The organism is Stenotrophomonas sp. B1-1, assembly GCF_010894375.1.
Lineage (GTDB): Bacteria > Pseudomonadota > Gammaproteobacteria > Xanthomonadales > Xanthomonadaceae > Stenotrophomonas.
In genome coordinates this window covers 224717-282387 of record NZ_JAAIUZ010000001.1, presented here as the reverse complement: position 1 = coordinate 282387, position 57671 = coordinate 224717, and the positions used below count along the sequence as shown (strand labels likewise).

The 57671-nt window shown below is 68.9% G+C and carries 39 protein-coding genes; 6 read left to right on the top strand and 33 right to left on the bottom strand.

All coding sequences use genetic code 11. From position 1 onward, the window contains the following. Positions 1–30: 30 nt before the first annotated feature. From G4G00_RS01215 to G4G00_RS01205, 3 genes are all read left to right on the top strand, one after another. Positions 31–654 (top strand): outer membrane beta-barrel protein, encoded by a 624-nt coding sequence (locus tag G4G00_RS01215; protein ID WP_108752158.1) that lies wholly within the window; start codon positions 31–33, stop codon positions 652–654. 102 nt (positions 655–756) lie between these two features. Beyond that, positions 757–1638, top strand: a complete 882-nt coding sequence (locus G4G00_RS01210) for a hypothetical protein (protein ID WP_164270814.1) — start codon at positions 757–759, stop codon at positions 1636–1638. Between the two features lie 129 nt (positions 1639–1767). Then, entirely contained in the window at positions 1768–2352 is a 585-nt protein-coding gene (locus G4G00_RS01205; protein WP_159093941.1) for a hypothetical protein, read from the top strand. Positions 2353–2506: 154 nt separating this feature from the next. Here the strand turns inward: G4G00_RS01205 and ribD are convergent, their stop codons facing one another. From ribD to glyA, 6 genes are all read right to left on the bottom strand, one after another. Next, positions 2507–3592, bottom strand: a complete 1086-nt coding sequence (ribD, locus tag G4G00_RS01200) for a bifunctional diaminohydroxyphosphoribosylaminopyrimidine deaminase/5-amino-6-(5-phosphoribosylamino)uracil reductase RibD (RefSeq protein WP_164270812.1) — start codon at positions 3590–3592, stop codon at positions 2507–2509. A 113-nt stretch (positions 3593–3705) separates the two neighbouring features. Next, positions 3706–4227, bottom strand: coding sequence for a transcriptional regulator NrdR (nrdR, locus tag G4G00_RS01195; protein ID WP_108748499.1), 522 nt, complete (start codon positions 4225–4227; stop codon positions 3706–3708). A gap of 95 nt (positions 4228–4322) precedes the next feature. Beyond that, positions 4323–4757, bottom strand: a complete 435-nt coding sequence (locus tag G4G00_RS01190) for a hypothetical protein (RefSeq protein WP_159093940.1) — start codon at positions 4755–4757, stop codon at positions 4323–4325. A gap of 86 nt (positions 4758–4843) precedes the next feature. Then, positions 4844–5281, bottom strand: a complete 438-nt coding sequence (locus tag G4G00_RS01185; protein ID WP_108752154.1) for a hypothetical protein — start codon at positions 5279–5281, stop codon at positions 4844–4846. Beyond that, a complete protein-coding gene (locus G4G00_RS01180) occupies positions 5274–5741 on the bottom strand; it encodes a hypothetical protein (protein ID WP_108752153.1) in 468 nt (155 codons plus the stop codon). Before G4G00_RS01180 ends, G4G00_RS01185 begins: the two co-directional genes overlap by 8 nt. Positions 5742–5870: 129 nt before the next feature. Continuing rightward, positions 5871–7124, bottom strand: coding sequence for a serine hydroxymethyltransferase (gene glyA / locus G4G00_RS01175; RefSeq protein ID WP_108752152.1), 1254 nt, complete (start codon positions 7122–7124; stop codon positions 5871–5873). Positions 7125–7429: 305 nt separating this feature from the next. Between glyA and G4G00_RS01170 the strand changes: the two genes are divergently transcribed. After that, a complete protein-coding gene (locus tag G4G00_RS01170) occupies positions 7430–10615 on the top strand; it encodes an autotransporter domain-containing protein (RefSeq protein WP_164270810.1) in 3186 nt (1061 codons plus the stop codon). A gap of 150 nt (positions 10616–10765) precedes the next feature. Here the strand turns inward: G4G00_RS01170 and G4G00_RS01165 are convergent, their stop codons facing one another. Continuing rightward, positions 10766–11245, bottom strand: coding sequence for an RcnB family protein (locus G4G00_RS01165; RefSeq protein WP_164270808.1), 480 nt, complete (start codon positions 11243–11245; stop codon positions 10766–10768). A gap of 254 nt (positions 11246–11499) precedes the next feature. Here G4G00_RS01165 and ettA point away from each other — a divergent pair, with 254 nt between their 5' ends. Both ettA and G4G00_RS01155 read left to right on the top strand, forming a co-directional pair. Continuing rightward, positions 11500–13164 carry an energy-dependent translational throttle protein EttA gene (gene ettA / locus G4G00_RS01160; RefSeq protein ID WP_108748493.1) on the top strand — a complete coding sequence of 555 codons (1665 nt, stop codon included), beginning with the start codon at positions 11500–11502 and terminating at the stop codon, positions 13162–13164. An 88-nt stretch (positions 13165–13252) separates the two neighbouring features. After that, on the top strand, positions 13253–14569 hold the full coding sequence (locus tag G4G00_RS01155) for an NCS2 family permease (protein ID WP_164270806.1): 1317 nt from the start codon (positions 13253–13255) through the stop codon (positions 14567–14569). A 34-nt stretch (positions 14570–14603) separates the two neighbouring features. On the opposite strand, the gene bcsZ is transcribed toward G4G00_RS01155, so the two are convergent. From bcsZ to purL, 26 genes are all read right to left on the bottom strand, one after another. Beyond that, positions 14604–15737: a cellulose synthase complex periplasmic endoglucanase BcsZ gene (gene bcsZ / locus G4G00_RS01150; protein WP_108752147.1), complete on the bottom strand. Its 1134-nt coding sequence runs from the start codon at positions 15735–15737 to the stop codon at positions 14604–14606. Continuing rightward, positions 15721–19302: a cellulose synthase complex outer membrane protein BcsC gene (bcsC, locus tag G4G00_RS01145; protein WP_164270804.1), complete on the bottom strand. Its 3582-nt coding sequence runs from the start codon at positions 19300–19302 to the stop codon at positions 15721–15723. Before bcsC ends, bcsZ begins: the two co-directional genes overlap by 17 nt. After that, positions 19302–21677, bottom strand: a complete 2376-nt coding sequence (gene bcsB / locus G4G00_RS01140; RefSeq protein ID WP_164270802.1) for a cellulose biosynthesis cyclic di-GMP-binding regulatory protein BcsB — start codon at positions 21675–21677, stop codon at positions 19302–19304. Before bcsB ends, bcsC begins: the two co-directional genes overlap by 1 nt. After that, positions 21674–24298 carry a UDP-forming cellulose synthase catalytic subunit gene (bcsA, locus tag G4G00_RS01135; protein WP_108752144.1) on the bottom strand — a complete coding sequence of 875 codons (2625 nt, stop codon included), beginning with the start codon at positions 24296–24298 and terminating at the stop codon, positions 21674–21676. The genes bcsB and bcsA overlap by 4 nt, the downstream gene beginning before the upstream one ends. Beyond that, positions 24298–25056, bottom strand: coding sequence for a cellulose biosynthesis protein BcsQ (gene bcsQ / locus G4G00_RS01130; RefSeq protein ID WP_164270800.1), 759 nt, complete (start codon positions 25054–25056; stop codon positions 24298–24300). Before bcsQ ends, bcsA begins: the two co-directional genes overlap by 1 nt. Further along, positions 25053–25229 (bottom strand): cellulose biosynthesis protein BcsR, encoded by a 177-nt coding sequence (bcsR, locus tag G4G00_RS01125; RefSeq protein ID WP_108748486.1) that lies wholly within the window; start codon positions 25227–25229, stop codon positions 25053–25055. Before bcsR ends, bcsQ begins: the two co-directional genes overlap by 4 nt. After that, on the bottom strand, positions 25229–26857 hold the full coding sequence (gene bcsG / locus G4G00_RS01120) for a cellulose biosynthesis protein BcsG (protein WP_108752141.1): 1629 nt from the start codon (positions 26855–26857) through the stop codon (positions 25229–25231). Before bcsG ends, bcsR begins: the two co-directional genes overlap by 1 nt. Further along, positions 26854–27033, bottom strand: coding sequence for a cellulose biosynthesis protein BcsF (gene bcsF, locus G4G00_RS01115; protein WP_108748484.1), 180 nt, complete (start codon positions 27031–27033; stop codon positions 26854–26856). Before bcsF ends, bcsG begins: the two co-directional genes overlap by 4 nt. After that, complete coding sequence (locus G4G00_RS01110; protein ID WP_108752140.1) at positions 27030–28562, bottom strand: BcsE family c-di-GMP-binding protein; 1533 nt, start codon at positions 28560–28562, stop codon at positions 27030–27032. Before G4G00_RS01110 ends, bcsF begins: the two co-directional genes overlap by 4 nt. A gap of 201 nt (positions 28563–28763) precedes the next feature. Further along, the gene (gene pncB / locus G4G00_RS01105) at positions 28764–29951 is read right to left on the bottom strand and encodes a nicotinate phosphoribosyltransferase (RefSeq protein WP_108748482.1); all 1188 of its coding nucleotides are present in this window, start codon (positions 29949–29951) and stop codon (positions 28764–28766) included. A gap of 72 nt (positions 29952–30023) precedes the next feature. Further along, the gene (locus G4G00_RS01100) at positions 30024–30863 is read right to left on the bottom strand and encodes a glycosyltransferase family 2 protein (protein ID WP_108752139.1); all 840 of its coding nucleotides are present in this window, start codon (positions 30861–30863) and stop codon (positions 30024–30026) included. Further along, on the bottom strand, positions 30860–31714 hold the full coding sequence (locus G4G00_RS01095; protein WP_108752138.1) for a glycosyltransferase: 855 nt from the start codon (positions 31712–31714) through the stop codon (positions 30860–30862). The genes G4G00_RS01100 and G4G00_RS01095 overlap by 4 nt, the downstream gene beginning before the upstream one ends. A 638-nt stretch (positions 31715–32352) precedes the next feature. Beyond that, positions 32353–34563, bottom strand: coding sequence for a type II secretion system secretin GspD (gene gspD / locus G4G00_RS01090; protein WP_164270798.1), 2211 nt, complete (start codon positions 34561–34563; stop codon positions 32353–32355). Between the two features lie 9 nt (positions 34564–34572). Then, entirely contained in the window at positions 34573–35364 is a 792-nt protein-coding gene (locus tag G4G00_RS01085) for a general secretion pathway protein GspN (protein ID WP_164270796.1), read from the bottom strand. Next, positions 35361–36077 carry a type II secretion system protein GspM gene (gene gspM, locus G4G00_RS01080; protein ID WP_164270836.1) on the bottom strand — a complete coding sequence of 239 codons (717 nt, stop codon included), beginning with the start codon at positions 36075–36077 and terminating at the stop codon, positions 35361–35363. The genes G4G00_RS01085 and gspM overlap by 4 nt, the downstream gene beginning before the upstream one ends. Continuing rightward, the gene (locus G4G00_RS01075) at positions 36058–37218 is read right to left on the bottom strand and encodes a PilN domain-containing protein (protein WP_164270794.1); all 1161 of its coding nucleotides are present in this window, start codon (positions 37216–37218) and stop codon (positions 36058–36060) included. Before G4G00_RS01075 ends, gspM begins: the two co-directional genes overlap by 20 nt. Beyond that, positions 37215–38078: a general secretion pathway protein GspK gene (locus tag G4G00_RS01070; RefSeq protein WP_164270792.1), complete on the bottom strand. Its 864-nt coding sequence runs from the start codon at positions 38076–38078 to the stop codon at positions 37215–37217. The genes G4G00_RS01075 and G4G00_RS01070 overlap by 4 nt, the downstream gene beginning before the upstream one ends. Continuing rightward, a complete protein-coding gene (locus G4G00_RS01065) occupies positions 38075–38710 on the bottom strand; it encodes a type II secretion system protein J (protein ID WP_108752133.1) in 636 nt (211 codons plus the stop codon). Before G4G00_RS01065 ends, G4G00_RS01070 begins: the two co-directional genes overlap by 4 nt. Further along, on the bottom strand, positions 38707–39126 hold the full coding sequence (locus G4G00_RS01060) for a prepilin-type N-terminal cleavage/methylation domain-containing protein (RefSeq protein WP_108748474.1): 420 nt from the start codon (positions 39124–39126) through the stop codon (positions 38707–38709). The genes G4G00_RS01065 and G4G00_RS01060 overlap by 4 nt, the downstream gene beginning before the upstream one ends. Beyond that, positions 39123–39617, bottom strand: coding sequence for a GspH/FimT family pseudopilin (locus G4G00_RS01055; RefSeq protein ID WP_108752132.1), 495 nt, complete (start codon positions 39615–39617; stop codon positions 39123–39125). Before G4G00_RS01055 ends, G4G00_RS01060 begins: the two co-directional genes overlap by 4 nt. Before the next feature lie 6 nt (positions 39618–39623). Then, a complete protein-coding gene (gene gspG / locus G4G00_RS01050; RefSeq protein WP_108748472.1) occupies positions 39624–40067 on the bottom strand; it encodes a type II secretion system major pseudopilin GspG in 444 nt (147 codons plus the stop codon). A 49-nt stretch (positions 40068–40116) separates the two neighbouring features. Then, the gene (locus G4G00_RS01045) at positions 40117–41337 is read right to left on the bottom strand and encodes a type II secretion system F family protein (RefSeq protein WP_164270790.1); all 1221 of its coding nucleotides are present in this window, start codon (positions 41335–41337) and stop codon (positions 40117–40119) included. A 24-nt stretch (positions 41338–41361) separates the two neighbouring features. Continuing rightward, complete coding sequence (gene gspE / locus G4G00_RS01040; RefSeq protein ID WP_108752131.1) at positions 41362–43083, bottom strand: type II secretion system ATPase GspE; 1722 nt, start codon at positions 43081–43083, stop codon at positions 41362–41364. 150 nt (positions 43084–43233) lie between these two features. Then, positions 43234–45096 carry a S8 family peptidase gene (locus G4G00_RS01035; protein ID WP_164270834.1) on the bottom strand — a complete coding sequence of 621 codons (1863 nt, stop codon included), beginning with the start codon at positions 45094–45096 and terminating at the stop codon, positions 43234–43236. Between the two features lie 187 nt (positions 45097–45283). Next, positions 45284–52777: an ESPR-type extended signal peptide-containing protein gene (locus tag G4G00_RS01030; protein ID WP_164270788.1), complete on the bottom strand. Its 7494-nt coding sequence runs from the start codon at positions 52775–52777 to the stop codon at positions 45284–45286. A gap of 438 nt (positions 52778–53215) precedes the next feature. After that, positions 53216–57100 (bottom strand): phosphoribosylformylglycinamidine synthase, encoded by a 3885-nt coding sequence (purL, locus tag G4G00_RS01025; RefSeq protein ID WP_108754722.1) that lies wholly within the window; start codon positions 57098–57100, stop codon positions 53216–53218. Positions 57101–57671 lie beyond the last annotated feature (571 nt).

Sequence of the window (57671 nt, the reverse complement as noted above, 5' to 3'; positions counted from 1 at the left end):
CAATGGACTGAAATTCTTACAGGAACTTCCATGCGCAAGATTCTGATCGTGGCCGCCCTGCTGGCCGTTGCCCCGCTGTCGGCCCAGGCCGAAGCCCTGAGCTACACCTACGTTGAAGGTGGCTGGACCCAGTTCAAGACCAGCGACGACGACCTGAACGATCCGAAGATCGACGGCGGCTACCTGCGCGGTTCGATCGCGCTGGCCGAGCAGGTGCACGTGTTCGGCGCCTGGAACTACGCCAGCAAGTCCTACGACTACACCTACGGCACCTTCAAGCTGGAACTGAACCAGCCCGAGCTGGGCATCGGCTACCACATGCCCTTCAGCGACCGCGTGGATTACACCGCCGACATCGCCTGGGTGCGCCAGCAGGCCGAGCTGACCGTGAAGGACGTGGACTTCGGCCGCCTGACCAGCAAGGACCACACCAACCTGGTGCGCGCCACCATGGGCCTGCGTGGCAAGCCGTCGCGCATGACCGAAGCCTGGATCAAGGCCGGTTACATGGACGGTGGCAATGAATTCGAAGGCACCTGGGTCGGCTCGGTCGGCGGCCAGATCAACTTCACCAAGACCTGGGGTCTGGTGGGCGAAGTGGCCGGTTACCGCGACGTCACCCAGTTCTCCGCCGGCGTGCGCGCCAGCTTCTGATTGCTCGATCCTCGTCGTGTAATCGAACGGGCCCCGCAAGGGGCCCGTTTTTTTTCATGCGGATGGGCTAGGCTTGCGCGCCTCTGGAACAGGAAATCCGTCATGAAGACCCCCCTTGGCACCCTGCTGGCCACCGCGCTGATCGGCACCCCGTTGCTGGCCGGCGCTGCCCCGGCCGCGCTGACCCCCGAACAGACCTTCGACCTGTACGCGCGCGCCCTGCTGGAAGATGACACGGCCGCCACCGCACGCTTGAACGAAGCACTGAAGCCGGCCTTCAACGGCGAAGACGCGCTGAGCCCGCCGGCCGGTGCGCTGGCCAAGGCGCTGGCCGAACCGTGGCAGGTGGTGCTGGCTGGCGCTGGCGCCAAGGCCGACCCGGCCGCCGCCGAGGCGATGTACGCCAAGGCCCTGCAGGGTTCGCAGTGCCGCGCCACCGGCAGCCAGGTGGAAGACAACGAATACGTGGATGACCAGAAGATCGCCACGGTGCAGTTCCGCTGCCAGGCGGTGGATCTGTCCGGCGTGCGCCCGCTGTTCGCCGAAAGCCTGGCCGAAGGCACCCCGGCCACGCGCATCCGCTTCACCCAGGCCTACACCCAGGCCCTGCAGAGCGGCCCGCGCCAACCGATCACCGGCAGCCTGAAGCTGTACACCGCCAAGGACGGCGCGTTCTGGTACAGCGCCAACTTCGACGATCTGATCGGCCCGGTGGTGGGCGCGCTGGCACCGTTCGACGAATGGATGCAGGACGCCGCCGCTGCCGATGCACCGAAGGTGACCGGCGTTCCGGGCTGCGACCTGCTGCTGCAGCAGCACCGCAGCTGCGTGGCGAAGATCGCCCCGGACCAGATCAGCGGCGTGGATGCCATGGCCGAGGAACTGAAGGCCAAGGCGCAGGTGCAGTCGGCCGAGGCAATGACGCAGGAATGCAAGGCACTGCGCCCGGTGGCCGAAATGATGTGGACCGACGAATGCGCGTGACGTGTCGGCGCTGAATCGATGGGGGCTGGCGGCCACACTACTGGCCCCCATTTTCGAATGGAACGAACACCTGCCCGACGATGCGGACTGATGCCGCGCCCGATCTTTTCCCGTCACGGAGTCTGCCCGTTGCCACGCCTGCCATTTGCCCTGTTGTTCATGGCTTTCTCTGCGTCCGCGCAGCCTGCGCTTCCCACGGCGGAACAGAGCTTTGACCTGTTCGCGCGCTTCATGCTGGAGGGCGATGCAGACGCCGCCGCGCAGGTCTCGCAGCTGACGGGCGCGCCGCTGCGCAATGAACGCTGGGAAGATGCAGTGGACCGGGTGGTGCTGGGCGATACGCCGGCTGACGATGCGCGCACCCGGCTGGGCCGCGAGCTGTCACGGCAGATCGCGCTGGCACTGCAGCAGACCCACTGCCGCAGCACGGGCAGCGAGCGCCGGGACAACGACGGCCTGCAGATCGCCATTGTTGATTACACCTGCCAGATGCCCGATCTGGCCGCGCAGGGCGATGCTGCGCCGGCCGGTGCAGATAGCGAGCACGATGCGCTGTCGGATGTGCGCGCGGCCATCACCCGCCTGCAGCACGCGCCCAGCCGCGCACAGACCCATCAGGTGATCCTGGCACGCAACAGCGACAGCGATCCCTGGATACCGCAGGATCTGCCCCCGCTGCACGTGTGGGTGGAGCGTCTGCTGCTGCCCGAATAATGACGGCCGCTGGCTGCAGCTGCTCGGGCGCTGTGTGTCGCTCACACAGGTACTGCAATCGACGGTGCCGATGGCGCTGCTGGAAGACGAGTAGATCCACGCCATGCGTGGATGGGCGCCCCAGCGCCGACCAAGGTCGGCGCCCACCGGAGTGTCACGCGCGCAGCAGCAACCGCAGGTCCTGGCCCACCTGGCGCTGATCGACCACGCGCAAGCGACGCTGCTGCTCCATCGCGTCGATGCCCAGGCCAGCAAGCAGCGGTCGACCGTTGTCACCCAGCAGCGTTGGCGCCTGGTACAGCAGCAGCTCATCCACCCAGCCGCCGCGCAGCAGCGCACCGGCCAGGGTGGCACCAGCTTCGGTATGCACTTCGTTGATGCCGCGCTCGGCCAGCAGCGCCAGCACGGCGCCCAGATCCAACCGCCCATCCACGCTGGGCACACTGGCGAACTCGGCATCGGCTGCATCCGGTGCGCTCAACGCCGCATCGTGCAGGTACAACGTTGGCGCCCCACCCTCGCGCACGCGGCTGCACTCCAGCGAGCGCAGGCGCGAATCCAGCACCACGCGCAGTGGCGGCAGCACCTCGGTGTCGGCCAGGCGCACGGTCAGCATCGGGTCGTCGGCCAGCACGGTGTCGGCACCGGTCAGGATGGCGCCCGCGCGTGCGCGCCAGTGCTGCACGTCTTCGCGTGCGGCCGCGCCAGTGATCCACTTCGATGTGCCATCGGCCATCGCGGTGCGGCCATCCAGGCTGGCGGCCAGCTTCACCCGCAGCCACGGGCGGTTGCGCTCCACCCGCGACAGGAAGCCCTTGTTCAATTCGCGCGCCTGCGCGGCCATCAAACCTTCGGCGACTTCAATGCCCGCCGCGCGCAGCAGGTCGAAGCCACCGCCATCGACCTGCGGAAACGGATCGCGCATGGCAGCGACCACGCGCGATACACCCGCTTCGATCAGCGCAAGCGCACACGGTGGCGTGCGGCCGTAGTGTGCGCAGGGTTCCAGGGTGACGTAGGCGGTAGCGCCACGCGCCTCGTCGCCCGCTTCGCGCAGCGCGAACACTTCGGCATGCGGGCCGCCGGCACGCTGGTGCCAGCCCTGCCCGACCACGCGCTCGCCGTGGGCGATGACGCAGCCGACCATCGGATTGGGGCGGGTAGTGTAAGCGGCACGCTCGGCCAGGCGCAGTGCGTTGGCCATGTGCAGGTGGTCGAGGGCGGAGAACGGAGTGGTCATGGCGCCATGGTAACGCCGTCGGTGTGGATGCACGCCATCGTGCCAACCAACGGTTGGCACCCACCAGTGGATGGGCGCCTCCGTGCCAACCAAGGTTGGCACCTACCGGGGCGTCAGCCTTTCTTTTTCTTGGTCAGGGCGATCACATCGCCCAGCAGCTGCAGCTGTTCGGTGCTGGACGGCAGGTCGCGTTCCAGCTTCTCGATCTCCTCGCGGAAATCGGCCACGTCTTCGAAGCTGCGGTAGACCGAAGCGAAGCGCACATAGCCAACATGGTCGAGCTTGCGCAGTTCGTTCATCACGAACTCGCCCACCTTGATCGAGGGCACTTCGCGCTCGCCACTGATGCGCAGCTGATGCACCACCGCGCGCACCGCCGCTTCGATCTTTTCTTCCGGCACCGCGCGCTTCTGCAGCGCGCGGTCGAAGCCGGCGCGTACCTTGCGCTGGTCGAATGCCTCGCGCGTGCCGTCGCTCTTGACGATGGCCGGCAGCTTCAGTTCGACGGTTTCCAGCGTGCTGAAACGTTCGTTGCAGGCCTCGCACTCACGCCGACGGCGGATCGTCGCGCCGTCTTCAGAGACGCGCGAATCGATGACGCGGGTATCGGCATGTTGGCAGAAGGGGCAATGCATGAAACGCCTGGCTCAGGGGGCAACCTAGATGCCACGGTCATGGCAGCGTCGCAAAGGTACCTGAGAAGGGCCCACGCAGCAAATTCCGTTTTACTTCACGGGCCCCCGCTGGCTTTCGACAGCCATCGGAGGTGACAGGCGAGGCTGATCCAGGGAGCCCCCCAACCGATTGCCAATATCAGCAGTATCGGATGCACTCCAAGACTTGAAACTGTTATCACCAACGCGGACACAGCCTGAGCAGCTGACACTAGAAAGAGCGTCCCCAGCACTGGCGCGGCGGGCTTCAATCCATCCGGTCCGCGCAGCTGCCACGTGTTTACGAGCTGGTAAACAGGTGGGATCGCCGTCACAGACAGCAGACCCCACAGCGCAAGCAATCCAAGAACTGCGCTGTTGTCACCGCCCTGCGCCCATACCCCCAGCAGCAGCAGCAGCGAACCCAACAATCCGGCCAACGCGCAGGGAATGGAAAAAAGAAGGCTGTGGAGAAACAGGTAGAGGCCGTGTCGGCGGCGCCAGGATTGCATCGGGGGCTCCTTTCAGTAGCTCGGAAGACCCTAGTCCTGACGCCTGCAGCACACCATGCAATTTCTTTGAAACGTCCAACCACCCGTCACACAGCGTCGGTCGCGCCCCAGCGCAACCACGCCAGATGCGCTGCCGGCACCAGCAGCGGCGGCCCGAGCAGCAGGTAGCCCAGCACCTGCCATGGGCTGCCGGTGGCCCAGGCAAACCCGATGTAGCCCACCACGCCCAGCGCCGCCAGCCCGCCCAGCGCCAGCCCGATCCACGGCAGCGCGTGGGTGTGCCGCAATGCCCGGCGGCCCTGCCGCAGGTAGCACACGCTCAGCCACAGCCAGCCGACAAGGCCCGCCAGGCCGGACGCCGACCACAGGAACAGCACGGTGCCCTCGTCGCCGCGCATGAAGGCGCTGCGGGTGAGGAAGGTATAGACCCCGAAGCCCGCCACCAGGCCGCCGGCCAGCAGCGCGGGCAGCCCGAGCAGCAGGCCATGCGCAATGTAGATGCGCCGATGCGTGCGCTCACGCATGGTCGCGGCCCTGCGCGGCGGACGATGCCGGGCCCAGCCAGCGCAGCCAGAACAGCACAGTCGCCGGCACCAGCAACGAGGGCCCGGCGAACAGGCTGTTCAATACGGTCAGGCCCAGTTCGGAGAAATAGGTCAGTGCCAGCACCAGCATCGGCAGCGTGGCCAGCATGCCCAGGGCCAGTTGCCACCACCAGCCCGACCAGGCCGCGCGCAGGCCGGCGAAGCCCCCGCGCAGCCAGAATGTACTGAGCATCACCCAGGCCAGCAGGCCCGACAGCCCGGCCAGCCCCCACAGCAGCAGGCCGCTGCCGAAGCGCAGGCTGTCTGCGTCCACACGGATGAAGGCGAACACGCCCATCATGGCGGCGATGAAGGCGCCGACCGCGCCCAGCAGCAGGCTGGGCAGGCCGAACAGCACCGCCAGGGCGATGTAGATGTGTTTGAGACGGCGCTCGTCCATGCGCGGGGTTCCTGCTGGCGGGGTCAGAGCCCTTCCCATGCGGGAAGGGATCCGACCCCGGGGTCGGCTGGTGGGGTCAGAGCCCTTTCCTTCGGAAAGGGATCCGACCCCGGCCCTTCCCTGCGGCAATCAGCCGTAGACCGGGTACTTGCGGCACTGCGCGCTGACGGCGTCGCGCACGCGGGCGATGACGGCTTCATCGGCCGGGGCGTCAAGCACGTCGGCAATCCAGTTGGCCAGGTCCACGCAGTCCTGTTCGACGTAACCACGGGTGGTGACCGCCGGGGTGCCCAGGCGCAGGCCCGAGGTCACGAACGGCGAACGCGGGTCGTTCGGCACCGAGTTCTTGTTGACGGTGATGTGGGCCTTGCCCAGCGCGGCTTCCGCGTCCTTGCCGGACACGTCCTTGCCGATCATGTCGACCAGCATCAGGTGGTTCTGGGTGCCGCCGGAGACGATCTTGTAGCCGCGCGCGATGAGCGTGCCGGCCATCGCCTGGGCGTTCTTCACCACCTGCTGCTGGTAGGCGGTGAAGCCCGGCTCCAGCGCTTCCTTGAAGGCCACGGCCTTGGCGGCGATGACGTGCATCAGCGGACCGCCCTGGATGCCCGGGAACACCACCGACTGCAGCTTCTTGACCAGGTCTTCGTCGGCGCCCTTGGCGACGATGATGCCGCCGCGCGGGCCGCGCAGGGTCTTGTGGGTGGTGGAGGTGACCACGTGCGCGTGTTCCAGCGGGCTCGGGTAGACGCCAGCGGCGACCAGGCCGGCCACGTGGGCCATGTCCACGAACAGGTACGCGCCGACCTTGTCAGCGATGGCGCGGAAGCGCGCCCAGTCGATCACCTGCGAATAGGCCGAGAAACCGGCTACGACCATCTTCGGCTTGTGCTCCAGGGCCAGGCGCTCGACTTCGTCGTAGTCGATCAGGCCCTGGTCGTTCACGCCGTACTGCACGGCATTGAACAGCTTGCCCGAGGCATTGACCTTGGCACCGTGGGTCAGGTGGCCGCCGTGGGCCAGGCTCATGCCCAGGATGGTGTCACCCGGCTGCAGCAGGGCGAAGTACACGGCCTGGTTGGCCTGCGAACCGCTGTGCGGCTGCACGTTGGCGTAGTCTGCGCCGAACAGCTGCTTCAGGCGGTCGATCGCCAGCTGCTCGGCGATATCCACGTATTCGCAGCCACCGTAGTAGCGCTTGCCCGGGTAGCCTTCGGCGTACTTGTTGGTCAGCTGGCTGCCCTGGGCTTCCATCACCGCCGGGCTGGTGTAGTTCTCGCTGGCGATCAGCTCGACGTGGTCTTCCTGGCGCTGGGTTTCGGCGGCGATGGCCTTGGCCAGTTCGGGATCGTAGGTTTCGATGCGGACGTCACGCGGGAACATCGGTCACTCCAGGCAGTAGGGGGACAGCGGGCCCGTAATTGTAAGCGCGCCGGGGGGCGGCGGCGACCGCGGCCAACGGGGCTTGGCGCGGCGTACATGGCATGATGTGCTGGCCCTGCTGCGTGCCGGCAGCCCCGCAGGCGCCTCGCGCGGCCCGGCCACCCAATTCAAGGAAGCGTGACCGGCTTCCTTGCTATTTCATGTTTTTTCATTCATCAACCTAAAGCCTGCCGATCCGCGGCCGATACGCCCTGTCCAAACAGGGGAAATCACGCGTGATCCATTCGTACCAGGCTTCGCCGGCAATGACGCTGGCTGTTCGTCGCACCACTGCTTCCACCCGCCGCCGTGCGGCCTGCACCTCGCTGCTGGCGCTGGCCGTGGGTCTGGCCATGAGCGGCCAGGCCGCCGCGCAGGCCACGGTCATCACCGAGCGCGATCCCTCGGTACTGGACGGCACCTGGTTCGCGCCGGGCGGCTGGACCAACGGCACCCCGCAGCTGACCGTTGAAAACTACGCGTACATCGACAGCCCGACCCAAGTCGTGGTGGATGTGCCCAACGCCGTGTCCTGGCGCATCGACGTCGGCCACGCCGGCAGCGGCGAACTGCTGATCCGCAATGGCGGCATCCTCGAAAGCACCGCCATCTTCATCGCCGCCGAGGCCGGCTCGATCGGCCATGCAACGGTGACCGGTGTGGGATCGAAGTGGATCGGTAACAACAGCATCGGCGTCGGCCACCTCGGCAACGGCACGCTGGACGTGCTGGACGGGGGCGAAGTGGACAATGCGCAGGGCACGTGGGTGGCCTCGGAACTGGGCAGCACCGGCGTACTGACCGTGGCCGATGCCGGTTCGCGCTTCGCGACCGATCTGATCCACGTGGGCGCACAGGGCGCGGGCACAGTGAACGTACGCGCCGGCGGCAGCTTCGAGACCGGCGTGGCGCGCCTGGGCAGCTACGCCTCCGTGGCCCACGGCGAAGCACTGGTAACCGGCAGCGGTTCCAGCTGGTTGAACAACAGCGACCTGCTGATCGGCTTCACCGGCACCGGCCGCATGGTGGTTGAAGACGGCGCGACGCTGACCGTGCTGGGCAGCACCCAGCTGGCCCAGCAGCGCCACACCCCCGGCGTTTCCGATGCCGTGCTGGAACTGCGCGGCGCCGGCACGCACGCCAGCACCGGCTACATTGCCGTGGGCCAGAATGGCGTGGCCGAACTGAACGTGCTGGACGGCGCGCAGCTGACCGCCGGCGATGTGGGCGTGGGCGAAAACACGCTGGGCGACGGCACCTTCCGCCTGGCCGACGCAGGCAGTTCGGCCAGCATCGGCCGCCTGACCATTGGCAACTTCGGCACCGGCGCGGTGCAGGTGAGCGACGGTGCGGTACTGAACGTTGCCGGCGTGCTGGGCCTGGGCGGCGCCAGCGGCAGCAGCGGTTCGCTCACCGTTGGCCCGCAGGGCACGCTGAACCTTGCCGGCGGGCAGATCTATCGCGGCGGCGGCAGCGCCAGCGTGCTGATCGACGACGGCACCCTGCACTTCACCGACAAGGCTTTCACCAGCAACGTGGACATGCAGTTGAACGGCATTGCCACGCTGGATACCGACCAGGTCGATGCACTGTTCAGCGGCACCCTGACCGGTGCCGGTACGCTGCGCAAGATCGGCAGCGGCACGCTGACCAGCTACGCCGACAACCGCTACAACGGCGGCACCCTTGTGGAACAGGGCACGCTGGTGCTGGCCGGCAACGGCGCGATCCGCGGTTCGGTGGACGTGGCCTCGGGCGCGACGCTGAAGCTGCAGCGCAACGGCCATACCGTGTTCGCCAATGTGCTGTCCGGCGCCGGCGATGTGGTCAAGCTGGACGCGGGCCTGCTGACCCTGCTCGGCGACAGCAGTGGCTTTACCGGCACCACCCGCGTGCAGGCCGGTGCCATGGAAGTGCGCGGCAGCATCGGTGGCCTGGTCGACATGGCCGCCGGCACCGAACTGACCGGTACCGGTGAACTGGGCAACGTGATCATCCGCAGCAATGCCAGCCTGGCCCCGGGCGTGACCGGCGCCACCGGCAGCTACGACCTGCTGTCGATGACCGGCAACCTGCTGATGGAAAACGGCTCGCGCTACCTGGTGGATGTGGGCGCCGACGGCGGCAGTGACCGCGTGCTGGTCGGTGGCACGGCCACCCTGCAGGGCGGCAACACGCTGGCCCTGGCCAGCAATGGCGACTGGTCGCCGCGCACCCGCTACACGATCCTGAGCGCCGCACAGGGCGTGCAGGGCACGTTCTCGGGTGTCTCCACCACCCTGGCCTTCCTGAGCCCGACCCTGGACTACGACGCCAGCAACGTCTACCTGACCCTGGCCCGCAACGACATCGCGATGCCGGACATCGAACTGGCCTTCCCGGACGTTGTGGTGAACGACAACCAGAAGGCCGTGGCCGGCGCAGTGGAAGCGCTGGGCGATGGCAACGCGGTCTATGACGCGGTGGTGCGCCTGGACGTGGCCGATGTGGTGCCCGCGTTCGACAGCCTGTCCGGCGAGATCCATGCGGCCAGCCGCGGCGCCCTGCTGCAGAACCGCTTCCTGCACGATGGCATTGACCGCCATCTGGATGGTGCGGCGATGGCCGGGCAGATCGCCCCGGGCGTGCGCGCCTGGGTGGCCGGCAGCAGCAGCCAGCGGCGTACCGATGCCAGCGCGCAGAACGCCGGGCTGCGCAGTTCGCAGCACGGGCTGATGGCCGGCGCTGGCTGGATGTTCGGCGATGCACTGGAACTGGGCGTGGCCGCAGGCCAGCAGCAGCTGGTCAGCCGCCTGGCCCAGCGCGATGCACGCGCCGAGACCGACAGCACCGAGTACGGCGTTTACAGCCAGTACCGCTGGCAGGGCCTGAGCCTGCGTGCGGGCGTCAGCCGCGCCGACTACCGCACCGACAGCACCCGCACCGCGCAGGTGGGCAGCACGCTGTCCGAAGGCCTGGCCGCGCGCGAAGACGCCACCGGCACCACCGCCTTCCTGCGTGCTGGCTGGACCTTCGGTGGGCCGCGCCTGCAGCTGACCCCGGAACTGGAACTGGCACAGGTGCGGCTGCGCAGCGACGGCGCCCAGGAGCACGGCGGGCACAGTGCCCTGCAGCTGGATGGCCAAACCGCCCGCTACCGCACCGGCCTGGCCGCGCTGCGCGCGGACTGGGACATCAGTGGCGGCCAGCGTGACCGTGCGGCGCTGACCGCGCGCGTGGGCTGGCAGCTGGCCGGCGGTGATCGCCTGCCGCAGGCCACCGCGCGCTTCGTGGAAGGTACGCAGGACTTCGGCATTGCCGCCGCACCGCTGGCCCGCCGCAGTGCGCTGGCCCAGCTGGGCGTGGCGGTCAGCCCGACCGACAACAGCCGCCTGTCGCTGCAGATGCAGGGGCAGCGCGGTGATGGCCAGCGCGATGTCGGCGCACAGCTGGATCTGTCGGTGGCGTTCTAAGTGCTGAAAGGGGTCGGAGCCTTTTCCGCTGGAAAAGGGTCCGACCCCGGGGCTGTGGGGTCAGAGCCCTTCCTTGCGGAAGGGATCCGACCCCGGGCTGGTGGGGTCGGACTCCTTCCCGCAGGGAAGGGCTCCGACCCCGTTGCTGCATCAGCGGTTGTTGATGATGTAGTCGGCGATGATGCCGGTGGCCACGGCCACCAGCAGCATGTTGCCGCGGTCGTCGCGGATCCAGTGGTGGCCGTACGGCGGGCGACGCAGGTGGTAACGCGGGTAATCGTTCACCACGTAGATCGGACCACGGTAGTAATCGCGGTAGCGGTGCCCGCGCTGCCAACCGTAACCCGGGCCCGGGCCATAGCCGGGGCGGTAGACCACGCGCGGCGGCGGCGCCGGGTGGTAGTAGCGGCGGTCGTGGTCGCGATTCCAGTCGCGGCGGGCATCGCGGCGATCACGTTCGTAGTCGCGACGGGCCTCGCGCACGTCGTGGCGGTACTCGCGACGGTCGTCACGGCGGTCTTCGCGCCACTCGCGCCGGTCACGGTGGTCGTTGTCGGCAAACGCCGGGGCGACCGCGCCCAGGGCCAGAACAGAGGCCACGGCTCCGGCCATGATTCGGTTGATGCGCATGAGAAACCTCTGCTCGGTGGGTGGTGAGGCCAATCTTGCGCATTGCGTCTGAACGGATATTGGCTGGAAACGGTTCCGATTCGCAGGATGTGACGCAGTATTCAGCCAGCGGCCAGCCCCGGGGGCCAAGGGCGGCGCGGGGAACAGGCGGTTCCGGCTATAATTGGCGGTATTCCATTTCAGTCTGCGCCCGCTGTCGTCCGGGATCTTCCCGCTGACGGACGGGTGCAGGGCCGCGCCCTTACGGAGACCTCATGTCCTCGCAATACATCTACACCATGAACCGCGTGTCCAAGGTGGTCCCGCCCAAGCGGCAGATCATCAAGGACATCTCGCTGTCCTTCTTCCCGGGCGCGAAGATCGGCCTGCTGGGCCTGAACGGCGCCGGCAAGTCCACCGTGCTGAAGATCATGGCCGGCGTGGACACCGATTTCGAGGGCGAAGCCCGTCCGCAGCCGGGCATCAAGGTCGGCTACCTGGCGCAGGAACCGGAACTGGACCCGACCAAGACCGTGCGTGAAGCGGTGGAGGAAGGCGTGGGCGAAGTGCTGCAGGCCCAGGCCGCGCTGGAAGCGGTGTACGCCGCCTACGCCGAGGAAGGCGCCGACTTCGACGCATTGGCCAAGGAACAGGAGCGCCTGGAGGCGATCCTGGCCGCCGGCGACGCGCACACCCTGGAAAACCAGCTGGACGTGGCCGCCGATGCGCTGCGCCTGCCGCCGTGGGATGCCATCGTGGGCAAGCTGTCCGGTGGTGAAAAGCGCCGCGTGGCGCTGTGCCGCCTGCTGCTGCAGAAGCCGGACATGCTGCTGCTCGACGAACCGACCAACCACCTGGACGCCGAGTCGGTGGAATGGCTGGAACAGTTCCTGGCGCGCTACACCGGCACCGTGGTGGCCGTCACCCATGATCGCTACTTCCTGGACAACGCCGCCGAGTGGATCCTGGAACTGGACCGCGGCCGCGGCATTCCGTGGAAGGGCAACTACACCGACTGGCTGACCCAGAAGGATGAGCGCCTGAAGCAGGAAGACAACCAGGAAAAGGCTCGCCAGAAGGCGATCCAGAAGGAACTGGAGTGGTCGCGCCAGAACGCCAAGGGCGGCCGCACCAAGGGCAAGGCCCGTCTGGCCCGCCTGGAAGAGCTGCAGTCGGTCGATTACCAGAAGCGCAACGAGACCAATGAAATCTTCATCCCGCCGGGCGAGCGCCTGGGCAATGCGGTGATGGAGTTCAAGAACGTCTCCAAGAAGTTCGGCGACCGCCTGCTGTTCGACGACCTGAGCTTCCTGGTGCCGGCCGGCGCCATCGTCGGCATCATCGGCCCCAACGGTGCCGGTAAGTCGACCCTGTTCAAGATGATCACCGGCCAGGAAAAGCCGGATTCGGGCGAGATCGTGGTCGGCCCGACCGTGAAGCTGTCCTACGTGGACCAGAGCCGCGACGCACTGGAAGGCAACCACAACGTCTTCCAGGAAATCGCTGGCGGCCTGGACATCCTCAACATCAACGGCATCGAGATCCAGTCGCGCGCCTACATCGGCCGCTTCAACTTCAAGGGCCAGGATCAGCAGAAGATGGTCGGTTCGCTGTCCGGTGGTGAGCGTGGCCGCCTGCACATGGCCAAGACCCTGCTGCAGGGTGGCAACGTGCTGCTGCTCGACGAACCGTCCAACGACCTGGACATCGAAACCCTGCGTGCGCTGGAAGATGCGCTGCTGGAATTCCCGGGCAACACCTTCGTCATTTCGCATGACCGCTGGTTCCTGGATCGCATCGCCACGCACATCCTGGCGTTCGAAGGCGATTCGCACGTGGAGTTCTTCCAGGGCAACTACCGCGAGTACGAAGAAGACAAGCGCCGCCGCATGGGCGACGACGCCGCGCCCAAGCGCCTGCGCTTCAAGGCGCTGAAATAAGGCAACCGGAAAGGCCGCGCTCGCGCGGCCTTTCTCTTTCGGTAGGTCACCACCGCTGGTGGTGACGCCCACTGTTGTGAGTACCCCCATGTCCCTGTTCGAACGCCTGTTCCAGCTGCAGCAGCACGGCACTACCGTGCGCACCGAGCTGCTGGCCGGTGTCACCACCTTCCTGACGATGTCCTACATCGTCTTCGTCAACCCGGAAATCCTGGGAACCACGGGCATGGATGCCGGCGCGGTGTTCGTTGCCACCTGCCTGGCGGCGGCGCTGGGTTCGGCGGTGATGGCGCTTGCGGCCAACTTCCCGGTGGGCATGGCGCCGGGCATGGGCCTGAACGCGTTCTTTGCCTTCACCGTAGTCGGTGCCGCCGGCCTGCCGTGGCAGCAGGCGCTGGCAGCGGTGTTCATTTCCGGGCTGGTGTTCCTGGTGTTGTCACTTACGGGCGTGCGCGCCTGGCTGGTGGCCGGCATTCCGTCGTCGCTGCGCTCGGCCATCGTGGCCGGCATCGGTCTGTTCCTGGCGATCATCGCGCTGCAGAAGTCGGGCGTGATCATTGCCAACGAAGACACCCTGGTGGCGCTGGGCCCGCTGAACACCGCGCCGCCGCTGCTGGCCCTGGGCGGCTTCCTGTTGATTGCGATCCTGGAAGCACGCCGCGTGCGCGGTGCGATCCTGATCGGCATCCTGGCGGTGACCGCCGCAGCGTGGGCGCTGGGCGATGTGCAGTTCAAGGGCCTGGTGTCTTTGCCGCCCAGCCTGGCCCCCACCTTCCTGCAGCTGGACCTGCCCGGCCTGCTGCACCACGACGGCGGCGCGCCGATTGCGGTGCTGCTGCAGGTGGTGCTGGTGTTCGTGCTGGTGGAAGTGTTCGATGCCACCGGCACGCTGTACGGCGTGGTCGGGCGTGCGGGCCTGCTGAAGCTGCCGGGCGCGCCCAAGCGCTTCGGCCGCGCGTTGCTGGCCGACAGCACGGCCATCGTGGCGGGCTCGCTGCTGGGCACCAGCAGCACCACCGCCTTCGCCGAAAGCGCCTCGGGCGTGCAGGTGGGCGGCCGCACCGGCCTGACCGCGCTGGTGGTGTCGGCGCTGTTCCTGGCCGCGCTGCTGTTCTCGCCGCTGGCGGCGATGGTGCCCGGCTATGCCACTGCCCCTGCCCTGCTGTTCGTGGCCGGGCTGATGCTGCGCGAGCTGGTGGAAGTGGACTGGAGCGATCTGACCGAATCGGTGCCGGCGGCGTTGTGTGCGCTGGCCATGCCGTTCACCTACTCCATCGCCAATGGCCTGGCCTTTGGTTTCATTGCCTATGCCGCACTGAAGGCCGGCACCGGGCGCTGGCGCGAGGTACACCCGGCGGTGTGGCTGGTGGCGGTGCTGTTCGTGCTGCGCTACGCGCTGGAATGACCGTTGAATGGGGTCAGAGCCCGCGTTTCAACCTCTACCAACGCGGCTGCAGGCGGCCGTCGGCGGCGAAGCGCCAGCGGCCTTCCATCCAGCCGCGGCCGAACAGGGTAAGCATCTGCGCGTAGTAGGCCGGTTCGGCGCTGCGTTGCTGTTCCACCGTTGGCAGGCTGGCCAACAACGCCTGCGCCTGCTGCGTTTCGCCCTGCGCCTGCAGGTACGGCAGCAGCGCGGCACGGAACCCGTAGTTGCCTTCGCCCTGCCCTTGCCCGCTGCGGGTATCCACCTTTTCCCACATCGCGCCGCCGCTGCGCAGGCGTTCCAGCGGGCCAGACAAGGCCTGCAGCTGCGGCCGGAACAGCGGGTCGCGCGCTGCGGTCATGCCGGCCCAGACATAGCAGCGGATGGCATCGTAGCCGCCCACGGGGCCCCTCACCGGGTCCACCACGAACGCGCCCTTGCGCCAGGCCGCCCAGTCCGGCGCGAAGCCGTGCGGGCTGGTCTGCTGCAGCAGCGCCACCGTGTTGCGGGCCAACGCCTGCCACGGCCCCTGCTTGTCCACGGTGGCGAAGCGCCGCAGCAGTGGCAGCGGCAGATAGCTGGGATTGACCCGCGTGGCATCGTCTTCGATGAACCCCTGCGGGCCCGGCAGCAGCATCGGTCCCAGCCCGTCCAGTTCGACGATCTCGCGTGCACGCACCTGCGCCAGCATGCCGGTGGCGATCACCTGCAATGCCGGGCGCCGCCACAACCGCGCCCCTTCCAGCAGCGCGTAGGCCAGCCACAGATCGGAATCGGAGGCGGGGTTGTCGTCCAGCACGCGCCAGCCGCCCTTGCCATCGCGCCCCCACAGCCAGGCCGGCAGACGCGCGGCCATGTCACCGCCGGCCAGGTTGTCCTGGGTCCAGCCCAGCACCCGGTCGAACAAGGCCTGGTCATTGTCCACCAGGGCAAAGAACAGTGCATAGGACTGCCCTTCGGACGTGGTGCGCTGGTCGTCCTGGCTGCGGTCGATCATGCGCCCGTCGTGGCTCAGGCTGCTGGCCTGCAGCACCTGCCAGGCCGGCCAGCGAGGCGCGGTCTGTGCCTGCGCGCCCACGTGGGCCAGCAGCGGCAGGGTCGCGGCCACCTGCAGCAGGCGGCGGCGCTGCGGATCAGCGGAATTCGCCATAGGGCACCAGCGGGGACACCGGCAACGGCAGGTTGCCCTGCCACGGCTTCAGCGTATAGCGCAGATAGAGCTGGAAGGTATTCGGCGAAAAATCGCGGCTGCGCTGCAGCGTACCGGCCGCGCCCAGTACGAAGTGGTCGCCCAGGCGCCGTTCCACCGCCGCGTACAGGCGCGAGCCGGTACCGCTGCTGCGACCACTGCTGGTGTACAGGCCATCCGGGTCGAGCGTGAGCGGGCCGTACTGCGGCTCCAGCTGGGCGATCACCCGCTCGATCAGGGCCTGGTCGGGATAGCGGCTGATGGACGCGGTGCGCGCACTGGACACGCTGAAGGACGCATCCACGCGCAGCGACCAGTTGTCGCTGCGCCAGGCGAAGCTGGCGGGCAGGCTGAGCGAGGCATAGCGCTGCGGGCTGTAGTAACCGCCCTGCCCCAGCGAATAGCCGCCCAGGTCTTTCTGGTAACGCCAGTACATGGCCGTGGTGCCCACGTCCAGGCGCATGTCCGGCCGCTGGATCAGCTTGTGGTACCAGCCGGCCATTGCCCGCGCGCGGGTGTTGTCTTCCACGTTGCGACCGGTCAGGCGGTGCCAGCTCCAGTTCGACCAGACACCGTTGCGGCCACCTTCGTCGTAGCCCAGGCTGAAGGTCACGCCATTGGCGGTGACCCCGCCCCAGGCAATGCCACTGCGCGGATCGACCGCGCCGGCCTGGGACAGCAGTGAATTGGTCATCGGCCGGCGCGACACCGTGGCGCCCCAGCCCAGCCGGCCCAGGTCACCGTTCAAGGTGACCCCACCCAACCAGTTGCCCACCACGTAGTTGGACGGGGTGTGGCCCAGGTCGATGTTCCAGCGGTCGTCCAGCGTGCGCCAGCCCACGGCGAAACCGGCACCGGAATTGCGCCGCTGGTGCACGTAGCGGCTGCAGCCGGGCGCGCGCAGCGCCGTGCCATCGGCCTGCAGCAGATCCAGATCGCAGCTGCCGAAATCTTCGTCGAAGGTGCCATCGTCGCCGGTCTGGAACCGGCCCGCATCGAAGTGCACCTGCTCGATGCGCGCCCAGCCCAGGCCACCGGCAAACGGTGCATCCAGGTGGGCGATGCGGGTGTCACGCGAGAGCCGCGACAGGCCCGGCGTGCCGTCGCTGCGGCGGCCGGAATCCTGCATCACCGTCAGCGTCGGGTTCTGCTGCTGGTACAGCGTGTCCACGTCGCTGCGCAGGCTGCTGCGCAGCCAGTCATCGCCCTCGGTCTGGCGGCTGGCCAGGGTGAGCGCGCGGTTGTCGCGCGGCGTGGCCTGCGCCGGGGCCAGCAGGCCGTTGTCGGCCATCGCCTGGGCGTACATGTCCAGCGCCTGCTCGGGATCGTCGGCGCGCACCAGCCGCGCCGCATCGCGCCAGGACTGCGCATCGGCTTCGGTCTTGCGCGCCAGCAGCCCGCGCAGGATCTGCAGCGCGCGCGCATTTTCATGCAGGTCGGTCCAGATGCCGGCCAACTGCCGCTGCTGGCCCAGCGCATCGTCGGCCACCTGCGGCGGCGCGTCGTGCATCTGCTGGCGTGCCCGCGGCAGATCGCCCTGCGCGATCCACGCCTGCACCTGGCCCAGCTGGGCATCGACGTTGTCCGGTTGCGCGGCCAGCACCTGCTGGTAGTAATGCAGTGCCTGTGCCGAATCGCCGCGCAGGCGCGCCCATTCGGCCAGCAGCAGGTCGTTGTCGGCGCTGGATGGTTGCTGCTGCAGCAGTGCGATGGCTTCCGGCTCGCGGCCCTGCGCGCGCAGCTCCCACAGGTGTTCCACCAGTTGCTGCCGCTGCAGGCGCTGCGACAGCGCACGCATGTCATCGTCCCAGCGATCGCGCGGCACGCTGTCCAGCACCGCCAGCGCCTGCGGCAGGCGGTCGCTGCCGGACAGGTACAAGGCCTGCGCGTAGCGCGCTTCGCTGCTGTCATTGCGCGCGGCCATGTCGGCCACCACCGCATCGGCGTCGTCGTCGCGGCCGGCGCTGCGCAGTTCATTGCCCAGTGCAAAGGCCAGCCACGCATCGCCGGGCAGCTCCTGGCGCAACTGCTGGCCCAGGCTTATTGCAGTGGCGGCGTCGCCGGCGGCCAGCGCCTGTTCGCGGCGCTCGCGCAGCCGGCTGATCTGCAGTTGCCGCAGATCTTCGGCATACAGCTTCTGCTGTGCGGCCGGCAGCGAATGGATGAAGCTTTCCAGCCGCTGCGGATCGGTGCGCCCGTACAGCTGCACCAGCTTGCGGATCACATTGGCATCGCGCGGGGCGCGGCGCTGCGCGGCCAGCAGCAGGCGTTCGGCGCCGGCATCGTCGCCCCGGGCCACGGCCACGTCCACCAGCCCCAGCTGTGCATTGATCTCACCGGGTTGCTGGCGGCGCGCGCGCTCGTACAGCGCCTGCGCCTGGTCCACGTTGCCACTGGCCAGTGCCGCTTCGGCCTGGTCCAGCAGCAGCCAATAACGCGTACTGGCCAGCAGGTCGGTCCATTTGTCGGTGCTGTCACCGGCCGGCGTGGCCTGCACGGCACGCTGGAAATAGCTGATGGCCTGTTCGCGGCGCCCCTGCCGCATCAGTGCCATGCCCAGCCCGCCCAGGAAATCGGATTCGCGCGGATAGCCACGCAAGGCCTGCAGGAAGGCCCGCTCGGCCTCGGCATTGCGCTCACGATCCAGCAACTGCTGGCCGCGCAGGCCGGCACGCCAGGCCGGGTCGCTCACCCGCTTGTGCTGGTCGGCATAGCGCTCGCGCACCAGCGCGATGTCGTTGAAGTTCGGATTGCGGGTGATGAAGGCCTGCAGCCGGCGCACGTTGGCATCATCGGCCGGCTGGTCCTGCAGGAAGTCCCATTCGGCATCGGCGGCCAGCGTGCGCGCTTCGGGATTGCGCCCCATGCGCTCGAGCGCGGCCAGCGCTTCGGCATCGCGACCGGCGGCGAACAGCAGCTGCGACAACGTCTGCAGCAGCGCGGTATTGCCGGGATAGCTGCGGTCCAGCGCACTCAGCTCGCGGATCGCCAGCGCGCGGCCATCGGCCTGCGCGCCGCGCAGGCGCCAGTACTCCAGGCCCAGCTGCAGCCCGGGCGGATCGTCATTGAACAGGCGGCGATAGATCACCAGTGCTTCGTCGCTGCGGCCACCGGCGGCGAACAGGCGCGCCTGCTGCAGGTCCTGCTGCAGATCGCCACGGTAGGCCCGCCACAGGCGCTCGCCGGCGGCCAGTTCACGACTGCCCGCCCCCAGCTGGCGCAGGCGCTGCAGGGTGGCATCGGCGTCGGCCATCTTCTGCTGCGACAGCTGCACTTCCAGGATCGCCAACAGCGTGCTGCGGTCATCCGGGGCCAGCATGCGCAGCCGCGCCAATGCGTCTTCGATCAGGCCCTGGCGGCCGCTGGCTTCGCCGATGCGCACCTGTTCCAACAGCCATTGCCGCTGCTCGGCCACCGTGCCGCCCGGCGTGGCCGGCAACGCCTGCGCCTGGCACGGGCCGACGCCGGCCAGGCCCAGCAGGACCAGGCCGGAGGCGGCGACCAGCGGATGCCGCGCGCGTGCCATCAGTGGTCCGGGCCCAACCGCTTGGCAGCCACCCAGCGCAGCGTGCGCCACAGCAGGAAGGCCACCATCAGCACCACCACCGTGGCCAGCACCGCCAGCAACGCCGGGTGATCGGCCAGGTGGTACCAGAGCAGCAACCACCACGGCAGTGAGCCGACGTAGTAGTGCTCGCCCACAAACTGGCTGTGGATGCCCGAGGTGCGCAGGATCGCCACCGAACCGGCGATGGCCTGGCGCTTGCCGGTATCACTCAGGGCCTCGTCCAGCAGACCGTAGTCGGCCGCACCACTGGCAGCCAGCGAGACGATGCTGCGCTGTGCGTGGTGGGGCGACTGCAGGCCGACGATGGCGGCGAACGGTGCATCGGCGGTCACCGCCACTTCGGTCACCGCCGGATCGCCCTGGCGGCTGCCACGGCGGGCCTGTTCCATCGCCTGCTGCGGCGACGGCGACTGGCCGTTCAACAGGCGCGTGCGCTGGGCGTCGATCAGCAGCGAAAGCTGGTCGCTGCCGCGCAGTTCATCGGGCAGTGCGCCCAGCATCAACAGGTCGGCATCCAAGGTGCTGGCCTGCTTCCAATCGTTGGACAGGCGCAGCCCGTAGGCGGGGTAACCGGTCTGCACGCCCAGCCCGCCCACCAGGTTCAGCAGCAGGCTGGCCTGCGCTTCGCTGGTCTGCGCTGGCACCAGCACCACCGTTTCAGACAGATCGGCCATGCGGGTGAACGGGAAACCGCTGAGCGCGAACGCGGACAGGTCCGGCAGGCCCATGTAGTGGTGGAAGCCGGAGAAATCGATGGTCGAATCTTCTTCGATCGCCGCCTGCAGGTTCGGCGGCAGCACGGTCTGGCAATGGTCGCGCTGGGCACTTCCCATCACGCTGGCGAAGTTGAAATCGAAGCGCAGCTGGTTGCGGTCGCCCAGCTTCAGCGACGGAATCAGCAGGCGCCCCGCGTCGGCACCGGCGTCACCGGCCAGTACCGGCAGGCGGATTTCTTCCAGGCCCTGCTTGCCGTTGCGGCGCACCAGCGGGAAGCTGGAAATGAACTGGTCGTTGATGGCCACGCCCAACCGCGATTCGTCGCTGCCGAACGGCGGCGTGTAGCGGTAGCGCAGGTTCAGCGGAATGCCCTGGTTGCGCCAGATGAACAGATCCGGCGGCAGGTTGAGGTTGACCGTGATCGGCTGCGGGGCCACGCCGTTGGCATGCAGCTGCTGCGGGTAATCCAGCAGTTCACCCAGGCGCACGGCACGGTCGGTGCGCACCCAGTTGGGCGCGTCGTAGGGTTTGCGTGGGGCCAGCGGTTTGATCTGGTCGATCGCCACCCGCTTGCCGCGGAACAGCACGTTACCCGCGGCCATGGCCGCCACGGCCTTCTGCAGATCCTCGTCGTTGCGGCCCAGCACCAGCAGCAGCTTGCGCTGCGGGTCGTCCGGCAGCGCCATCAGTTCCACCACTGGGCCCTGCACCGGCGCGTGGTTGGCGATCACCGGCGGGAACTTGCCGTTCACCGCCAGCACCACGGCATGGCCCTTGTCCGGCAGCGCACCGAAGCTGACCGGGAAGCGCGCCTGCCGCCACCAGCCGGCCAGGCTGCCGAAGTACGACGCCATGATCGCGCCGGCACGCTGCTGCGCCAGGGTCGGCGCGGTGCCGTAGATCACCGGCAGTTCCAGCCGCGCGGTGTCGCGCGGATCGAAGAACGGCAGCGGGAAGTTGGCCAGATCGTCCTGCATGGCCAGCGGCTGGCCGCCCAGGCGCAGCGTGCTGTTGCTCGAAACGTTCACCCACAGCGAGCTGTGCGTGGGCTCTTCGCAGATGTCGGTGTAGTGGCCGACGAACTCCAGCCGCACCTGGTTGAAATCGGCGATCAGCCGCGCATCCAGCGGCAGCTTGGCCTGCACCGGGCGCCCCAGCTGGTCGTTGCTGATCGGCACCACGCCCATCATCGCGTCATTCAGGTACACGCGCAGGTGCGACAGCGTCGGCAGCAGCGACGGCGACGGGGTGAAGCTCAGGTCCAGCTCGGCTTCGCGTGCCAGGCGATCGCGGCGCACCTGGAATTCCAGTGTGGTGGTGTTGCGCACGCCCGACAGCAGCACATCCTGGCGGCGGCCCAGCTCGGCAAACGTGCTTTCGCGCTGCCACGGCCAGGCGCTGCCCGCCCAGGTTTCGGCCTGCGCCGGTTCCGGCCGCGGCGCGGGCACCACGGCGGCATTCACCGGCGTGGGCACGGCCACCTGCGCCGGTGCGGTGTCAGGCGTGGATCCGGTGGTCGCGGGCAGGCGGGCCGGCGCGGGGGCACTGTTGCCCGAAGCGACCGGCAGGGCCAGCAGCGGCAGCAGCAGCCAGCGCAGAGGAGAGGAAATGCTCATGGACGAAGCCCTGGGTCAGCGGCTGGGTCAGCCGGGTGGGAGGGAAGCGGACGTTGCGGAGCGAAGCTGGCCATCCAGCGCAGCAGGCGCCGGCTCCAGTGCACGGGCCGGTCGAGGTCGAACGGGGCGAAATCGCCCATCCGCCGGTAACCGCGCCAGCCCAGCACCAGTACGCTCCACAGGCTGCGCGGCAGGCTCTTGGGCTGGTAGCCGGCATGCCAGTCAAGCCAGGCATCGGCACGGGCGAAGGTGCATTGGGCGAACTCCACGCGCTGGCGTTCGCTGTCGAACTGCAGCAGCAGGCCCAGGCGGTGGCCCATGGTGCGCTGCACGCGTGCGGGGAAAGCAAACTCACGGCGGCCACGGCCCAGCAGCACGTGTACCCGCGCGCCTTCGGCCAGGCCGGGGTCGTTGCCCAGCTCCACGCCCACGCCGTCGTTGGAATAGTCCTGCAGCACGCCACGCAGGCGGCGCCCATCGGGCACCTGCAGGGCCATCGGCAGGTGCGTGGTGACGCGGTGCGTGCGCCGCACCTGCTGCACTTCGGCGGCCACCGCCAGCGCACCGCCGATGATCAGCAGGTTGTACAGCACCCACAGCGAACTGACGATCACCGTGCCGCGCTCATCGGCCGGGCCATGCATGAAGCGCCAGACCGCGAAGCACAGGCCGGCCACGTTCAGCAGCGCCAGCACCAGGTACGGCCGTGCCACGCGCCAGTCGAAGCGGTCGCCATCCTGGGTGCCGCCCTTGTCGGTCACGTTGAACTTGCCGCGGCCGGGGCTGAACAAGGCCACCGTGGTCGGCCGTGCGATGTACCAGGCCAGCACGGTCTCGTACACCTCGCCCCAGAACGGGCGGCGGTATTTGCCCTGGATACGCGCGTTGGTCAGGCTGGCATGGGCCATGTGCGGCACCACGAACAGCAGGATGGCCAGTGCCGGCGCATAGATGATGTAGACGTGCAGCAGCAGGAACGCCAGCGGCGCGGTCAGGAACACCAGGCGTGGAATGCCGGCCAGGAAGTGCAGCATGGCGTTGGCGTAGCAGAACCGCTGGAACAGGCTCAGGCCCTTGCCGATCAGCGGATTGTCGATGCGGAAGATCTGCACCATGCCGCGTGCCCAGCGGATGCGCTGGTTCACGTGCGCGCCCAGGCTGTCGGTGGCCAGGCCCGCCGCCTGCGGAATGCGCAGGTACGCCGAGTTCCAGCCATTGCGGTGCAGCCGCAGCGCGGTGTGCGCATCTTCGGTGACGGTTTCGGTGGCGAAGCCACCAATGGCATCGATCGCCTCGCGGCGGATGACGGCGCACGAGCCGCAGAAGAAGGCGGCGTTCCACAGGTCGTTGCCATCCTGCACCAGGCCGTAGAACAGCTCGCCTTCGTTGGGATCGCTGCGGAACACCTGCAGGTTGCGTTCGAACGGGTCGGCCGAGAAGAAATGGTGCGGGGTCTGCACCAGCGCCAGCTTCGGGTCACGGCCGAACCAGCCGCAGGTGACCTGCAGGAACGAACGCACCGGCAGGTGGTCGCAATCGAAGATGGCCACCAGCTCACCGTCGATCAGGGTCAGCGCATGGTTCAGGTTGCCGGCCTTGGCGTGGCGATTGTCGGTGCGGGTGATGTAGTTCACCCCGGTCTGTTCGGCGAACGCGCGGAATTCCTCGCGCTTGCCGTCGTCCAGGATATGGATGCGCAGCTTGTCGGCCGGCCAGTCCAGGCCCATCGCGGCGTAGACCGTATGCCGCACCAGCGACAGGTCTTCGTTGTAGGTGGGAATGAGCACGTCGACGGTGGGCCACTGCCGCACGTCGGCCGGCAGCGGCGCCGGGCGCCGGCGCAGCGGCCAGGCCACCTGCACGTAGCCCAGCATCAGCACCAGCCAGGAATAGGTTTCGGCGGCCAGCAGGATCAGGCCACAGACCAGGTCGAAGGTGCTGTTCCAGTTCAACGTGGCGGTGTAGCGCCACCACAGGTAACGGCAGGACACGGTGATCGACAGCACCACCAGAACCAGGGTGGCGTAGCGCCCCTGCATGCGCCGCACCAGCAGGGCGATGGCCCACAGCAGCAGCACGAACACGAACTGCGCCAGGTAGCTGAAGGGCTGGGTGACGCACAGCAGCGCCAGGCCCAGGGTGGCAACACCGATGGCCGCCGTCGCCCAGCGCCGCGCGCGCGGCGACAGGGCGCGCACGCGCTCGCCGGCCCAGGCCATGAACCGGCTGTTCCACACATCCTTGGGGGCATCGCGCATGGTGCGCAGGTAGCGCACGTGGCCGCGACCGGCCGCGCCGCGCAGTTCGGCGATGCGCTGCTGGCGTGCGCGCGCCAGCCGCTGCCGGCGCAGCGATCGGCGCGGCACCAGGCGCACCACCGACAGCCACAGCGCCTGCACCAGCAGCCGGATCGGGTCGCCCGGGCGCCAGCGGCGGTCGCCCTGCAGCTGCGGGAACGCGGCGCGCAGCCGCGGTGCCAGGCCCTGCCAGGCGGGTCCTTCCAGGCGCAGCAGCGCCCAGCCCAGGGCCTGCAGCAGCCACAGCACCGCGCGGGTCGGCCAGGCCGCATGCACGCGGTGGCGCAGCCGCCCCCAGTCCAGGTAATAGACCCGCTGGCTCATCATCGCCGGCCAGCCTCGGCTCGTTGCAGGCGCGCCGCTTCCGCCAGGCACCACAGGGCCAGCCCCTGCACATCGGCGGCGGCCAGCGAATCGGCTGCGTGCTGGCCCAGTGGCTGCTTGCTGGCCAGCGCCGCCGGCACCTGCGCATCCTCGTGCAGCGGCTGCGGCAGCAGGCCGGCGCCATGGCTGTGCAGCCACAGCTGCATCAGGTCGCGCTGCACCTGCACGGCCGGGTCGTAGCGGTTCACCAGCAGGCGCCGCTCATCCTCGCGCTGGCGGTGCAGCTGCACGTGGCTGGCCGGGTCCACGCAGGCCAGGCGCAGCGGCAGGCGGCACCCACCGTGGGTGTTGATGGCCGCCACATGCGCGGGCAGGCGCTGCGGCAGATCGAACAGCACGCAGTCGAACTGTGCCGACAACGTGGGCAGGCGCTCGGCCCAGGTCTGTGGCGCTGCCGCCAACGCGTCTTCCAGCTGCAGGGCTTCGCTGGCATCAACCTGGCCATAGGGCAGCACGGCCAGCCCGGGCGCACAGGCGAATGCGGCCGCGCGCCAGTCAGCACCGTCCAGCTGGGCGCGGGCCCAGCCGGCGCGCTCGCCGGCGGCCAGGCCCAGGTGCAGGCCCAGCATCTGGTCCGGGCTCATTTCCACCAGCAGCACACGCTGGCCCTGCGCATGCAGGGCCTGGCCCAATGCAGCCAGCACCGTGGTCACCCCGGTGCCGCCGCGCACGCCCTGCAGTGACAGGGTCAACGTCATGGCAGGCGCTCCAGCTCGGCCAGCAGCGGCCAGCGCGCCAGTGCCTGGGCGCGTTCGTTGTTCGCGGAAAAATCCACGTACCGCATGTCCGGCATCGCCAGGCTGCGGCGCAGCAGGTCGATGTCGTCCTCTTCCACCGACAGGGTGGCAGGCACCGCCAGGATGTCGGCCATCAGCGCTTGTCCTCCGGGTAGGGGCTCCAGGTCTGGCTGCCCTGCAGCTGCAGCCACGGCTTGCCGTCGTAATCGATGACCTTGGCGCCTTCGTTTTCCGAAACCGACGGGGTCTGCGGCAGGCCCTGCAGCAGGCTGTTCCAATCCCGATCAGCCGGCGGCGACTGCGCATTCAACGCGTACACGCGCGACACCAGTTCGGAAATGGCAAGGAAACTGCTGGGTTCGGGCACGTGGCGCGGACCACCGGCGGCCGGCGCGCCCATGCCGACCAGCTTCACCCCCACCGGCACATGGGTGATGGACGGGCTGGGAATCTCGCGCATGCCCGGAATCTGCATGCGGTCGCCATGCAGGGCTGCGCCGTGCTCGGGCACGACCACGATCATCGCGCGGCGCCCGCTCTTTTCCACCGCATCGACGAAACCTGCCATGTCGCCCAGCACCATGTTCGCGCGCGCCTTGTAATCGGCGGCGGCGGCACGGCCATCGGCGCCGACGATGCGGTTGCCGTCGTGCAGCGAGATGGTGTTGTAGAACAGGGCCACCTGCGGGCTGGATTCGGCCTGGCGCTGTTTCAGCCAGCCCATCAGCACATCGCCATCGCGGCGCAGCGGCGACTTGTCGAACGCCACCAGCGCACGCGGGAAGGCGCTGATATCCATCGGCTTGGCCTGCAGGCCACCGTAGCGCGACAGTTCACCGATGAAATCGTCGAAGTGGCCGTCGTGGTTCATCGCCAGTTCGCTCTGGAAACCCAGCCGCTGCAGGTTGGAGAACAACTGGCATTCGGCCGGCACCGGGTCGAACAGCGCGGTATGCGAGGTCTGGCCGCAGCTGGCGCGCAGCAGGCGGATCGCTGCCGGGCCGCTGTAGGCGGTGGCCGAATTGAAATCGTCGAACACCACGTCCATGTGGTCCAGCAGGTTGTTCTGGCGCAGGCCGACTTCATCCAGATCGCTCCAGGCCAGCGAGCAGATGTTGAGGATGATGACGTCGAACGGTGCGCCGCTGGCCGGCGCCGGGAAGGTGGTCTTCAGCGTGGCCTGCTGCTGGTAGAAGCTGGCCAGCCAGGCGTTGAGCGTATCGTTGCTGGCCGGTGCCAGCGCGCGCGTGGCTGCCCCGCCGGTGCCGGTGGCCGCCACGGTCTGGCCCTGCCCCCAACCCCAGCCCGCCGGCAATGGCAGGGCCAGCACGGCCATGCCGAGCATGCCCAGCACGCTCAGCGTGGTCACCCGCAGCCACGGCTTCAGCAGTACGTAGCCCACCACCAGCAGCGACAGCACCGCTACCATCTGCCAGTTGATGAAACGCTGCGCCAGTTCCAGCCAATAGTCGGCGGAAAAATCCAGCACGCCCGGCTGCGCCAGCAGGCGCTGGAACGGCGGCCACCAGGTGTCCTGGTAATACAGGGCCACGCCCACCGGCACCGCCACCACCGTGCGCGCGATGCGCGCCCAGCGCCAGCGCAGCGGCACCAGCAGCGCGGCCAGGAACAGCAGGTTGGGCAGCAGCTTCAGGTTCAGTGCGCCCATCCAGGCCAGCGCCACCTTGGACAGGAAATACAGGTTCCAACCGCGCAGGTCGGCCCAGGCGAAGGGCGAAGCAGGCAACGGCTGCGGACTCATGCAGGCCTCCGCGGCGCACGCTGGCGCACGCCCACGCGGCGCAGCTGGCGCGGCGGCAGCAGACGCTGCACGGCGCGGCGCGCCATGCGCCAGAGCGCGCCCAGCATGGCGCCAAAGGGAATCATCAGTACCGCGCAGGCAACGATCAACGTCCACAGCTGCTGGTCGGTGGTCATGCATCCTCTCCCAGCCGCAGTGGCTTCGGTTCAGCAAACGTCGCCACCTGCACCGGCGCCGGCTCGGGCGTGGCGTCAGGGGGCGGCAACGGCTCGGTTTCGGGGTCGCTGCCGGTGGCATTCATCGAGGCCAGATCGTATTCGGCCAGCCGCTGGTAGCCGTCGAACAGTTCGCGCCACGGCAGGCGGAACAGATTGGACAGCGCCTGCTCGATGGCATCGCGGCGACAGCCGAACAGGAACAGGCGCACCTGCCCGCGATAGACGCAGACCACGTCGCCCTGGCGACGGATGCGCAGCTGCTGCAGGGTCTGTTCGGCGCGCAGGCCGGCCACCGGCTGCAGCGCCAGCACCGCACTTTCCACGGCGCTGCCATCCAGATCGATGCGCTCGCCGGCAATCTGGCGGAAGCGGGCCACGCTGACCAGGCCACTGATCGGCGGCGGCCGGTGCGAGCGGATCAGCGGTTCCGGGTCATCGGCCAGTTGCCCCTGCCAGCGCTGGCGCTGCACGGCATCGAGCAGGGTCAGCAGGCGCGGCAGCGGCGTGTGCGCCGGCACCACCAGGCTGCCGCCACACTGCAGCAGCAGGCGTTCGTCGGCATAGCGCAGGCAGGGCTGCAGCTCGCGCACCACCAGCTTCAGCGCATCGCCGCGCTCGCGGCGCAGGCGGTGCAGAAGACGGGCCAAAGCGTCCACCTGCGCGTTTTCATTGATGGCCAGCACCACCGTGGCTTCGTTGGCGCGCAGCGCGGCCGGCATCAACCCCGCCCAGCCGTCGTACAGCTTCCACGCCGACGACAACGGCGGTGCGCCTTCCAGCACATCGGCCTGGGCCAGAAACAGATCACAGTCGCTGCCGCCATCACCGGCCACGCTCACCGCGTCGGTCTGGTCATCGGCGATCCGTTGCAACTGGTTGCCCACCGCTTCCACCGCGAATGCCCGCTGGGCCACAACGCCATGGCTGTTGGCCCAGTAGTGCAGCAGCAGCTGCAGTGCGCCCCGGTGCGGGTGCAACTGGGCCACGCCCGCGCAGCTGCGGTTCAACGGCAGCAGGCGCGGCGCCAGGGTGGCCACTTCGCCGTGGCACAGCAGCAGCAGCACCTGGCCGGCGCGCTGCGCCCACTGCTGCAGTTGCTGGCACCAGCGCGCCAGGCGCGCATCGTCCCAGCCATCCAGCGCCGCTACCGGGAACTGCACGATGCTGAGCGCGGTAGCCGCCGACGAGGCACGCGGCAGATCGCCCGGCAGGCTGCGCAGGGCCTGCTGCATGCCCGGGTGCGAGCGCTGGAACAGGCGCACGCGTGCCGGCCCCTGGTCGGGCTGCAACAAGGCCAGCAGGGGTTCGACGGTACGCCCCAGGGTCACCAGCAGCGCCTCGTCCAGGTCGGTCGCGGCCGCCAGCGTGCCCGCCCCGAGCAGATCGGCCGGCGCACTGCCGGCGGCCACGGCCCAGTACACGCCGCCCGGGCGCATCTCCACGAACTCGGCCGCAACGTCCGCCACGGCCAGCCGCGGCGGCGTCATGCCGGCATCCTTTCGACAACGATCTGTAGGTTCATGGGCGAGCAGGCAGGAAAAAACTGCAGCGGAAACGGTGCAATTGATGACGCGCGTCACAATTGCGTGGCATGGACGGCATGATACCGTCGATCCTCACGCTTGCGGCATCAACACACAGTCAACACGTCAACCTGATGCGCGCCCCCGAAGGCACGCGCCGCTGCCTTACGCCGGTTCTGCGGGGGGAAGTTCGAACACCTGGCGCAGGTAAGCCAGGTAGCCGGGGTCGTCGCACATGCTCTTGCCCGGCGAATCGCTGAGCTTGGCCACCGGCTGGCCGTTGCAGCGGACCATCTTGATGACGATGTTGAGCGGGGTCGGCCCCAGATCGTTGGTCAGGTGCGTACCCACGCCGAAGGCCACCTGGCAGCGGCCACGGAAGTAGTCGTACAGGCGCATGACCTTGGTGATGTCCAGGCCATCGCTGAACACCAGTACCTTGCTGCGGGCATCCACGCGGCGCTGCTGGAAGTGCGCCAGCATGCGGTCGCCCCAGTCGAACGGGTCGCCCGAATCGTGGCGCACGCCGTCGAACAGCTTGCAGAAGTACATGTCGAAGTCGCGCAGGAAGGCATCCAGCCCGACCACGTCGGACAGTGCGATTCCCAGGTCGCCGCGGTACTCGCGCGCCCACGATTCCAGCGCCGCCACCTGCGAATCGCGCAGGCGCGGCCCCAGTGCCTGGAAGGCCTGCAGGTATTCGTGGGCCATGGTGCCGTGCGGGGTCATGCCGTACAGGCGGGCGAAATGCACGTTGCTGGTGCCCACCAGCTGCGGGCCCAGCGCATCGCGCAGCAGCGGCAGCAGACGCGCATGCCAGTCGCGCGAATAACGCCGGCGACTGCCATAGTCGGCAATGCGGCACTGTTCGAAACCGGGGGTATCGCGCAGCAGCGCGGCCTTGGCCTGCAGGCGGCGCTCGCCTTCGGCGAAATCGGCGGTGGTGGTGTTGCGGAACCAGACTTCGTTGATGATCGCCAGCAGCGGCACTTCAAACAGAATGGTGTGCAGCCACGGCCCGGTGATGTCCAGGTCGATCTCGCCGGGTACGGTCTGCGACGGGCGCAGGCGGATGTACTTGCGGTCCAGGTGGAACAGGCCGAGGAAATCGGCGAAGTCCGGCTTCACGAAGCGCAGGCCGCGCATGTAGTCCAGCTCGGCATCGGTGAACCGCAGGCTGCACAGATGATCGATTTCCTCATCGATCTGTTCGATGTAGCGCGCCAGATCGATACCGGGGTTGCGGCACTTGAACCGGTACTGCACCTGGGCGCTGGGGTACTGGTGCAGCACCGCCTGCATCATGGTGAACTTGTACAGGTCGGTGTCGAGCAGGGACTGGATGATGGCCATGGCGCCATTATGCGCCCGATCAGGTGAATCGCGTTCCCGCAATCGGGCAAATACCCCGCCCCTACCCGGCGGTCAGAGCGCCTTGCGCAGCAACCGGGGGACCAGAAGCAGCGCATGCGCCCAGATCGCGCCCCACACCAGCCCCCGCACCGGCCACGAGCGCTGCTTCGCCTCGAACTTGCTGAAATAGCGCCACAGGCCACGGTGCTTGTGCCATTCCACGAAGAACGGCCGCGAGCGGCTGGAGACCCCACGCACATGGGTGACCTGCAGATCGTTGGCGATGGCCACCACCCCACCGGCGTCGCGCACGCGGCGGCACAAGTCCAGGTCTTCGGCATGCAGCCGGTACCCCGCATCCCAGCCGCCGATGCGGTCGAACAAGACGCGCGGCATCAGCAGCAGCGCGCCGGACAGGGCCGGCACCACCTGCAGCGTCTGCTGCGGATCACGCGGGATGGCCAGCCGGCCGCCACGGCTCGGCGAGCGCAGCATGGCCAGGAAATCCGGATCGCGGCGGCGCACGGCATCGTCGGCCTGGCCCTGCTCGTCCACCTGTTCCACCCCCAGCAGCGCATCCCCCAGGCCTTCGGCGCGCGCGCGCAGCGCGGCCAGGGTGTCGGGCTCGACCATCAGGTCCGGGTTGATGAAGGCCAGCCAGGGGCTGTGCGAATCGGCCACGCCCTGGTTGTTGGCTGCGGCGAAGCCGGGGTTGTCCGGATTGCCGATGAAGCGCACGCGCGCATCGTGGCTGGCATGGCGCTGGATGATGTCCAGCGTGTCGTCCAGCGAGCCGTTGTCGATGACGCGGATTTCGGCCACGTCCTGCGACTGGCGCAGCCGCGACAGACAGGCATCGATGGTGCTGCCGCTCTGGTAGGTCACAACGATGGCGGCGATGGCGGACTTCAAGCGGGCGACTCCGGCGGCGATGGCTGCGCGAACAGGTCGCCCTGCCCGCGCGGCATTATCGCCTGCTGCAGCTGCTGTTGCAGATCCTGGCGCAATCCGTGTAGCGGGTCGTGCATCAGGAAATCGGCCAGCCGCGGCATCCAGCCGGGCCAGCGCGCGGCCAGCGCTTCCAGGTCACCTTCGCGGCTGGGGGCTTCGCCGGCGCGGCTGACGAAGGCGTTCTCGCACAGCACGTTGCGCCAGCCCAGACCGGCCATGCGCAGGCTCAGGTCCACCAGGGCGGCATTCCAGCCCAGGTAACTGTCCACGTCCAGGCCACCCGCGCGGCGGCGCGCGTTGCCGCGCACCAGCACCGCATGGGTCACCGCCGAGGGCAGTTCGGGGTGCAGGCTGGGCAAGGCGCCGCAGGTGTGGGCCAGCAGGGCCGGATCAGCCGGTTCCGGATTGATCTCGCCCAGCCGTGGCCACGCGGCGGTTTCGCCGGCGTTGCACCAGGGTGTGGCGGTGGCGATGGCGGCATCACGGGCGAAACAAGCCTGCAGCTGTTGCAGCCAACCGGGCGCTGGCACGCAGTCCGGCGCGAGCACGGCCACATCCAGCCCTTCGCAGGCACGCAGCATTTCATCCAGGTGGGCCACTTCGCCCAACGGTCGCGCGCGACGGGTGTATTCGGCCTGCAGCGGTGTATGCGCCAGCCAGTGTTCGACCACGGCCTGCGCACGCGGCCCGGCCTGCGCATCGTCGGCCAACCAGACGGCGGTACCGGGTGCGGTACCGGCATCCAGCGCGGCCAGGCAGCGGTCCAGCACGGCATCGTCCACGCCCAGCGGCAACAACACGATCGCCCCCATCCCGCCTCCGTGGTTGTCGGTGGCGGTAGGTTAGCACCGGCAGGGCTGCGCCCTGCACCCCTGTAGAGTTGAGCCATGCTCGACTGAAGCAACATCAAAGGCGGGCGATCCGTGGGTTGGCGGGGTGGGTCCGGTTGCGGGGGGCGCCGCAAATACGTCCATGTAGGCTCGGTCGCGGCATCCATGCCGCTCACACCCCCTCAACCGGACCCACCCCGCTTTCGACAGTTTCCTGCGATCTGTCGGAACGGCACGGGGTCGGATCCCGTTCTGAATATTGGTATCTGACAGAAAAATCGTGTCGACCAAGGTCGACACCTACGCAAAGCCGCGCGTCCCAGTAGAGCCACGCCATGCGTGGATCATTCATTCGATATCCGACAGATGTGCCGACCAACAGTCGGCACCCACCAACAGCCGCGTGAACCTGTCGAAGGTGGGGCGGTGTCGGATTGCGGGGTGTCCGCCGCATGGATGCGGCGGCCAAGCCTACACGGACGTACTTGCGGCGTCCCCGCAATCCGACACCGCCCCGCCAACCCACGGAATGCGGCTTTTGACGTTGCCGTTGCCGTTGCCGTTGCCGTTGCCGTTGCATTGAGCATGTGCAGGGCTGCAAGCCCTGCAAAAGAAAAACCCTACTTCTTGCGCTCGCGCGTGGGGAACGGTTCCATTGCACGGAAGCGGTTGCTGTATTCGTCAGTCAGCGTCCGCGCTTCCTGCCCGTTGCGCACGATCGTCGGGGTCAGCAGCACGATCACTTCCGAACGCTTGTTCACCTTGCCCTTGCTGCCAAACAGACCGCCGATGATCGGCAGGCGGCTCAGGCCCGGGACACCGTTGGAGGTGTCTTCATCGGAGTTGGTGATCAGGCCGGCCAGCATGATGGTGTCACCGCTCTGCAAAGCCGCCTCGGTGGAAATCTTGCGGGTGTTGATGGGCGGGTTGCAGGTGGTCTTGGTTGCGTCACAACCCGACGGGGTCGCGCCGGCCGAACTGACTTCCTGCACGATGTCCAGGAACACCACGCCATCGCGGGTGATGCGCGGGCGCACCTTGAGGATCACGCCGGTATCCAGGTACTGCACCTGGCTGTAGGTGCTGTCGCTGATGCCGGTGTTGAGCGATACCGAGTTGATCGGAATCTTGGTGCCGACGTTCAGCTGCGCCTCGGCGTTGTTGCGCACGAAGATGGACGGGGTCTGCAGCAGGCGCAGATTGGTCACCTGGTCCAGTGCGCTGACCACCGCCGCGGCGTTCTTGCCGAGGAAGGTCCAGCCGGTCTCGCTGCCGGTGATGGCACCGGCGAAGCTGCCCCAGATGTTGCGACCCAGTGCACTGGGCAAGGTCGCGCCGCCGGTGGCGCCGGTGTAGCTCTGGCCCTGCACGGCGTTCTCGAAGAACCAGTTGACGCCGTACTTCAGGTCGCCGGTCAGGTCGACCTCGGCTACCTGCGCTTCGATGTGCACCTGCATCGGCATCACGTCGAGCTTCTCGATCACTTCGCGGATCGAACGCCAGGCCTGCGGGGTGGCGCGCACCAGCAGGGCATTGGTTTCTTCCACCGCCGAAACACCGACGGTATCGCCTTCCACATCAAGGCTGACGCTGATGTTGCCCTCCTGGCGCTGGGGCAGGTTCATCGCACTGGCCATGCCACCGCTGGCGCCGCTGGTGCCGTTGCTGCTGCCACCGAAATCGCTGCTGCTGTTGCTGTTGCTGGTATCGCCGCCGCGGCTGTCCAGCTGCATCGGCGTCGCGCCCGGGGCCAGCCCGGCCGAGGAACCCCGGCTGTTGCGGTTGTTGCTGCTGGCGAAGGCTTCGGCCAGGCGCTGGGCCAGATCGCGCGCCTTGATGTAGCGCAGCTCGTAGGAGAACAGGCGCGCGCTGCCACCGGCGGTGTCGATGCGATCCAGCCACTGCTGGATCTGGTCCAGGTAGCGCACCTGCGGGGTGATGACCAGCACGGCGTTGGCGTTTTCCAGCGGCAGGAAGCGGAACATGCCGGCGCTGGGCGTCTTGCTGTCCTCGCCGAAGACCTTCTCCAGATCGCTGGCGACCTGCTCGGCCTTGCCCGACTGGATCGGGAACACGCCCACCGACATGCCCGACAGCCAGTCGACGTCGAAGATCTCGACGGTGTGCAGGTAGTTTTCCAGCTCGGCGCGGGTACCCCCGAGGGTGATCACGTTGCGGCCGGTATCAACGTTGACGATGGCGTTGGGCCGCGCGTACGGCTCCAGCACTTTCTTCATTTCGCTGGCGGATATGAACTGCAACGGCACCACCCGTACCTCGAAGCCACGCGCGCTGGAAGCCGGTGCGGTGCTCGGTGCGACGGTGCCGGCCAGCGCCTGGTCGGCGGCGACGATGTTGTAGCGGCCACCGCTGTAGACCATGCGCGCGTTGTTCCAGCCCAGCACCATTTCCAGCAGGTTCAGCGCCTGTGCCGGCGACACCGGCTTGGGCGTGGCCAGGGTGACCGTGCCCTGCACGCCCGGCGCGATGACGTAGTTCTGACCCAGCATGTCGCCGAGGATGGCCTTGACCACCGCATGCACCGACTCGCCTTCGAAGTTGAAGGTGGCGCTGCCACCGCTGGCCGAATGCAGCGCCGGTGACGGCGCACGTGCGGCTTCGCGGTTGATCATTGTGCCGCTGCCGCGGCGGATCACCGCCTGCGGTGTCCCTGCGGCGGCATCACCCTCGACGACCTGGGGATCGGCCGCCGCGGCACCGGCTTGTGCTGGCGGCGGGGTGGCACTGCGATGAACGTTCGGGCCGGACACGGTGGCGCAGCCGACCAGCAGCGTCAGGGCGAGGGACCAGGGCAGAAAACGCAGGTTCATGCATTCACTCTATCGGTTGGTGCCATCGCCCGGGGGCGGCGACGGTTGTTGCTGCTGTTGCTGCAGCTGACGGCGACGGGCCTGGATGCGTTCGCGGATGGCCTGCATCTGCGCTTCGCTAGGACCGTTGGCATTGGTGTTGGGGGCGGGCGTGCTCTGCGCCGCCGGACCGGCAGCCGCAGAGGCCGCGAGGTCGACCGGGCGCTGGGCGCTGCTGTTGCTGCCGCTGGCCGGGCTGGGTGGCGGTGGCGGCACCACCACGCCTGCCGGCGGCACCGCACCATTGGCGCCGCGCAGCACGGTCGGCGGTTCACCGCCCTGCCCGTTGAAGGTCGCCAGTTCCAGCACCTGGCTGCCGCTGGGGCCGATCACAGTGGCCTGGCGAGGCTCCAGTGCGACCAGCTGCCAGCCATCGACCGCCTCACCATTCAGGCGCAGGCGCACCGAACGATTCTGTTCGGTGGTGAAGGTGGCCATGCTGAAACTGTCGGTGAGCAGCACACCGGTCAGGCGCAGGGCCGCGCTGGCGGCCGGTTCGCTGCCGCCCAGCAGATACGGGCGCGGGCGCCGGTCTTCGGCGAACAAGGGGCGTTCGCTGATGGCGCTGTAGCTGTCGGCGGCGGCCATGCGTTCGGGCGCCAGTGGCGGCAGCGAGGGCAATGCCGCGGCACGGCCGGCATCGTCCGGGCCCGCTGGCAGGCGGCTGCCCAGGCCAAAGCCGGTGGCCAGCCACAGCGCGCCTGCCCAGCCGGCCACAGCCAGCAGCAGCCCCGTGCGCAGGGGTAGCGCATCGAGTTTCATTCGGCGCCCTCCCCTGCATCGGAATCGGCGGCGGCATCGGCCGCAGCATCCACGGCCGGCTCAGCCGGGACGGCTGCTTCCGGTGCAACGACCGCGGCGTTGGCAACCGCCGGCGCTGCGCTGTCGGCCGCCGCGCCGGGCAACAGGTAACCGGCCAGCTCGAAGGACACATCCAGGCCCAGGCCGGATTCATTGGCCGACTGCTGGAAGCGCTGCGCGATCAGGTTCAGGTTGTCCACGAACAGGCGCGGGCTGCCGGTTTCCAGGCTGTGCAGCACGGTGGCCAGTTCGGCCACGCCACAGCGCAGCCGCACCTGCATGGCCACGCGCACGAATTCGGCATCGCGTCGGTTGTCGGTCAGCGGCGTGCGGTTGCTGATCGTGCAGCTGCGGTTGCCAGGGCTGGCCATGGCCACCGCATCCTGCAGCCGTGCGCCCAGCGCGGCGGCAGCCGCTTCGGCGGTGGCTTCGCGCAGGAAGCCGGGGCGCTGTTCCAGCACCTGGCGGGTTTCCGTCAAGCGTTGTTCGATCTGCGGCTGCTGCTGCAGCTGCGCCTGCACGCGCTGCTGGCGTTCGCGCAGCGCGGCCACGTCTTCGTTGATGGCCAGCAGCGGCTGGGTGAACCAGGGGTGCACCAGCAGCAGGTAGGCCACGCCCAGCACGGCCAGCAGCAGGGCCAGCGCCAGCCAGCGGTCACGGCGCGGGTTGGGCATCGGCATCGGCCGCCTCCTTGCGTGCAGCGGGGGCGGGAGCGGCGGCGGCCGGCAACGGCTGCAGTTCGGCGGTCAGGGTGAAGCGGTCGCGGCCACTGCTGGCGCCGTCGGCCTGCAGCACGCCGGTCAGGTTCACCTTGCGCCACTGCGGCGCATCCTGCAGCAGCGCGACCAGTTGCGATGCCTGCCCGCTAAGCCCGATCAACTGCAGGCTGTTGTTCTCGATCGCCAGTTTTTCCAGATAGGTGCCGTCGGGCAGGCGCCGGGTCAGCTCGGTCCACAGTTCCACCGTGGTGGCACGCTGGCTGCGCTGCTTTTCCAGGAAGGCGGCGCCGTCGATCAGCGCCTGCAGCTGGCTGCGTTCACTGGCCACGCCGCGGGCACTGCGGGCGCTGCGTTCGACCTGTTCGCGCAGGGCGTCGGCCGCGTCGCGCCGGTTGTCCAGCAGCTGCAGTGCGGCCAGCACCAGCATCACGAGGGCGGCGGCCGCCAACATCAGGTTCCAGCGCCGGCTGGGATCAACGCGGCGCTGGCGCTGCGCCGGCGGCAGCAGGTTCACCTGCAGCGTTTGGCCGTGTTCGTCGATGGCATCCACGCCGGCCAGGGCATCGGCCCAGTCACCGGCCTGGCTGCGCCAGGTGTCCAGCTGGCGCAGCGGCCAGGCGACCAGCTCGACCTGCAGCAAGCCGTCGCCGACCGTGCCCAGGGCGCGCACGTCGTAGCTGACCTGGCTGGCCTCGAAGGGCGTCTGCCGGTCGATTTCATAGCCCACCACGGCGTGCAGGCGATCGGCGGCGGCGCTGGGCAGGCGCAGGCTGCGGCGCAGCACCTGCGCCACCGGCAGCAGCCAGACGCGCGGCAGGCGCCGCAGGCGCGGTTCCAGCACGCGGTCCAGATCGGCCGGCGCCAGCGGCCACGGCAGGCGCACCACGCGTTCGGGGCCGGCACTGCCATCACGCCAGACCTGCACCTGGTCGCCGTCGCGCTGCAGCAGCAGGCGTGCCTGCGACCAGCCCAGCGCCCACTGCCAGCGTGCCGGCACCCAGGCCAGCAACGATTGCCGCCACCAGCGCAGGAAATGGCCGACGCCAGGGCCGATCCGGCCCTGCACCTGCCGCACGCTATCCTGCCATGCTGTCATCTTGCTGCCATTCCCTGCTCCCAGCGAAGCACTGTGTAGGTCTGGCCGGGCACTCCGCCCGAGCCGTTGCGTACCACCGCCTTCAGAACCGACTGGCGTCCACTGCCGTCGATGGCGCGGCACTCGATACTATAGGTGCCGCTGCCGCTGGCAAGGGTTGACGTGCCCGCACCTGAATCTTCGTCACGCTCCTGCTGGGCCCGTTGCGCCAGTACCTGCTCGGCGTCCAGCCCCAGCGCCGCCAGCACCGGGGCAGTGGCGAAGCGCGGATCGGGCCGCGCCATGCGGCTGTACAGGGTGATGTGCGGCAGCATGGCTTGGTACAGCGCCGCGCGCATGCCCAGCACCCGCTGCAGCTCGCCCAGGGTTTCGAAGCGCTTGTTGCGCGGGCCGTACGGCAGGCCGGCCGCTGCGTAATCGGGCGCTTCGGCGCCACCGCCGGGCTGCTGCAGACTGTCCTCGTCACGCCAGTCGATGATGGCCCCGGCCAGCCGCTGTGCATCGTCGGGGCTTTCGCCCAGTGCCTTCAGGAAGGCGGTGAGCAGCGCAGCGTCGGCGACATTCAGATTGATCTTGCCGTTCTCGTCCACCACGCGGATATCCACGCGGGCATCGTCGAACTGCCACCGGTAGGTGCGGCCGTCGGCCTGCCAGGCCGGGCGCTGCGGATCGGCGCGCAGTCGCATCAGCGCATATTCCAGGCCGGCACGCGCACGTTCCTGGCCGCGCCCGTCGTCATCCAGCACCCGCTGCTGCAGGTGCTCGACCCGGGCGGTCAGCGCGAATGCGCCCACCAGCGCGGTCATCAGTGCGATCAGCCACAGCACCAGCACCAGCGCGGCCCCGCGCCTGGTCCTCATCGGATGCCTCCGGCGGCACCACCGGCACGCAGGGCAACCACCAGCGGCGGCCAGGCCGGCCCGCGCGCGGGCCGCACCTGCACTTCCACCAGCAACGGCAGGCGGCGGGTATCGTCCCAGCGCGGCAACCAGTCGGTCATCTGGCCGCTGGCAGCATCCACGCCGCGGTAGCGCAGCTGCACATCGCGCAGATGCTCGGCCAGCACTTCCGGCGCACGCGGCGGGGTTTCCGGCAGCTGTTCGCCTTCCTGCAGCAGCACCAGGCCCAGCAGCAGGCGGCGCTCGCCGGCCTGGCCCTCCACCTGCAGCGCATGCAGGTAGGGGCCACCGCGGCCCAGGTAACCCGGCAGATCGGCCACGAACTGCATGCCGCTTTCATCGCCACTGAAGTACACCGGCTCGCGGGTGGGGTCCGGTACTTCCATCGGACTGCGCAGCGCCGCACTCAACTGCCGCCGCAGCAGCCCCTGCACCGCGCGCATGCGCTCGCTGTCGGCGGCGATCTGTTCACCACGCTGGCTGACCGCCATGGCCGAGCGCACGCTGGCAAACGCCAGCGCCAGGCCGCCGGCCAGCAGCACGGTGGCCAGCATCACTTCCACCAGGGTGAAGCCGCGTGCCTGCCGTTTCACCGTGCACGCTCCAGGTCCGGCGGCAGCAGGCGCAGACTGCGCCAACGCAATTGTTCGCGCGCGCCATCGCCCCAGCGAACCTGCAACTGCAGTTCGGCCAGCCAGGGCGCGCCGGGGGAATCGGCGACGGGCACGTTGCCCGCGCGCGGCTCCACCCAGGGCTGCACCTGCAGTTCCCAATGGAAGCGCCCCTGCTCCCACTCGCCCTGCTGGCGCCCGGCCTGCAGCGGTTCCTCCACCCCTGCGGCGGCCAGCAGCGATTGCGCATGCAGCACCGCACGGGTGCGCAGCTCGGCGTCCTTCACCTGCCGCGCGCCGCCGGACAGGCTGCCCAGCAGCAAGGTCAGCGCCAGGCCCAGCAGGGCGAAGGCCACGATCACTTCCAGCAGGGTGAAGCCACGCGCGCGCCGCTTCATTGCGCCTGCCACGGGCCGGAGCGTACTTCGCCGGTCAGCCAGCCCACGTCGATGCGCCATTCGGCGCTGTCGCGCTGCAGGCGGATGCGGCCACCGCTGGCGCCGCCGTCCGGATGGAACTCGATCACGCCCTGCCCTGCACCAGTGGACAACTGAGCGGCGCCTTCGAACTGCACCTGCAGCGTTTCCGGCAGCGTGCCCTGGCGCTGGTTGGCGCCGGTCCAGCGGTGCTGCGCCGGTTCGATCACGAACCGCTGCGGTTCGCCCCGCGCGATGGCCTGGGCGCGCACCATGCGCAGCTGGTTGGCGATGTCCTTGCCGGCGCTGCGCAGCTGCATGCCGGCAAAGCCGCGCGACAGGCCCGCGGCGGTGATCAGGCCGATGGCGGCGATCAGCGCGATCACCAGCAGCATTTCCAGCAGCGACAGGCCCGCTGCACGCCTGCCGTGCAGGCGCGGTCGGGGCAACCGGCGCGGCAGGATGCGGATCATGCAGGCTTACGGCTCGTAGCGGATATCGGCATCGACGCTGCTGCCGCCCTGCTTGCCATCCTTGCCCAGGCTGATCAGATCGTAGGGCTGGCCTTCACCCGGTGCGCGGTATTCCAGCGCATGCCCCCACGGGTCGTTCAGATCGGCCGCCTTGGCGTACGGGCCCAGCCAGCCACCGGTGCCGGCCGGGGCGTTGATCAGGTCTTCCAGCGTGCCCGGCAGCTTGCCCGTATCGAGCTGGTAGTTGTCGATCTTGGACGCCACGGTCTGCACCTGCGCCTTGGCGATGTTGGCCTTGCCGCGGTCGGCGCCGCCCAGCACGCGGCTGGCGACCAGGGTCAGCACCGCGCCGATCAGCACGATGACGATGATGATTTCCAGCAGGCTCATGCCCGACTGGTGGCGAGCGGCGGTGAAGGAAAGGCGGATCGGTCGACGGGAAGCAATCATGGTCGGTCCTTTCAGGTGCGGAACAGCGGGAGTGTAGGAAGGGCCATCATCAACCGATGGCATTGGTCAGGTCGTACAGCGGCACCAGCACGGCCACGATCACCGCGCCGACCACCGAGGCCAGCACCAGGGTGATGGCCGGCACCATGGCCGCCAGCAGGCGATCGATGCGGCGGGCACTGTCCTGTTCGAAGGTGTCGGCCGCCTTCAGCAGCATGGTGTCCAGCGCGCCGGATTCTTCGCCCACCTGGATCATCTGCAGGGCCAGGCGCGGGAAGCGCTTGCCGCGCGACAGTGCCAGCGACAGGCCGGCACCGTTCTTCACTTCGTCTGCGGCGCTGTCCACATCGGTGGCCAGCGCGCGGTTGCCCAGCACGTTGCGGGCGATGCCCAGCGCCCCCAGCAGCGGCACGCCGTTGCGCAGCAGGGTGCCCAGGGTACGTGCCAGGCGTGCGGTTTCCAGTTCGCCCAGCAGGCGGCCGATGCCACGGCGCTGCAGCAGCCAGCCATCCAGTGCCAGGCGGAACGCGGGCTGGCGCAGTTTGCGTTCCAGCAGCAGCACCAGCACCGCCGGCACCACCAGCAGCAGGATCCACCAGTCGCGCACGAACAGGCCGATCTGCAGCACGATGTTGGTGAACCATGGCAACGCCACGTCCAGGCTTTCGTACATCTGCGCGAACTGCGGCACCACGTAGCCCAGCAGAAACAGCAGCGCACCGCCCACCACCACTAGCAGGATGGCCGGGTAGACCAGGGCGTTGACCACCTTGCCCTGCAGCGCGCGGCTGCGTTCCAGGTAATCGGCCAGGCGCTGCAGCGTGTCGTGCAGGCTGCCACCGGCTTCGCCGGCACGCACCATGTTCACGTACAGGCGCGAGAACAGACCGTGCTGCCGTTCCAGCGCGGTGGACAGCGGCGCGCCGCCACGCACCACGTCGCGGATGTCGGTGATCGCCCGGCGCGAACGCTCGTCTTCGGGCAGGCCCAGCAGGATCGACAGCGCGCGATCCAGCGGCTGCCCAGCGGCCAGCAAGGTGGCCAGCTGCTGGGTGAACTGCAGCAACGCCGCGCCCTGCAGCGGCCGCGGCCGGAACAGGCCACGCAGGCTGCTGCTGCCCACGGCACCGCCATCGGCCAGCCGGGTTTCCATGGGCAGGTGCCCCTGGTCCTGCAGGCGCGCGATCAGCTCGGCTTCGCTGGCCGCTTCCATCTGGCCATCGAAGACTTCGCCATGCGGGTTCAGCGCCTTGTAGCGGTAGTTCGGCATGTCAGCAGCAGGCTCCGGCGCGCATCAACCCTCCTCGGTCACGCGCAGCACTTCTTCGATGGTGGTCTGCCCGCTCAACGCCTTGGCCAGGCCATCTTCGTACATGGTGCGCATGCCGGCCTCGCGGGCGATGCGTTCGATTTCGCCCATGCCATCGCGGCGCATGACCGCGCGACGCAGCGCATCGTTCATCACCAGGAATTCCATGATGGTGGTGCGGCCCAGGTAACCGGTAGGCGCCAGCGCCGACGGCTTCGGGCGGAACAGATGGATGGTGCCCTGTGGCTGCAGGCGGCGCAGTTCGAAGCGTTCGATTTCCTCCGGCGAGGCCTCGTAGCGCTCGGCGTGGGTGGGCTCCAGGCGGCGCACCAGACGCTGGGCCAGGATGCCGTTGATGGTGGACGTCAGCAGATAGTCTTCCACGCCCATGTCGAGCAGGCGGGTGATGCCACCGGCGGCGTTGTTGGTATGCAGGGTGGACAGCACCAGGTGACCGGTCAGCGCCGACTGGATCGCGATGCGCGCGGTTTCCAGATCGCGCATTTCGCCGATCATGATGATGTCCGGATCCTGGCGCACGATGCTGCGCAGCGCGTTGGCGAAATCCAGGCCGATCTGCGGCTTGGCCTGGATCTGGTTGATGCCTTCGATCTGGTATTCGACCGGGTCTTCGACGGTGATGATCTTGACGTCGGCGGTGTTGAGCTGGCTGAGCGCGGTGTACAGCGTGGTGGTCTTGCCCGAGCCGGTGGGGCCGGTGACCAGCAGGATGCCGTGCGGCTGTTCCAGCACCTTGCGGAACTGCGGCAGGAAGGCATCGGTGAAGCCCAGCCGGTGGAAGTCGAACACCACGGTTTCGCGGTCGAGCAGGCGCATGACCACGCTTTCGCCATGCGCGGTGGGCACGGTGCTGACACGCAGGTCCAGTTCTTTGCCCTGCACGCGCAGCATGATGCGGCCATCCTGCGGCAGGCGGCGCTCGGCGATGTTCAAGCGCGCCATGATCTTGATGCGGCTGATCACCGCTGCGGTCAGATTGGCTGGCGGGCTTTCGCCTTCCACCAGCACGCCGTCCACGCGGTAACGCACCTTCAGCCGGCTTTCGAACGGTTCAACGTGGATATCGGAGGCGCGCAGTTCCACCGCCCGCTGGATGACCAGGTTGACCAGGCGGATGACCGGTGCTTCGGAGGCCAGGTCGCGCAGGTGTTCGATGTCGTCCACCGCGCCGCCTTCACCATCGGCGGTTTCCACGATGGCGCCCATCGCGCTGCGGCCCTGGCCGAACCAGCGTTCAACCAGATCGTCGATTTCCGCGCGCATGCCCAGCACCGGGGTGACCGGTACGCCCAACGCCAGCTGCACGGCCTGCTGCGGGTAGGGATCGTGCGCATCGGCCAGCCACAGGCGTACCCCGTGCTCGTCCAGCGCCAACGGGCAGACATGGAACTGCTTCAGGAACCGCTGCGACAACGGCAACCCTTCGGCCAGCGACTGCGGCGGGGCCTCGGGCAACTGCTTGCCTTCCAGCAGCGGCAGGCCGAGCACGTCGGCGCTGGCCTGCGCTTGGTCACGTTCGGAGACCAGGCCCAGCCGCACCAGCAGCGCCAGCAGGCTGCCGCCGGCTTCGGCATGCAGCGGCCGCGCGCGCGCCAGGTCAGCATCCTTCAACCGGCCACGCGACAGCAGGGCATCCAGGATGCGGCCTTCGGCGTCGTCGTGGGCGGTAGCAGCGAGCGCGTTCACATGACTCTCCTGTCGATCGCCCTGACTTTAGCAGTTTGGCCGGGGTTTCCGCCGTCCTGCACGCGCAGGACCACAAAAGACGACGCCCGTCACCTTCCGGTAACGGGCGCCGCCAATTCACTTACGACAACATCTGCAACCGCTGGGCCGTTACTGGGTGGCCAGGATGGTCACGCCGCCGAATGCCGCCTCGCCCACCACCTTCACGTAGTAGGTGCCGGCGACCGGCTTGGCCACGCGCACGGTTTCGGTGTTGCCCGGGCGCGTCGACTTGGCATCGTTGTCGGTGGCGGTGGGCACGCGGCCCTGCGCCAGGTAGACCGACACGTTGCCGGTGCCGCCATAGGTCAGCACGCTCAGCTGCTTGCCGGCTTCAGCCTGGAAGGTGTAGACGGTTTCGCTGCCGGCAGCGCCGGCCACGCCACTGATGGCCACCTTGTTGGTCAGCGGGATGCCTTCCGGCTCGCAGTTCTCGGTGCACGGTTCCTTCAGCGCGGCATCCAGTGCGGCCTTGGCATCGACGATGCCGGTGCCGATCGGGGTGGCGGCCGGAATGGTGACCGGGAAGCGACGCGCCGACTGCTTCAGCAGCGTTTCCAGCGCAGCGGGGCTGAGCGGATCCTTGCCATTGGCAGCCAGTGCGCTCTGCACCAGCGCGGCCACGGCAGCCACGTGCGGCGAGGACATCGAGGTACCGCCCTTGCCCATCAGCACCCACTCACCGGCATCGGGCGTGGTGTCGGAGCTGGAGCCGACCTGCCAGATGTAGCCGTTCGGGTTGCCGTCCACGCTGCCGCCGCCACCCGGTGCGGCCAGATCGACCACCGCGCCGTAGTTGGAGTAGTAGGTGATGCCGCCGGTGACGCGGGTGGCGCCGACCGAGACCACGTTGGCGCAGCTGGACGGACGGTAGTTGGCGGCGTTGTCGGTGTCATTGCCGGCGGCCACCACCACCAGGGTACCGCGCGAGACGGCGCCGTTGATTGCGTCCTGGTAGGCCGCGTCGCACGCGCCGCCGCCGCCCAGGCTCATGTTGATGATTTCAGCCGGCGTGGTGTTGGCCGGAATGCCGGCCACGGTGCCACCGGAGGCCCAGGTGATGGCGTCGCTGATGTCGGCCAGGGTGCCGCCGCACTTGCCGAGCACGCGCACCGGCAGCACCTTGGCCTTGTAGGCCAGGCCTGCCAGCGCGCTGCCGTTGTTGGTCACTTCGGCGATGGTGCCGGCCACGTGGGTACCGTGCCAGGAGCTGCCTTCCGGCTGCGAGCCGTTGTAGCACTCGTTGGCCGTTTCCACCCAGTCACCGTAGTCGGTGGCGCCCGGGGCGCGACCGTCGGTCGGGCGGCGCGAGGATTCCTTGTCGCTGATGAAGTCGTAGCCCGGCAGCAGGTTGTCGCCGAAGTCCGGCACGCCCGGCAGGATGCCGGTGTCGAGCACGGCCACCACCACGCCTTCGCCCTGCGAGACATCCCACGCCGCCGGTGCGTTCACGCCGCTGGTGGCGTTGTAGAAGTTCCACTGGTACTGGGCGTAGTTCGGATCGTTGGGCACCAGTGCCGGCTGCGCATTGCTGGCGCGCAGGTCCGAACGCTGCAGGCGCACGTTGGCCACGGCGTACTGCACCGACGGATCGGCGTTCAGTTCGGCCAGCACCTTCTTCATTTCCGCGCCGGCCAGGCGCGACTTCAGGCGGATCAGATCGCTGCCGGTGCCCAGCTTGCGCTCGACCTGCGGCGACAGCGACAACGCGCGGCTGCTGGTGCCGCTGCTGACAATCGCGCGCGACAGCGCCGACTGAACGACGGTGAGCTTGCTCGAACGGTCACTGGCGGCGGCGGTACCGGTGCGGTACTTGACGATGATGCCGTCCACGGCCTGCTGGTCGGCGCTGGCCACACGGGCCGGTGCGCTGGGCGTGCCCGGATTGATCGCATGGGCGGCACCGACGCCGACCGTCAGCGACAGCACGGCGGCAGCCAGTACGTTGATGCGAAGGTTCTGCTTCTTGGTCACGTTCGAAATCCTCTTCAAGGTCATGGTTGAGCTTTCCTTCTCCACCCAGTGCACGGGCGGAGCTCACTACGGCCATCATTCCCTGCGACTGCCCTGGCTGGCCCACCAGGGTTGCCGTGCCTCGCCCCCTCAGGCCTTCACTGCATGACGTGCCGGTGGCACGTGGCCACCGGCACGCGCTTCCCGCTTACCAGCCGAAGCCGGCACCGACGCCGACCGAGGCGTCATCACTGCTGAACGCACCGCCCAGGGTGACCGTGGCGCGATCGCTGATCGCACGCTGGTAGCCCAGCGACATCGCCGATTCACCGCCCTGGAAACCGATGCCGACGCCGACCCGGTTCTGGGTGCGGATGCCGGCGGCACTGGTGGCCATGTTCAGCATGGCCGCGCTCATCGCACCCTGGCGGTCGATGCGGCGATCCATGTGGCGCAGGCGTCCATCAACTTCGCCCTTGAACACATCGAAGCTGTCGGCGACGGCCTGCACGCGGCTGTCGGTGTAGCTGTTGGCGGTGGTGATGCCGCGATCCAGCTGGCTCTTGTTCACGGCATCGGTGGCGGCCGTACCGGCGGCCACGTTGGTGACCTGGCGTTCGTTGCCCTCGCTGCCCACCGACACGGTGTTGGCACGATCGGCAATCGAACCCTGGCCCAGGGCCACCGCGTTGGCGGCCGAGGCCGTCGCGCCCTGGCCGATGGCGGTGGACGAGGCCGCACTGGCGACTGCGCCCTCACCCACGCTGACCGCACCGACGGCGGCAGCCGGTTGTGCGGCGCTGGTGCCACCCACGCTGGGCTTGGCCGGGATGTCGGTGCGCGATGCCACCGGATCCGACTCGGCCGCGGTGGACAGTTCGGCCACCGACGCCTGCGCGGTGGTGCTGGCGCTGCGCAGGCTGGCCGTGGCGGTGCTGGCGCGGCTGGAACCACCGGCGGTGCGCTGGTCCAGCTCGGTCACCTTGCGGTCCAGCGCGCCCAGTGCGTCGCCCACGTTGCTGTAGGTGCTGCCCTGGATCACGTAGTTCGGTGCCACGAACACGCCCTGCAGGCCGACGCTGGCGCCACCGCCGAGGAAGCTGGCGGCATCGCTGAGCGACTGGAACAGCTGGCCACCGGTGACCGCCTGGCGGCTGCCGGCGGCGATGCTGCCGGCGCCCACGTTGTCGATCGTGGTGCCATCCATGCCGGACAGGGTCAGGCGATCGCGGCTGGCATCGTCGTAGCCGACGGCATTGGCGGTGCTGGTTTCCATGGTGGCGATACGCGAGTCGAAATCACCCACGCGGGTTTCCACCGCACCCACGCGCTGGTTGGTCACGTTCAACTGCGAACCGGTGACCGCATCGGTGCTGCCGGCGGCAATGCGGCCATCGGCCACGTTGACGATGCGGCGGGTGGCCGGACCGGCGGTGCCATTGCCACCACCGACCGACACCACGTTGGCTTCCACGGCGCGCGAACCGGCACCCAGGGCCACCGAGTTGTTGCCGGTGACGCCACTGTTGGCACCCAGGGCCAGAGCGGCATTGCCGATGGCGGTGGCGCCGCTGCCGACCGCATTGCTGCGGCTGCCGCTGGCCGTGGCGTTGGCGCCGATGGCCACCGCGTCGGTACCCGACGCCGTTGCCGTGCCGGTGCCGCTGGCCTGGAAGCGCTGGCCGACCGCATCGGCGGTGGCGGCAACCGCATCCAGCTGGCCCTTGTTCACCGCATCGCTGGCTTCGGTACCGGCGGCGACGTTGGTGATCTGCCGCTGCGCGGTGGCCGTGCCGACCGACACCGTGTTGGCGCGGGTGGCCTGCGAACCGCTGCCCAGCGCGACGCTGTTGGCCGCACTGGCGCTGGCGTTGGCACCCAGTGCGGTGGCGTCGGTCGCATCGGCCCAGGCGTTCCAGCCGATGGCGGTGGCGTAGTCGTCGGTGGCCCAGGCACCGGCGCCGAACGCGGCCGAGCCGGTACCGCTGGCACGGGCCGGGATCAGGCCGAAGTAGGTGCTGCCACCGATGGCCACGCTTTCATCGCCGGTAGCCTCGCTGGCATTACCCACGGCCACCGAACCGGCGCCACTGGCGGTGGCGAACACGCCAGCCGCGGTGCTGTTGGCGCCACTGGCCAAGGTGCCGTAGCCCAGTGCCGAACCGAGGCGGCCGCTGGCTTCGCTGTAACCACCCACGGCAGTGGTGCCATCGGCCGAGGCCGAAGCGCGGAAGCCGCTGGACAGCGACTGCGCGCCGCTGGCGATGGCTTCGGCACCGTTGGCGGTGCTGTACACGCCGGTGGCCTGTGCGCCGGCACCGGTAGCGGTGCTGCTCACTGCACTGGCGACCGCGCCACTGCCCAGGGCGGCACTGTCTTCGCCGCTGGCCTGTGCGTTGGTGCCGACCGCGGCCGCATTGCCGCCGGTGGCCAGGCTGTTGAAGCCGACCGCGGTGGCGTTGGCCGCAACCGCCGTGGCGCCACTGCCCAGCGCAGTGCTGCCATCGCCGATCGCGTTGGCTGCTTCACCGGCGGCCAGCGCGTTCTCGCCTTCCACGTAGGCGCCGGCATCGCTGTCGTCGCTGCCGCTGGCCTGGAAGTACTTGCTGGTGGCTTCGGCGGCGGCGGCCACTGCATCCAGCTGGTCCTTGTTCACCGCATCGGTGCCCTCGGTACCGGCGGCCACGTTGGTGATCTGGCGCGTATTGCCCGCACCGCCCACCGACACCGTGTTGTCACGGTCGGCAATGGAGTCGGCACCCAGGGCGACGCTGTTGGCGCCCTGCGATTCGGCTGCGTTGCCCAGCGCGGTGCTGTTGGTACCCGGTGCCCAGGCGCCGCCACCGACGGCGGTGGAGTAGTCACCCGATGCTTCGGTGGCCAGCAGGCCGAACAACGAGCCACCGACGGCCACCGCATTGGTGCCGGTGGCCAGGCTGCCCTGGCCGGTAGCGGTGCTGTAGGCGCCCGAGGCCTCGGCATCGCCGCCCAGGGCGACGCTGTTGGAACCGGAGGCGTTGGCGAAGTTGCCCAGTGCGGTGGCGTTGAACGCCGATGCGCTGGAATAGCCGCCGATGGCGGTGCTGTAACCGCCGGTGGCTTCGGCACCGATGCCGAATGCCGCCGAGGCGATGCCGCTGGCCACGCTTTCGCTGCCCACCGCGGTGGATGCCTCGCCGCTGGCGGTGCTGAAGTAGCCCACGGCCACCGCTTCTTCGCCGCTGGCTTCGGACAGCACGCCGCTGGCGGTACTGCCGGCGCCACTGGCCACGGCGGCCGCACCGAAGGCGGCACTCTGTTCGCCGCTGGCTTCACTTTCGGCACCGTGCGCAGTGGCGTACTCGCCGGTGGCCTGTGCATTGGCACCGACCGCGCTGGCGTTGGCAGCCGTGGCCAGGGCGTTGAAGCCGATGGCCTGCGCATTGCTGCCGATGGCGTTGGCACCGGCGCCCAGCGCGCTGGCACCGTCACCAATGGCATTGGCCGCTTCACCGGCCGCCAGCGCGTTGTCCCCTTCCACATAGGCGCCGGCATCGCTGTCGTCGCTGCCGCTGGCCTGGAAGTACTTGCTGGTGGATTCAGCGGTGGCGGCAACGGCGTCGAGCTGCGACTTGTTCACCGCATCGGTGGCCTGGGTACCGGCGGCCACGTTGGTGACCTGGCGTTCGTTGCCGGCACTGCCCACCGATACGCTGCCGTCGCGGTCGGCGACCGAGCCTGCGCCCAGCGCGACCGCATTGCTGCCGCTGGCCGTGCTACCGGCGCCCAGGGCGATGGCGCTTTCGCCGCCGGCCACCGTGTTGGTGCCGATGGCGATGCTGTTGATGCTGTTGCCCAGTGCCTGGAAGCCCAGTGCCACGCTGTTGGCGCCGTAGCTGAAGGCACCGCGGCCGACCGCAGTGGAACTGGTGCCGTTGGCCCAGCTGTTGTAGCCGATGGCGGTGGCGCCATTGGCACTGGCCCATGCGGCCGGGCCGAACGCAGATGCGTTGCTGCCGGTCGCCCAGGCGCCGGAACCGAATGCGGTGGCGCCCGCTTCGCTGGCGGTGCTGTAACCGCCCACGGCGGTGCTGTCATCGGCCTTGGCAAACGCGCTGTCACCGATGGCGACGGCATAGCTGCCGGTGGCGCGCGACTTGCTGCCCGCCGCGAAGCTGTTGTCGCCGGTGGCCTGCGCGCCGCTGCCGAAGGCATTGCTGGTCAGCCCGGTGGCCTGCGCCGCGTTGCCCACTGCCGTGGAACCGGCCGACGCAGTGGTACCCACCTGCACCGGGTTGCCTTCGTCGTCCAGCAGCGGCTGGTTGTACTCGTCGTAGGCCTGGCCCAGGCCACCCACGGCCACCGCGCCATCGCCGTCGGCGAAGGTGTTGCGGCCCAATGCCACGGCATCGGCGCCCAACGCGCCGGCACCGGCACCCTGCGCCAGCGCACCGGCACCGATGGCATTGCTGGCCGAACCGGCCGCGACCGCACCTGCGCCCTCGGCGTAGGCACCGGCATCGGTGCCCTCTTCGGCCTGCGCCTGGAAGAAGTGCGCGGTGGTATCGGCGGTGTCGGCCACGGCATCGAGCTGCGCCTTGTTCACCGCATCGGTGGCTTCGGTACCGGCGGCCACGCTGGTGATCTGCCGTTCGTTGCCGCTGCTGCCCACGGCCACGCTGTTGTCGCGTACCGCTTCGGAGTTCGCGCCGAGGGCCACGCTGTTGGCGCCGCGCGCGGTGGCGTAGAAGCCGACCGCCGTGCTCTGCGCGCCACTGGCCCAGGTCTGTGCGCCCAGCGCGCTGGACTGTTCACCCGGTGCGTAGGCGAAGTAGCCCACGGCCGTCGCCTCGGCACCCGACGCTTCGGTGAGCGTGCCGTTGGCCGTGGCGTAGTCGCCGCTGGCAATGGCACCGGCGCCGACCGCCGTGGCGGCTTCGCCGCTGGCCTGGGTCTGCACGAAGAAGCCCAGGCCGGGAATCAGGTCAGCCGGGCCACCGATGGCCACGCTGCTGGTGCCGGTGGCCACGCTGCTGGTGCCCAGCGCGGTGGAGTAATCGCCAATGGCGTTGGACACGGCGCCGAACGCCGCCGACTGCGCACCGCCGGCATACGCGCCCACGCCGTAGGCGCTGGAGGCGAAGCCACCGGCTTCGGCGCTGGCACCGACGGCGGTGCCGCCCACGCCGGCGCTGGTTGCACCGGTATCGACCGGCACGCCGCCGTTGGTGATCAGCGGGTTGCCCTGCTCATCCACCGCGGCACCACCGACGGCCACGCTGCCCGGGCCCACGGCCTGCGCGTTGTTGCCGAAGGCGGCGCTGTTCTGGCCGCTGGCCAGCGCGTTGAAGCCCACCGCGGTGGCGTTGCTGTTGACCGCGGTGGCGCCGCTGCCGAGTGCGGTGGTGCCATTGCCCAGGGCATTGGCGGCCTCACCGGCGGCGGTGGCATTGCTGCCATCGGCGAATGCACCGGCGCTGCTGTCATCGCTGCCGGTGGCCTTGAAGTAGGTGCTGGTGTTTTCGGCCACGCTGGCCACTGCATCCAGCTGGCCCTTGTTCACCGCATCGGTGGCTTCGGTACCGTCGGCCACGTGGGTGATCTGGCGTTCGTTGCCGTCGGCGCCGACGGCAACGGTGTTGTCACGGTCGGCCTGCGAGGCCGCACCAATGGCCACGCTGTTGCTGCCATTGGCGGTGGCGCTGGCGCCCAGTGCGGTGGACTGCGCACCATCGGCCCAGGCGTTCCAGCCGATGGCCGTTGCATAGTCTTCGGTGGCCCACGCGCCGGCACCGTAGGCCGCCGCACCGTAGCCGCTGGCGCGTGCCGGAATCAGGCCGAAATAGGTGCTGCCGCCGATGGCCACGCTCTCATCGCCGCTGGCTTCACTGGCCTCACCCACGGCCACCGAACCGGCGCCCGTGGCGGTGGCGAAGACGCCCGCAGCGGTGCTGTTGGCGCCGCTGGCCACGGTGCCGTAGCCCAACGCCGAACCGAGGCGACCGCTGGCTTCGCTGTAACCGCCGACGGCGGTGGTGCCATCGGCCGAGGCCGACGCGCGGAAGCCGCTGGACAGCGACTGCGCGCCGCTGGCGATGGCTTCGGCACCGTTGGCGGTGCTGTACACGCCGGTGGCCTGCGCGCCGGTACCGGTCGCGGTGCTGCTCACTTCGCTGGCGACCGCGCCGCTGCCCAGGGCGGCACTGTCGCTGCCGCTAGCCTGCGCGTTGCTTCCCACGGCGGCGGCATTTTCACCGGTGGCCGAGCTGTTGTAGCCCACGGCCGTCGCGTTGGCCGCAATGGCCAGTGCGCCGCCGCCCAGCGCGGTGGTGCCATCGCCGATGGCATTGGCCGCTTCACCGGCGGCCAGTGCGCTGTCGCCCTCGGCCAGTGCGCCCGCGTCGCTGTCGTCACTGCCGCTGGCCTGGAAATACTTGCTGGTTGCTTCGGCGGCGGCGGCCACTGCATCCAGCTGGTCCTTGTTCACCGCATCGGTGCCTTCGGTGCCGGCGGCCACGTTGGTGATCTGGCGCGTGTTGCCTGCGCCACCCACCGACACGGTGTTGTCACGGTTGGCGATGGAGTCAGCACCCAGGGCGACGCTGTTGTCGCCCTGCGCTTCGGCGGCATTGCCCAGTGCCGTGCTGTTGGTACCCGGCGCCCACGCGCCGCCACCGACGGCGGTGGAGTAATCGCCCGATGCTTCGGTTGCGAGCAGGCCGAACAGGGCGCCACCGACGGCCACGCTGTTGGTGCCGCTGGCAATGCTCGCCTGGCCGGTGGCGGTGCTGTTGGCACCGCTGGCCTGTGCATCACCGCCGACCGCGACGCTGCTGGAGCCAGTGGCGTTGGCGGCATTGCCGACCGCCGTGGCGTTGAATGCAGATGCGTGGGACAGGCCGCCAAGCGCGGTGCTGTAGCCGCCGGTGGCTTCGGCGCCGACGCCGAAGCTGGCCGATGCGGTACCACTGGCGACGCTGCCGGCACCAACGCTGGTGCTGCCGCTGCCGCTGGCCTGGGCCTGCGCACCGACGGCCGTTGCGCTGTCGGCGCTGGCCTGCGCGGCGCTGCCCAACGCGGTGGTGTCGTCGCCGCTGGCCGTGGCATCGGCGCCGGCGGCCAATGCGCCCTCGCCGTCGATCTGCGCCGCGTCGCTGTCATCGCCGGCACCGTCGGCCTTGAAGTAGCGGCTGCCTTCGGCGGCGGCCGCGGCCAGTGCGGCCTGGGTGGCCTGCGCCTGTGCCTGTGCCTGCGCATCCAGCTGCGCGCGGTTCACTGCATCGGTGGCCGCCGTGCCCGCGGCCACGTTGGTGATCTGCCGTTCGTTGCCGCTGGCGCCGACCGACACCGTGTTGGCGCGGTTGGCCGTCGAGCCGGCGCCCAGCGCCACGCTGTTGGCCGCGCTGGCGGTGCTGCCGGTGCCGACCGCAACCGCGTTGCGGCCACTGGCGTTGGCGCTGCCATCGACCACGCACTGGTCGATCACGCTGCTGCTGATCGTTACGCAATTGGCGTTGCCGCCCACTTCCACCGACTGCGCCTGCGCCAGGCTTGTCCAGCCCAGGGCCATCAGCAGGCCTGCGGCAAGCACCGTCGGCGCGCTGCCGCCCTGCTTCTGCCGCTTGTCGACAACCGTACCGGCCTGGTCCGAGGTTGCCAGTTCCGAGGCAACGACCAACTGACCCAATGCTTTGTTCCAGACCTTGCGATAAATCCGATTCATCGATACGGCTCCTGAGTGGACTGGTTTTTAGGCAAAGCAACGCCATCGCTGGGCCATCCGGCCCAACGTCCCCTGGGGGCGTCTATTCGCGTGATTTACGACGGTGTTCGCGCAGAACGCGCAGAGAGGCAAGAGCGCCTTCCGTTGCGCAATGCGTTACTACGAAATGAATGAATTCAAAACGGACTGGCAGTGTTAACGTGAAGATTATCTTCCGTCAAGAGTTTGACGGAACAAAACCTACTGTCGTGAACCAGTTCACCGTTTTATGCGTTTATGCGGTTATTTCGTTAGAACCACGTGAACATGTCGTAGCACGTGTAACGCGCTGTAACTCGTGGACAGCACACGATATTCACGCAATACAAACAAAAACCCGCCGGGGTTGCCGGCGGGTTTCCATACGTCATCGAATTGGCGCGTGCGCGGGGTGGACGATCAGCCGCACCAGACGCGGGCGTTGCGGAACATGCGCATCCACGGCGAATCACCCTGCCATTCCGCCGGTGCCCAGCTCAGGTTGAGCGCGCGCGGGGTGCGCTCGGGGTGCGGCATCATGATGGTCACCCGGCCGTCGCTGCTGGTCAGGCCGGTGATGCCGTCCGGCGAACCGTTCGGGTTCAGCGGGTACTGGCTGGCCACGTTGCCGTTGCCATCGATGTAGCGCAGCGACACGCGCGCGGCCGCCTGGTCCACCGCGTTGGCGAACACCGCACGGCCTTCGCCGTGGGCCACGGCCACCGGCAGGCGCGAGCCGGCCATGCCACGCAGCAGGATCGACGGCGATTCCACCACCTCCAGCAGCGCGGTGCGGGCTTCGAACTGCTCGCTGGCGTTGCGGCGGAACTGCGGCCAGTGCTCGGCACCGGGAATGATGTCCTTCAGCTGGCTCATCATCTGGCAGCCGTTGCACACGCCCAGCGCGAAGCTGTCTTCGCGGGCGAAGAACGCGGCGAAGGCATCGCGCAGCGCGCTGCGTTCCAGCACCGAGGTAGCCCAGCCACGGCCGGCACCCAGCACGTCGCCGTAGCTGAAGCCGCCGCAGGCGACCAGGCCGGTGAAGTCCTGCAGGGCCACGCGACCTTCGATCAGATCGCTCATGTGCACGTCGAACGCGCTGAAGCCGGCACGTTCGAATGCGTTGGCCATTTCAATCTGGCCGTTCACGCCCTGCTCGCGCAGCACCGCCACGCGCGGGCGCGCACCGGTGTTGATGAACGGCGCTGCCACGTCCTCGGCGAGGTCGAAGCTGAGCTTCGGCTTCAGGCCCGGTGCGTTGAAGGCACGGGCGATCTCGCGCTCGGCGTCGGCGTTTTCCGGGTTGTCGCGGCGCTTCTGCATGGCGTGGGTGACCGACCACCAGGCGTCGAACAGCGCTTCCCAGCGCCACTCGGCCAGGTTTTCGCCGCCCAGCGACACCCGCACCACCGGTGCGGTGGTCGGCTTGGCGATGCGCTGTGCGCACTCGATCAACGCATGGCGCTCGACCAGATCGGCGAACGCGGCGCGGTCTTCGCGGGCAATCTGCACCACCGCACCCAGTTCTTCGTTGAACAGGCTGCGGAACGGATCATCGCCCCAGGCGTCGAGGGTGATGTCCAGGCCCAGGCGCGAGGTGAAGGCCATTTCGCACAGCGCGGCGAAGGCACCGCCATCGCTGCGGTCGTGGTACGCACGCAGCAGGCCGGCCTGGCGCGCATCGCGGATCAGTTCGAAGAAGCCACGCAGGCGCTGCGGGTCGTCCAGATCCGGGGCGGCACCGGCGAAGGCCGGCAGGTCGCCGTGGTCGGCATGCACCTGGGCCAGGATCGAACCGCCCAGACGCTGCTTGCCGGCACCGAGGCCGATCAGCCACAGCTCGCTGTCCACCTCGCGGTCGAGCAGCGGGGTCAGCTGCTGGCGCACATCGGCCACCGGCGCGAACGCGGAGATGACCAGCGACACCGGCGACACGCTCTTGTGCGCTTCGCCCTGGTCGTGCCACTGCGCCTGCATCGACAGCGAGTCCTTGCCCACCGGAATGCTGATGTCCAGCTGCGGGCACAGTTCCATGCCCACCGCCTTCACCGCGTCGTACAGCAGCGCGTCTTCGCCCGGGTGGCCGGCGGCGGCCATCCAGTTCGCCGACAGCTTGATCTCATCCAGCGCGTCGACCGGGGCCGCGCACAGGTTGGTCAGCGCTTCGCCCACGGCCATGCGCGCCGAAGCGGCGGCATCGAGCAAGGCCAGCGGCGTGCGCTCGCCCAGCGACATCGCTTCGCCGGCCACGCCGTCGAAGTCGGCCAGGGTGATGGCCACGTCGGCCACCGGCAGCTGCCACGGGCCGACCATCTGTTCGCGCGCGGTCAGGCCGCCCACGCTGCGGTCACCAATGGTGACCAGGAAGTTCTTCGACGCCACAGTGGGGTGCGCCAGCACGCGCAGACCGGCTTCCTGCAGATCCAGCCCGCCGGTCTTCAGCGCCGGCCAGCGCGGGGCCGGCGGGTGCGCGGTGTCGCGGTGCATCTTCGGCGGCTTGCCGAACAGCACGTCCATCGGCAGGTCGATCGGCGCGTCGGCCGGGGTGTGGCCCGGCACGGCGCCATAGGCCACCACCAGGTGTTCTTCGGCCGTGGCCACGCCCACCGCAGCGAACGGGCAGCGCTCGCGCGCGCACAGCGCGGCGAACTCGGCCAGGCGTTCCTGGGCCACGCCCAGCACGTAGCGTTCCTGCGATTCGTTGCACCACAGCTGCATCGGCGACAGCGACGGGTCATCGGTGGGCACCTTGCCCAGGTCGATCACGCCGCCCACGTTCGAATCGTGCAGCAGTTCGGGGATGGCGTTGGACAGGCCACCGGCGCCGACGTCGTGGAAGAACTTGATCGGGTTGTTGGCGCCCATCGCCACGCAGCGGTCGATGACCTCCTGGCAGCGGCGTTCCATTTCCGGGTTGTCGCGCTGCACGCTGGCGAAGTCCAGGTCTTCGGCGCTTTCGCCGGAGGCCACCGAACTGGCGGCACCGCCGCCCAGGCCGATCAGCATGGCCGGGCCACCCAGCACGATGACGGCATCACCGGCCTGCAGCTTGATCTTGTCGACCTGGATGCGATCGATCGCGCCCAGGCCACCGGCCAGCATGATCGGCTTGTCGTAGGCGCGGACCAGATCGGCGCCTTCGGGCAGCTCGAAGCTGCGGAAGTAACCGAGCAGGTTCGGGCGGCCGAACTCGTTGTTGAACGCGGCGCCGCCGAGCGGGCCATCGGTCATGATTTCCAGTGCCGGTGCCATGCGCGGGTTCAGCGCGCGCGGCGCTTCCCACGGCTGCGGCAGCTCGGGAATGCGCAGGTGCGAGACCGAGAACCCGGACAGACCGGCCTTCGGCTTGCCGCCACGGCCGGTAGCGCCTTCATCGCGGATCTCGCCGCCGTTGCCGGTCGAGGCACCCGGGAACGGCGCGATCGCGGTCGGGTGGTTATGCGTTTCCACCTTGATCTGGAACGCGCTGGGCACCTGCGGCTCGCGGCGGTATTCGCCGGTGGCCGGATCAGGGCGATAGCGCGAGGCCGGATGGCCTTCGATCACCGCGGCATTGTCGCTGTACGCGCTGAGCGTGTGCTGCGGGGTCTGCTGGTGGGTGTTCTTGATCATCCGGAACAGCGAACGGTCCTGTTCCTGGCCGTCGATGGTCCAGCTGGCGTTGAAGATCTTGTGCCGGCAGTGCTCGGAATTGGCCTGCGCGAACATCATCAGTTCCACGTCCGAGGGCGAGCGGCCCAGCGCGGTGAAGCGTTCGCGCAGGTAGTCGATCTCGTCCTGGGCCATGGCCAGGCCGAGGCGCTGGTTGGCGGCCTCCAGCTGGTCCACCGGCACGCGTTCCAGTTCGCCGCGCGCCGGGCTGCTGAACAGCGCCTGGCCCTGCTCGGCCGATTCCAGCACCGACTGCGTCATCGGGTCATGCAGTGCCTTCACCAGGGCCTGCTGGGCGGCGGCATCGGCCGGCCAGCCCAGCACGTCGATGCGCAGGCCGCGTTCCACCCGGCTGACCGGCTGGCCGGCACCGCGCACCAGTTCGGTGGCCTTGCTGGACCACGGCGACAGCGTGCCCAGGCGGGGCACCACGACGCGGCTGACCGCACCGTCGGCCACGGCCTGCGCCTGCGGCTGGGCTTCCAGGATGCGGCACAGGGTGGCCACGTCGGGCGCGACCGTGCCTTCGGGCTGCACGAAGTAGACGTGCCAGGCGCCGCTGATGCGCAGGGAGGGAGCGATGGACTGCAGGCGGGATTCAAGACGTTCGCGGCGGAACGGCGACAGGGCGGGCGCGCCCTCGAGGACCATCATGTCCGGGGAACCGTAGTTGGGAAACGGGCCCGACATTGTACCGGAACCGGGGGGTGGGCTTTGGCCGGGCGGCGCCCGGCACCCCGTAGAGTCGAGCTTGCTCGACTGGACCACCAGCCGGAGCAACAGCAACAGCGGGTTTCCTGGGGGATGGCGGGGCGGGTCCGACAGTTTCCCGCGAGCTGCCGGAACGGCACGGGGTTGCGATATCTGATGGATCCATCCACGCATGGCGTGGATCTACTGGCGGTCCCCGGAACGGGTAGATCCACGCCATGCGTGGATGAGAGCGAAGCGACCGGCTTCTGCCTCTGCTTCTGCTTTTGATCTTTTCTTCTTGTCTTTCGTGGCTGGCACGCGCAGGAACCTGTCCAGGGCCGGGCGGGTGGGGTCAGGCGGGGTATCCGCGGCATGGGCCCGAGGCATGCCTCGGGCGGGTTGGGCAGGGTGCCCAACCCCGGTCTTGCCGTGTGCGCAGGAAAGCGCACACGAGCAAGCCGCGGCTAAGCCCCCATGGACGGGTTTACGGCGTCCCCGCCTGACCCCACCCGCCCGGCCAACCCAAGGAAAT

Coding starts and splice junctions, on each gene's coding strand:
- G4G00_RS01215 (WP_108752158.1), top strand. CDS start 31: ATGCGCAAGATTCTGATCGTGGCCGCCCTGCTGGCCGTTGCCCCGCTG.
- G4G00_RS01210 (WP_164270814.1), top strand. CDS start 757: ATGAAGACCCCCCTTGGCACCCTGCTGGCCACCGCGCTGATCGGCACC.
- ribD (WP_164270812.1), bottom strand. CDS start 3,592: ATGACCACTCCGTTCTCCGCCCTCGACCACCTGCACATGGCCAACGCA.
- nrdR (WP_108748499.1), bottom strand. CDS start 4,227: ATGCATTGCCCCTTCTGCCAACATGCCGATACCCGCGTCATCGATTCG.
- G4G00_RS01190 (WP_159093940.1), bottom strand. CDS start 4,757: ATGCAATCCTGGCGCCGCCGACACGGCCTCTACCTGTTTCTCCACAGC.
- G4G00_RS01185 (WP_108752154.1), bottom strand. CDS start 5,281: ATGCGTGAGCGCACGCATCGGCGCATCTACATTGCGCATGGCCTGCTG.
- G4G00_RS01180 (WP_108752153.1), bottom strand. CDS start 5,741: ATGGACGAGCGCCGTCTCAAACACATCTACATCGCCCTGGCGGTGCTG.
- glyA (WP_108752152.1), bottom strand. CDS start 7,124: ATGTTCCCGCGTGACGTCCGCATCGAAACCTACGATCCCGAACTGGCC.
- G4G00_RS01170 (WP_164270810.1), top strand. CDS start 7,430: ATGACGCTGGCTGTTCGTCGCACCACTGCTTCCACCCGCCGCCGTGCG.
- G4G00_RS01165 (WP_164270808.1), bottom strand. CDS start 11,245: ATGCGCATCAACCGAATCATGGCCGGAGCCGTGGCCTCTGTTCTGGCC.
- ettA (WP_108748493.1), top strand. CDS start 11,500: ATGTCCTCGCAATACATCTACACCATGAACCGCGTGTCCAAGGTGGTC.
- G4G00_RS01155 (WP_164270806.1), top strand. CDS start 13,253: ATGTCCCTGTTCGAACGCCTGTTCCAGCTGCAGCAGCACGGCACTACC.
- bcsZ (WP_108752147.1), bottom strand. CDS start 15,737: ATGGCGAATTCCGCTGATCCGCAGCGCCGCCGCCTGCTGCAGGTGGCC.
- bcsC (WP_164270804.1), bottom strand. CDS start 19,302: ATGGCACGCGCGCGGCATCCGCTGGTCGCCGCCTCCGGCCTGGTCCTG.
- bcsB (WP_164270802.1), bottom strand. CDS start 21,677: ATGAGCATTTCCTCTCCTCTGCGCTGGCTGCTGCTGCCGCTGCTGGCC.
- bcsA (WP_108752144.1), bottom strand. CDS start 24,298: ATGAGCCAGCGGGTCTATTACCTGGACTGGGGGCGGCTGCGCCACCGC.
- bcsQ (WP_164270800.1), bottom strand. CDS start 25,056: ATGACGTTGACCCTGTCACTGCAGGGCGTGCGCGGCGGCACCGGGGTG.
- bcsR (WP_108748486.1), bottom strand. CDS start 25,229: ATGGCCGACATCCTGGCGGTGCCTGCCACCCTGTCGGTGGAAGAGGAC.
- bcsG (WP_108752141.1), bottom strand. CDS start 26,857: ATGAGTCCGCAGCCGTTGCCTGCTTCGCCCTTCGCCTGGGCCGACCTG.
- bcsF (WP_108748484.1), bottom strand. CDS start 27,033: ATGACCACCGACCAGCAGCTGTGGACGTTGATCGTTGCCTGCGCGGTA.
- G4G00_RS01110 (WP_108752140.1), bottom strand. CDS start 28,562: ATGACGCCGCCGCGGCTGGCCGTGGCGGACGTTGCGGCCGAGTTCGTG.
- pncB (WP_108748482.1), bottom strand. CDS start 29,951: ATGGCCATCATCCAGTCCCTGCTCGACACCGACCTGTACAAGTTCACC.
- G4G00_RS01095 (WP_108752138.1), bottom strand. CDS start 31,714: ATGGGGGCGATCGTGTTGTTGCCGCTGGGCGTGGACGATGCCGTGCTG.
- gspD (WP_164270798.1), bottom strand. CDS start 34,563: ATGAACCTGCGTTTTCTGCCCTGGTCCCTCGCCCTGACGCTGCTGGTC.
- G4G00_RS01085 (WP_164270796.1), bottom strand. CDS start 35,364: ATGAAACTCGATGCGCTACCCCTGCGCACGGGGCTGCTGCTGGCTGTG.
- gspM (WP_164270836.1), bottom strand. CDS start 36,077: ATGCCCAACCCGCGCCGTGACCGCTGGCTGGCGCTGGCCCTGCTGCTG.
- G4G00_RS01075 (WP_164270794.1), bottom strand. CDS start 37,218: ATGACAGCATGGCAGGATAGCGTGCGGCAGGTGCAGGGCCGGATCGGC.
- G4G00_RS01070 (WP_164270792.1), bottom strand. CDS start 38,078: ATGAGGACCAGGCGCGGGGCCGCGCTGGTGCTGGTGCTGTGGCTGATC.
- G4G00_RS01060 (WP_108748474.1), bottom strand. CDS start 39,126: ATGAAGCGGCGCGCGCGTGGCTTCACCCTGCTGGAAGTGATCGTGGCC.
- G4G00_RS01055 (WP_108752132.1), bottom strand. CDS start 39,617: ATGATCCGCATCCTGCCGCGCCGGTTGCCCCGACCGCGCCTGCACGGC.
- gspG (WP_108748472.1), bottom strand. CDS start 40,067: ATGATTGCTTCCCGTCGACCGATCCGCCTTTCCTTCACCGCCGCTCGC.
- G4G00_RS01045 (WP_164270790.1), bottom strand. CDS start 41,337: ATGCCGAACTACCGCTACAAGGCGCTGAACCCGCATGGCGAAGTCTTC.
- G4G00_RS01030 (WP_164270788.1), bottom strand. CDS start 52,777: ATGAATCGGATTTATCGCAAGGTCTGGAACAAAGCATTGGGTCAGTTG.
- purL (WP_108754722.1), bottom strand. CDS start 57,100: ATGATGGTCCTCGAGGGCGCGCCCGCCCTGTCGCCGTTCCGCCGCGAA.